This window comes from Clostridium sp. LS3 (assembly GCF_055330225.1).
This window is the reverse complement of sequence record NZ_CM143921.1, coordinates 2,713,057-2,770,727: the sequence shown is the minus strand read 5'-3', so window position 1 is coordinate 2,770,727 and position 57,671 is coordinate 2,713,057. Positions and strand designations below refer to the sequence as shown.

The window sequence follows — 57,671 nt, the reverse complement described above, 5'->3', positions numbered from 1 at the left end:
AAATAGTGGATTATTAACAGTTATTAATTAAAAGATTATAAAAATGTAATAACGAGTTATTACAAATAAGAAAGGAAGATGAAAAATGGGATTTAGAGAAGATTTTTTATGGGGTGGAGCTACTGCTGCAAACCAATGTGAAGGCGGATATAATCAAGGGGGAAGAGGTCTTGCAAATGTTGACTTAGTACCAATAGGCAAAGATAGATTTCCTATTATAGCTGGAGAGATGAAGATGTTTGATTTTGATGATGAGCATTTCTATCCAGCAAAAGAAGCTATAGATATGTATCATAACTATAAAGAAGATATAAGATTACTTGGAGAAATGGGATTTAAAACTTATAGATGTTCAATTGCTTGGAGCAGGATTTTCCCAAATGGAGATGATGAAACTCCAAATGAAGAAGGTCTTAAGTTCTATGAAGATTTATTTAAAGAGTGTCATAAGTATGGTATTGAGCCGTTAGTTACAATTACCCATTTTGACTGTCCAATGAACTTAGTTGAAAAGTATGGTGCATGGAGAAATAGAAAGATGATAGAATTCTATGAACGTCTTTGCAAAGTTATTTTCAATAGATATAAAGGACTTGTTAAGTATTGGCTAACATTTAATGAAATTAATATGATACTTCATGCACCATTTATGGGAGCTGGTATATGCTTTGAAGAAGGGGAAAATAAAGAGGAAGTTAAGTATCAAGCAGCTCATCATGAATTAGTTGCAAGTGCTTTAGCTACAAAGATTGCTCATGAAGTTGATCCAAACAATATGGTTGGTTGTATGTTAGCTGCTGGAGACACATATGCATATACTTGTAAACCAGGTGATGTTTTTGAAGCGATGAATAAAAATAGAGAAAACTATTTCTTTATAGATGTTCAATCAAGAGGAGCTTATCCATCATATGCTTTAAGGGAATTAGAGAGAAAAGGTATTAATATTAAGATGGAAGATGAAGATGCAGAAATATTAAAGAAATATACTGTAGATTTCATATCATTTTCTTACTATTCTTCAAGATGTGCAAGCTCAGATCCTGAGGTTAACAAGTTAACAGCAGGAAATATATTTGCTTCACTTAAAAATCCTAATTTAGAGGAAAGTGAATGGGGATGGCAAATTGATCCACTTGGACTTAGAATAACTTTAAATTCATTATATGATAGATATCAAAAACCATTATTCATTGTAGAAAATGGACTTGGTGCAGTAGATATACCAGACGAAAATGGATATGTTGAAGATGACTATAGAATTGCTTATTTAAGAGAGCATATAAAAGCTATGAAAGATGCAGTTGAGCTTGATGGAGTTGACTTACTTGGATACACAACTTGGGGATGCATTGACTTAGTAAGTGCAGGAACTGGGGAAATGAAGAAACGTTATGGATTTATTTATGTAGATAGAGATAATGATGGGAATGGAAGCTTAAAGAGAAGTAAGAAAAAGAGCTTTGATTGGTACAAAAAAGTTATTGATTCAAATGGAGAAGAGCTTTAGTTATTAGAATAAGGTTAAAAAACTAATGTAGATAATAGATATAATAATGGGCTATATCAAATTTATTTTGATATAGCCCATTACGATCTGGAAAGTAGAGGAGTATAATAATTAAATTTCAAAAAAAATAGTAGTAAATTTACTACTATTTTTAAAATTTATTAGTTAGTTTATCTATTTTACATATTTATCACAATTAAGTAGAAGTTTTTAAACTTTACAATTATAATATCGATATTAAATAATAGATACAAACAAATGATTTAAAGAATTAGGAGGAAAACCAATGAAATTTTATAAAAACCTAAAATTATCTACACGATTAGTAATTTATTTTTTAGTTACTATTTTTTCAACAGTAACTATTGGAATTATAGGTATAAGAAACATGAATGAAATTAATAAATCAGCTCAGTATTTATACTATAATACCATTAAGGCGATGAATTCAATTAGTAAAATAGATAAAGATCAATTAAATATTTTTAAGAACACTGAATTAATAATAAGTTCTAAAGATGAAAATGAAATAAAAAAATTATCTGAAGAAAATGACAAATTATCAAAAGAAGTTAATGATCAAATTGATATTTATGAAACTACTATTGATGACGATACTGAAAGGGAAATTTTTAATCAATTTCAGGAAAAGTTAAATGTGTATAGAGAAGTTAGATTAGATTACATAGAATTAGCTAAAAATAAAAAAAATGATGAAGCTGCAGGTAAGGTATCTGATGTCATAAATACAAGAAATGATATGAGAAGCGAATTAGATAAATTACTTAAATTAAACGACGAGTGGGCATTAGAATCTATAAATGATAGTACTTCTACTTTTTATAGCGCAATTAAATTAATTGTAGTTATTCTTATCTTCTTAATTATAATATCAAGTATATTGGGAATTACAATTCAAAAAACAATAAAAAAATCTTTAAATATTATAAAAGAATTATCTAATAGGCTATCTAATTATGATTTATCAACTCCTATGGTAATAGAAAATAATGATGAATTTGGCGAAATAGGACAAAGTTTAAATAAAGCACAAGAAAATATTAGCTTAATGATAAAAGGAATAATGAATAGCTCTCAAGATATGAGTGCTTCAAGTGAAGAATTATCAGCAACAGTTGAAGAGATGACTTCAAAGCTTGAAATTATAAATGACTTAACGAAGGAAATTAATTCAGCAGCACAGGAAAGTAGTGCTACTGCAGAGGAGATATCTGCATCAGTACAAGAAGTCGATTCAAGTGTTTCTATATTATCAAGTAAATCAGTTGATGGAAGTAATAATGCAATTGAAATAAAAAATAGAGCCACTAAAGTTAAGAAGGATAGTAAAATTGCAAAAGAAAATACAAACGAAATTTACATTGAAATAGAAAAAGATGTTCTAAAGAATATAGAACAAGGAAAAGTTGTTAATGATATTAAAATTATGGCAGATTCCATTGAAAATATAGCAGGGCAAACAAATTTACTTGCACTTAATGCAGCTATAGAGGCAGCAAGAGCAGGAGAACAAGGAAAAGGCTTTGCGGTGGTTGCAGACGAAGTAAGAGTACTAGCAGAACAATCCTCTGTCGCTGTAAAAAATGTTAAGGCTACTATAGACAAGGTACATGAAGCTTTTAATAACTTATCAGAAAATAGTAATAAGTTATTAAGATTTATGAATGAAAATATTAGTCCACAATTTGAAACTTTCGTAGAAATTGGAGAAGAATATGAGAATGATGGAAACTTTGTAAGCAATATATCTGAAGAATTAGCTTCAATGACTGAAGAAATTTCAGCAACAATAAATCAAGTTAGTGAAGCAGTTCAAAACATGGCAGAGATGTCACAAAAATCATCAGAAAATTTAGATGGAATATATGGAAGTGTAAATGAGTCAACTAAGGCAATGGAGCAAGTTGCGAATGTAGCTCAAGGACAAGCAGAGCTTGCACAGGATCTTAATGAAATGATTTTAAAATTCAAGGTTTAAATTATATTATATGTGAATTAAAGTGTGATATAATTATATAATATAGATTTAATATGAAGAATTGATAAATAGATTTTTATGATTTTAATAAGCATAGATTGTATATTTAAATTTTTAATATACAATCTATGCTAAGAATATAAATGTATTTAATCTTTATAAAAGTGTACCTAAGGGTACGCTTTTTATAATGAAAAAATAAATTATTGGCGGGAGGATGGATTAAATGGTAATGACATATTTAAATGATTTATTTAATGATAAAAAGTTTTTAAGGAAGACCATAGCTATTGGAATTCCAATAGCTGTGCAAGCTCTTCTTAATACAACTTTAAATCTTGTAGATACAATGATGATTGGAACTTTAGGTCAAAGTACTATAGCAGCAGTTGGTCTTGCAAACAAAGTGTTTTTTGTTTTTACTTTATTGTTATTTGGTATTGTTAGCGGATCTTCAATATTGACTGCTCAGTATTGGGGAAAAAAGGATATAAAAAATATTAGAAGAGTTTTAGGGATATCTCTTATCATAGGGCTTTTAGGAGCAATTATTTTTATGTTAGCAGGATTATTTATACCTAAAGCTGTTATGAGGATTTTTACTCCAAGTGAAAGCACAATAAAGGTTGGAGCAGCTTATTTAGCTATAGTAGCTTTAAGTTATCCTTTAACTGCAATTACAAATTGTTATATATCGCTTTTAAGAGCAACTAATAAAGTTAAGGCGCCTGTTTTTATAAGTATAATTTCTATTGGTGTTAATGTTATATTAAATTATGCACTTATATTTGGTAATTTTGGAGCACCAAAGCTTGGAGTAGAAGGTGCAGCCATTGCTACAGTTATTGCTAGATTAGTTGAATGTATATCAATATTATCAATTGTGTATATAAGCAAAGGACCAGCAGCTGCCAAATTAAAGGAACTTGTTAATTTTGATAAGGAATTTATCAAGAAGTATTTTGTTACTGTATCACCTGTTATAGCTAATGAGTTTATGTGGGGTCTTGGAGTTACTATGTATTCATTAGTTTATGGAAGAATGGGAGATGAAGCAGTTGCTTCAATAACAATAACTCAAAATGTTGAACAAATATGTATTGTTATATTCCAAGGCTTAAGCACTGCTACTGCAGTTATTTTAGGTAATGAACTTGGAGCTAATAAACTAAAAGAAGCAGAAAAACATGCTAAAAACTTTTTTGTATTGCAAATGATATTAACTTTATTTATGGGGATTGTATGTTTTATGATAAGAACTCCTTTAATTAGATTATTCTCTGTTCCAGATAATGTAGCTTCTAATATAACTAAGTGTTTAAATGTATTTATATGCTACTTGCCATTTAGAATGTTTAATTTAGTTAACATTGTAGGCGTACTTAGAAGTGGCGGAGATACAAAGGCATCACTTCTTTTAGACATTACAGGAGTATGGTGTGTTGGAATACCACTTGCTTTTTTAGGGGGAATAATTTTAGGACTACCTATATATTATGTTTATGCAATGATAACATTAGAAGAAATTTATAAATTTATTTTAGGTTTTAGAAGATATAAACAAAAGAAATGGGTTAAAAATATAGTTGGAGCATAGTAATTAAAAATATTGTTCATTTAAAAATTATAAGAGTTATAATTTTATTGTAGCAAATAGTAATAGTACTAAAGGGGGCTTTTAATTGCATATAAAAGAAGTTATTACTAAAAATATCATATATAAAATAAGAAGAAGAATACCAATTCATAAAAAAACATCTGAATCATTAAGATTAGGAATACTTCTTGCAGCAGTAGGTGGATTTTTAGATGCGTACACATTTATATGTAGAGGTGGAGTATTTGCAAATGCTGAGACTGGGAATATAGTACTAGTTGCACTTGCAATTACTAAGAGAAACTATAAAGATGTATTCATGGCAGCACTGCCAATTTTAGCATTTGTAGCTGGAGTTTTAGTGACTGAAATAATAAGAGAAAGATCTATAAATAATTATGAGGAATCTACAAAGGCCGAAAAGTTTATTTTAATTATTGAAGCAGTTGTACTTTTTATAGTTGGATTTATACCAACTACTATACCACATATATTTGTAACAACTACAATAGCATTTGTTTCATCAGTACAAATATCATCATTTAGAAGGCTAGTAGATTCTCCTTATAGCACAACTATGTGTACAGGAAATTTAAGAGTTGCTTCTCAATCAGCTTATCTAGCTATAATTAAAAAAGATAAAAGTGCATCTTCAAGGTCTTTTAGATATATAATAGTAATATTTTCATTTTTATTTGGTGCATCCTTAGGTGGGATTTTAACTACAAGGCTAGGAGTAAAGTCAATATGGATTTGTTCTTTAATATTAATAGTATCAAATATTTTATTTAGTATAGATGAATATAGATTTATGGAAAAAGGTATTATTTCGCACTAATTTATGCGAAATAATACCTTTTTTCATTGAAATTTTATCTACGTTATTATTTTAATTGAATTTCTAAACTATATATTTTTAAAAAATATATATGCTACTACAAACAATTAAAAGTTGAAATAATATTAATGTTTGTGTATAATACCAATATAAATTATGAATAAACTCGTATATCGTCGGTAATATGGACCGAAAGTTTCTACCTGCTAACCGTAAATAGGCAGACTACGAGGTAGTGTATTTAAAAAGGATATTAGTATAAATAAATTTTTATATAAATTTATAGGCTTACTTCTGTTTTTAAGGACAACACCTCGATTGCGAGGTGTTTTTTATTACTTAAAAATGGAGGATAAGGTTATGGATAAAGTAAAAACAACAGATGAAATTAACTTAGTATATGGAGTTGATGATAATCCATCAATATTAGAAAAGATATTATTTGGAATTCAACATATATTTGCTGCTTTTGGTGGGATAATAGTTGTTCCACTAGTTATATCTAGTGCTTTAGGCTTTGATGCTAAAACAGGAACAGCTTTAATAAGCGCATCAATACTTGCAGCAGGTCTTGCAACTATAATACAAGCTAGAGGAGTAGGACCAGTAGGATCTAAAGTAGCTTGTATAATGGGAACAGATTTTACATTTGTTTCACCGTCTATTACAGTTGGATCAGTATTAGGACTTCCAGGAATAATAGGAGCTACAATTCTAGGAGCTATCTTTGAGGTAATTCTTAGCTATTTTATAAGACCATTAATGAAATTATTTCCACCATTAGTCACTGGTACAGTGGTATGTTTAATCGGATTAACATTATTACCAGTATCAATTGATTGGGCTGCAGGAGGAGTTGGAGCATCAGATTATGGTAGCATAAAAAATATATCAATTTCAATGCTTGTACTTATTGGAACATTATTATTAAACCGTTATGGGAAAGGTATGCTTAGTAGTGCATCTATACTTATAGGAATGTTAGTTGGATATATTGTATGTATTCCTTTAGGATTAGTAGACTTTACAGCAGTTAAGGAAGCAAGCTGGATTTCAATACCTAAGATATTTGAATATGGTGTAAGTTTTGATTTAAAAGCACTTATTGCATTTATTCCAGCATATTTTGTAACAGCAATAGAAACCGTAGGATGTTTAAAGGCAATTGGGGAAGTTTCAGAAGTAGATATGAATGAAAAACGCATTGGAGCAGGCGTATTATCTGATGGGATTGGAAGTATGATAGGTGGAGTTGTAGGTACATTACCAAATACAACCTTTAGTCAAAACGTTGGGCTAATACCATTAACTAAAGTAGCTAGTCGTTATGTAGCTGTAATGGCAGGTATTATATTAGTTATTTTAGGATTCCTACCTAAGCTCGCAGCAATAGTAAATGGCATTCCTCAACCTGTTTTAGGTGGAGTTGGAATAGTTATGTTTGGAACAGTTGCAGCAGCAGGAATTAAAACATTAAGTAAAGTTAAAATAAATGAACGTAATCTTTTAATAATAGCTACATCAATTGGCTTAGGACTTGGAGTAACATTTAGACCAGAATTTATTTCACAATTACCAGAGGCATTAAAAATGATTTTTGCATCAGGTATATCAACAGGAACAATAACAGCATTAGTTCTAAATGTAGTTTTAAGAGAAGATAAAGAAGATTTAGAAGCAATGAATGAAAATGATGTAGGGGCAGCATAATATATAAGCATAACAATAAAAACTCCAACAACTTGATTTGTTGGGGTTTTTATTTCGTAATTTAAGAAAACTATACTTAGAGATTCCTAAAAAAATGTTGTATATATAGAAACAAATACTATGAATAATCCACTTGAAATTAATAAAATAGATTCTACTTTTTTATCATTAATATATGAGGAGTATCCATTTGATATATTCAAGATACCTAATATTATCAATATAATTGGTATTGTAATTTTAGAATTTATAATATTAAATAAACCTAAAACTGCCAATATGATAACGATAATTGACATTAATATCCTACTAACCTTTCTCAATTAAACCGCCTCCTAATAGAATAATCTTCTCAAATATAATATGATTGCTCATTAACTATACTTTAATTATATACCATAAAAAGGCAAAAAACCTATGATGTTATGGTATATTTAAAAGAGTATTTTAGTTTTTTAAATATTATTGTGCAAATAAAGGATGATTTGTAAATTTAGTGTATAATTAATTTGAGGCTATTATTTAGATTAGGTATTTAGGGGGATAAAATGAAAAATATTGATAAAGCTTTAAAGATTTCTATTACGTTAATAGTTATATCTTTTTTGATATCACTTTTAATTTTAAGTAAGTTGAAGTTAGACAAGCCTGTATTTTTGAAAAATTATAAAGAAGTTGAAATTGTAGAAAATGAGGGTTCTCTATCTACTTCAGGTTATGATATTGAACTAAAATACATAGCAAATAGAGAAGATAAAAGAAAAGTATCATCTATAACCTTTAAAGAGGAACCCAAATTGAATTTTTATGCAAGTGAAAATAATTCAGGAGGATTAATGAGGTTTTATGATTATAGTAATGATAATATTGAGAATCATGGAAGATATGGTGTTCATACAGTTTTTCTGAACTTAAACTCACAAAACTATGAATATGATTTATCTAAGAATATTGTATTAAGTGAAGCAACTGTAACTTTTAATGATGGTCTTACTATGGATTTAGATTTAGGAAAGATAATACTTTATAAGAATGATAGAAATGAAGGTCCTCTTACTAGTATGGCTGATATTAACGATACTAGCGGAGTTTCTAAAAAAGGAATATTTGTTAGCGAATATATAAGGGTATCAAATGTATATTCATCATTATTTTCAGAGATAGGAGAATTTTTTGATTTTAATATAAATAAGATAGGAAATTTAGACTCAAGGGATACAATTTATAATGGAAATGAAAATCTATATTTCACATATAAGTTTTCTGATATAAGCGATATATCAATGAAGCTATATAGTTATGATATAAAACCAGTTATTTATTTTAAAGATAGAAATGAGAAAGAATATAAAAAAAGAATAGACAATATAATGTATAATCCTAACTTTAGTTTTTATGATATATATAAATATCTAAGAAGTACGGAGGAGATATAAAATGATGAATGGATATAAAAAGATATTTTGGGGGATGTTTTTTACAACTTTTCACTTTAATTTAGGATCAATTAAACTTTTACCAAACTTTATTGGAATATTAATTATATGCTCAGGAATAAAGGAAATATTAATTGAGCATGACAATATTTCACTTAATATATCATTGAAATTAAACAATATAAAAGCATTTATTGCTTTTATAACTTTTATATTACCATTTATGAGTATAGAAACCTCATCTAATAATATAATTTTAAATACAATATTTTTTAATATAGGCAGTATTTTAGAATTTTTAAGTATGTTAAAGCTTTTAGAAGGAACTTCACAAATTTTATCTGAAAAATATAATAGTTATCTAGGAATAGAATATGAAGATAAGGCGATAAAGTATATTTATTTATATCCAGTTGTAGTAATTGTAAGTAATATTAACTTTATATTTATGTCAGAATTGGTAGGAGTAGTAATTGTAATATATGCATTACTAATAATAATATGGATAATGTTATCTTTTAAAAGGTTATATAAAGATGATTTGCAAATAGTTAAATAAATTAATATAAACTTACAAATAATACTTTTATAGAGATATGGAGGTGTTATTAATGATTAAAAATATATTAGATGAGTTACAACTTAAAAAATCTGAAAATTTATCAGATAATAATTTCAATAGAAATACATCATTAGGTATGAACAGAGATTTAGATAAATTAAAAATAAATGATGATTTTTCTAATGAAGATGTAATATTTGATGAGTATTCATCAAAAATAACTAACTCTTATATAGAATTAAATAATGTTGTAAAAGAAAAGGACAAATATAAAAACTCAAAAGATGATAAAAACAAGGTGAGTTTAAGCTCTTTACCCTTAGATAATAAATAATATTAAAAAAGTTCTTCAGTTTAATTGAAGAGCTTTTTTTATTTTAGAGACTATGAAGCTATTGAAGATAGTATACATTTAGTAGATTTAATGAAAATAAAACCTACTAAATATATTGACAATATTGATACTCGATATTACAATAAAAGTAAGATTATCCAATAGTTATATTGTATTTTGTTAACAATATCGAGTATCGATGTTAGGGGTGATTTCAGATGGCAAGAGAACAGTTTCAGAATTTAACTGAACCAATGTATTATATTTTAATGTCTTTGCTACAAGAGAGATGTGGTGTAGATATTATGGTGAGCGTGGATGAAATATCTAATGGCAGAGTTAAAGTAGGACCAGGAACTTTATATGCTTTACTCGGAAAATTTGAAAAGGAGGGTATGATTCGGGAAACTGAAGTAATTGGGAGAAAAAGAAGCTACATTATTACAGATAAAGGCCTAAATACATTAAAGGAAGAATATAGTCGTTTAATTACTTTGGTTGAAGATGGTAAATTGCTTTTAGGGGGAGATAGTTATGATGTTTAGGGATAGCAAATGGGTAATATATAACTTTTTGCCGTATGAATATAAATCTTTGGAAAAATATTTAGAAAGTATGGCATTAAGGGGCTGGAGGTTAGAAAGTATAACTGGTATTTTATTAAAGTTTAAGAAAAGAGAACCTAAGGTAGTAAAGTACTCAGTTGATATAATGGATAGTATATCTTTTTTTGATGGAAAAGATAGTGATAAAGCTTTAGGCTACAGAGAATACTGTAAGGAAGCCGGATGGGAATTTGTCTGCGAAAGAGAAAAAATACAAATTTACAGCAGTGAAAGTGAGGAAGGGAGGATAGATATTCATACTGATGAAGGTGAGAAGTTTAATACTATCCGTAAAGCTTCATTGAAATATGTTTGTTTAAACCTAATAACTTTAATAAGTCTTCTATATACTCAATATATTATAACTATTGGAAATTCAGATGCACATTTTTTAGCAAGCACGTTAGTTCTAGGAAGCTTATTGATTGTAATGTTTTTTACTATACATGAATTTATAGGATTAATTAGATTTATTATATTTGATATTAAAGGAAGAAATAGTTTAAAAAGAAATGAAAAGGTATATTATGATTTTGAAGTCGGTGTCTTAATAAAAAGAATAATTTACAAAGTTGAATTAACAATAATTATAGCGATTATAATAGGTTTTACTATAACATCAGATTTATGGGTAATAAAGTTAATAATTGTTATGTTATTATTAGGAATTTTATCTAACTATATAATAAATTTTATAAAAAATAAAAATTACAAAAATAATAAGTGGATAATTATTGGAACTTATACAATAATAACATTGATATTTTTTGTTACAATATCAAATATGATTTTTGCAAGCGTATTAACAAGAACCTATATAAGTAATGAAAAATTAAATAAGGAAAATCATATATTAAGCCTTAGAGATTTCAATGATAAAAATAAAGATGAAGAAGTATTTTTAGGAGAGGAAAAGAGTCCTTTAGCATCTTATTTATTTTATAGTAATTCAGGAGAGAAGGTTCATTTAAGCTATAGTTTATTTGAAAGTAAATACCAATGGGCAGTTAGATATAACTTTAATAAAGAAATGAGCTTTGCAAATAAGATAGATGTAGAATATATAGAAAAAGAAACTAATTTACCTGAAGATATTAAAGTTTATATGAACGAACATGGTCATCAATATTTTATAGTTTCTCCTAATAAAATGATGGAAATATCAACTATAGAGGAGATAAGTGAAGAAGAATTAATAGATATTGTTTATAAAAAGTTATTTAAATTATGAGTTTTTAATTGAAAGCTTCAAGTTTAGTGGGTTCATATTATTGAATCCACTTCTATTTATATTTAGTTGTAAAATTTTTCTTCAAAAGTAGCAGAGTTTAGTGATATATTTAAATTATTATTTTAAATATTAATTCATTCAAAGAATATATAATGTAAAGTAGATTTAATTATTAAAAGTAAAATTATCTGGAGGAATAATATGAATAAGGAAATTAAGATATATCAAGTTGATGCATTTACAAATAAAGCTTTTAAAGGAAATCCAGCAGCAGTTTGTATTTTAGAAGAAGATATAAATGATGATTTGATGAGGAGTATTGCACAGGAAATGAATTTGTCAGAAACAGCATTTGTTAAACCATTAGAGTGTTCTGATATAAATAGTTGTAGTTTCTTTTCCTTAAGATGGTTTACTCCTGAAGTAGAAGTAGATTTATGTGGACATGCAACTATAGCAACTTCAAAGGTACTATTTGATGAATTCAACATAAGTGGGCAAGAAATAAAGTATCAAACCAAAAGTGGAACTCTTATTGCTAAAAGGGAAAATGAGAAGATAGGTTTAGACTTTCCAATAGACAAGCCTTTAAATTTTGAATTAACAGAAGATATTTTAAAAGCTATGGGAATAAAAAAATATTTTAAAGCTATAATAGGTGAAAAAACAAGAAAACTTGTTATAGAACTAGAAAGCGAAGAGGAAATAATTAATTTACAACCAAACTTCGAAAAACTAAAAGTGTTAAGTTTTAATACTAATGTAAAAGGAATAGGGGTTACTTGTAAAGGAAGTGAAAAATACGATTTTATATCGAGATACTTTAATCCTTGGGCAGGAATAAATGAAGATCCAGTTACAGGATCAGTACATACTCTATTAGCAAGTTATTGGAGTAGCATATTAAATAAAAGTGAAATGTTATCTTATCAATGTTCAAATAGAGGTGGAGAAATTTTAATAAAAGTATTAGAAAATAACAGAGTAGAGTTAAGTGGTGAGGCAGTTGTAGTGTTTAAGGGAGAATTATATATATAAATAAATATTTATAGGAATTTTTAGTGAAATCATTAAAAATTAGCACTATTAATGTGTCAGATTAAGTAGATAAACATAGGATATTATATCTAATAAAATATTAAGAATTATATTATAAGGGTAATTCTTTAATAATGGGAGGATATAATTAATGAGAATACTATATGATGAAACTGAACTAGATACAGTTAGCGAAATGGAATATGTAAAAGAGCATTTAGAATTGGAAGAAGATTCAGAAAAACAAATAGGAATGAGTGAAGATGAAAAAGAAATGTGGGAATATGTAAAGAAAACTAGACCTACAAAAAAAGAAGCACACAAAATTAAATGTGAAGAAGAAATGGAAGATAAAGAAGATAGATGTCCAGATTCTAAACACACTCGACTTGAAGCTAATTGTAAATCAGAGATCCACGTTAAGCCTAAAAATAAAATAATATATGTATGTCCAAGAACAGCTCAATATTTTTTAGCAACTTCATCAAAATGTTGTGGACAAATTAAGGTTAAATTTATTGGACATGGATTTAATCCAAAATTTAAAAAGGTTTGCGGAAGCCTTGGAACTTATTTCATACTAAATGCAGGAATTCTATTTATTCCTAAGAAAGATTTACAACCTGGTGAAATTGATGTATTACCTTTTGAAGCATTTGATGGATGTAATAAATTTAAGTTTGATGTAGTATTTACTTTTGACCCATGTAAATGTTGTAATAAATAAATTATAGGCCGTAAGTATTCAGACATCTTAAATTGGCATTTAAGATGTCTGTTTTGCATAATGCAGTAGTTTTTATTTAATGAATAAAAACTATATTTAAAGTTAATTAATATGCTAGATTTAAATAAAATAGCATATTATATTGTGGGCTTAGTATAGGATTTGAAATTTTATTATAAAATGATTCTATAGTAATGGGAGGATATAATTAATGGAAACATTATATAGTGAAGATGACTTTAATATAGCTATTGAGACTGAATATAGTGAAGATGACTTTAATATAGCTATTGAGACTGAAAATGACTTTAATATAGCTATCGAGACTGAAAATGGGGACGAAAGTTTAGAGTTGGTTGAAGATATAAATGATGAAGCAAAGGCATCTATGGAAGAAGATGAAGAAAAATGGTCATGTGAGAATAAAACATTACTTCAAGCTAATTGTAAATTAGAAATGCATATTGAATCCAAAAATAAAGTGATATACGTATATCCAGGAAAAGTTCAATATTTTTTAGCATCATCATCAAAGAGTTGTGGAGCTGTTAGTGTCAAGTATATAGGCCCTAACTATAATAAAAGGTGTAGCAAAGTGAGAGGTATTCTTGGAAGCTATTATATTTTAAATGCAGGAATATTATTCGTTCCTAAAAAATGTTTGAAGCCAGGTAAAATTGATATATTACCTCTATTAGCATTTGATGGATGTAACTATTATAATTTTGAAGCAGTATTTAATTATGATCCATGTCGATATCGTAATAAATAAATACAAAGTGATTAATAATTAAAATGAGCTGTTTAATTTTCAACAGCTCATTTTAATCTAACTATATTTTTATAAAATTTACAATAGTTACTGAAATTATTATATAATAAAGTTAAATGTATAGGAGGATTTTGAATGGATAGATATAATGAGGAAGTTGATGATGAAAATATACTAATAGAAGATATATCAAGGCAAACTTATTTAAGATTATTATCAAAACAATATCAAAGCATTGCAGAATCGGCTACAGAAATCATTAATTTAGAAGCAATTTTAAATTTACCAAAAGGAACAGAGCACTTTTTAAGTGATATACATGGAGAATATGAGCCTTTCATTCATGTTTTGAAAAATGGATCTGGGACAGTTAAAAGAAAAATAGAAGATATATTTGGAAATACATTAATGGACAGTGAAAAGAAAAGCCTTGCAACTTTAGTTTATTATCCAGAACAAAAATTAGAAATAGTTTTAAAAGAAGAAAAAAATATTGGTGACTGGTACAAAATAACCTTGTATAGGCTTATTGAATTATGCAGATATGCGTCATCTAAATATACAAGGTCAAAAGTGAGAAAGGCACTGCCAAAAGATTTTACTTATGTCATAGAAGAGTTATTACATGAACAAGTAAATGGAATAGATAAACAAAAGTATTATGATAAGATAATTACTACAATTATTGATATTGATAGGGCAAATGAATTTATAATTGCACTAGCTAAGCTTATACAAAGATTAGTTATTGATAGACTTCATATATTAGGAGATATATATGATAGAGGCCCAAGGCCGGATATAATTTTAGATACACTTATAAATTATCATTCAGTTGATATACAATGGGGAAATCATGACATACTTTGGATGGGAGCGGCATCAGGTTCAAGAGTATGTACAGCTAATGTTTTAAGGATTTCAGCTAGATATTCAAATTTAGATATAATAGAAGACATTTACGGAATTAACATATTGCCATTAGCAACCTTTGCACTTAAGTATTACAAAGATGATCCATGTAAAAATTTTATTCCTAAATCAAATGATAAAAGTAGCTATAATAATTTTGAGATAGATTTAATAGCTAAAATGCATAAAGCTATAACTATTATTCAATTTAAACTTGAAAATGAAGTAATAGAAAGAAATCCAGAATTTAAAATGAAACATAGATTATTATTAAATAATATAGATTATGATAAGGGAATTATTAAATTAAATAATAATATATATGAACTTAATGATAAAAATTTTCCTACTATAGATAAAGGAAATCCATTTAAGCTTACAAGGGATGAAGAGATTTTAATTGAAAAACTAGAGTCTTCTTTTATTAATAGTGAGAAATTACAAAGGCATATTTCTTTTCTTTTTGAAAAAGGAAGCATTTATTTAAAATATAATGATAGTCTTTTATTACATGGATGTATACCTTTAAATAAGGATAAAACCTTTAAAAGTATGACTATACAAGGAAAAGAATATAGTGGAAAAATTCTTTTAGAAAAGCTTGAATCCTTAGCAAGAGAAGGGTACTTTAGTAAAAGAGATACTAAGGAAAGAGAATATGGAATGGATATAATGTGGTATCTATGGACGGGCTCTAATTCATCACTTTTTGGTAAAGAACAAATGACTACATTTGAAAGATATTTTATAGATGATAAAACTACACATAAGGAATATAAGAATCCATATTATAAATGGAGAGATGATGAAGCAGTATGTAATACAATTCTTGAAGAGTTTGGAATTAACTCCAATGAGGGAAGAATAATTAATGGACATGTACCTGTTAAAAATAAAAGCGGAGAAAGCCCTATAAAAGCAAATGGTAAACTTATAGTAATAGATGGTGGATTTGCTAAAGCATACAGAAGTCATACAGGAATAGCTGGATACACTCTTATATATAATTCATATGGATTTCAGTTAGTTGCTCATGAACCCTTTGACTCAATAGAAGATGCTATAGTAAATGAAAAAGACATTCTTTCTACAATTACTGTGGTAGAAAAAAATTTAGAAAGAAGAAGAGTTAAAGATACTGATATTGGGTTAGAGCTAAAAAGGCAAATAAGAGACTTAAAGATGCTACTTACAGCATATAGAAAAGGCTTAATAAAATAAAATGAGATAAGCTTGCTTTTAAATAAAAAGTAAGCATAGCCATCTATCACTAATATGATAGATGGCTATGTTTATTATACAAAGTTTATACACTGGTCCTTTTATAACAATACTTTAATTTCTTTAATTATTATTTTAATTATATATTATTGAATGGTTACTTTAAATATATTAGAAGAGGTATGAGTGCTATCCCAACGACCATATATTTCAATAATATATTCACCCTTCTCAGTTGGTAGCTCAATTGAGTACTTATTTGATGAGCCTAACTTCTTTTCATCACAATCTTTTCTAGGTTTGTCTTCCAAATTTATAATATATACTTCCTTAGGTTTTAAAGAAAATGAAACTTCAATAGTATCTCCAGGGTTTGCATAAAAAGTATCCATTTCTTTTCCTATCTCATAAGGACTACCCCTCATTATAGAATTACCACCGAATTTAGGATTAAACCAATTTTCATCTCCTGATTTTGTATAAAGTTTATTTCCTTGATACTTAATATTTACAGTAGGTCTTTTTGAAGGAAAGGGTTCTGTTATCTTTTCATAGATATAAGACGATAAGATTAGTACACTAATGATTACACCTATTACAATGTAAGTTTTATTTTTTATTTTCATATGTCATCCTTTCCTCCTTTCTTGGCTTAAGAATATTAATGCTTCTTAATAAAGAAAATAACTCTGTTATGCTTTTAAGAATTTAGTTAATTTACAAAATATTCTTTTTTACTTATATTAAGTTTAACATAATATAAGTAGAAAAGAATATTTTTCTATTATATATATTAATTTACTGTTTTATTTGAGATTTCCAATTAGGATAGTAGAATAAGACTTTCAAAGTGAAGCTCTACCGAATGAAATACTAGGATTTTTTTAAAGCCATTAATATCAATGGGAAGTAAATATGATTTAAATATTATATAAGCAAAAGGACATATTATAAATGAATAGCATGTCCTTTTGCTTATTTTGTAATTAAAACTTAATTATTAAAATTAAGAAAAACAAGGTAAAATTAAATTATATAATGGTAAAAATAGTAATTAGGGGGTGTGTATATTGAGAAGAAAATTAAATAAAAGTAGGATAATAATTTCAATACTTATTATTATATTGATATTAGTAAGTATTAGATTAGTAGTTAATTTAAACTCAAGAAATAAGTATAAAAATGAAGGAATAAATATGACAGAAGAAGACAAGGAAGTAGTAAATAAAGTTATTGAATTAGCAGAAGAAAAAGTAGGCTTTCAATACGTATGGGGTGGAAAAGGTGAGATTATGACTGGTGAAAGGCTTGATGAATTAATAGGATACTATGGAGAAAGTTATTATCCATTAAAGAGAGAAACATATATAGGAAATCAAGCCTTCGATTGCTCTGGATTAACTTATTGGACATATAAAGAAGTAACAGGAGTTGAAATCGGATATTCAACTTATGATCAAGAAGAAACATTGCAAGGATATGAAGTTGATAAAGAAGATATACAACCTGGAGATTTAATTTTTACTCCAGGACATGTAGTTTTATATAAAGGAAAAGGAAAAATTATAAATGCATATAATAAGTTACCTTATCCACTAGGAGGGGTAAAGAATGGAGATCTTTATTTAGGAGAAGACAGCGTAATATATAGACCTATCGATTATATAAACTCACTAAAATAATTACAAAGAGAAGGGAACTTTTTTATCTATATAAAACTCTTAGTTATATACTTATAATTTAAGGTACAAGGTTAAAGGGGGAAGAGGCTTGGAGCTTGAGGTTAAGAAAGCTATAAATGGGGATAAAGAAGCTCTTTTAAGACTAATTATAAGTCAAAAAGATAACTATTATAAATTAGCTTATGTATATATGAAAAATGAACATGATGCCTTAGATATATTACAAGAAATGATAGTAGTTTTATATAAAGAAATTCCAAAGCTTAAAAAGCTTGATTCTTTTTATAGTTGGAGTAAAACGATACTAGTTAATTTATGTAAAAATGAACTATCAAAGAGGAAGAAGTATGAAGAGATTGATTTAGAAAATATATCAGAAGAAAATACTTTTAAGGAGTCAGAAGATAAAATTTATCTAAAATCTCTTATAGAAAATTTAAATGAAAATCAAAAGGAAGTTATCAGGCTTAGATATTATTTAGATTATTCTTATGATGAAATTGCAACAATTATGAAAATTCCCTTAGGTACAGTTAAATCCAGAATTAATAAAGGAATTAATAGAATAAGAAAAATTATAGGTGGTGATGTAAATGATGGATTTAGATAAAGAATTAAATAATCTAAAAGAAAAAGATTTAAAAGCTCCACCGCAATTTGAAAATTTAATGAAAGAAGCATTAGATGATGCAAAAAGAGAAAAGAAAATAAATTTAAATAATAAATATGTAAAAATAGCTATAATATTTATAGCAGTTATGTTTATTTTTAATTTAAGTACAGTTTCTGCAATGATAAAAAAGTTAATGGGATATGATGATTATTTTTCTTATAATAGCTACGTAAAAAAGCTTAATAATAAAGGAGAACTTCAAGATGTTAATAAATCAGTAGAATTTAGTAACGGTAAAAAAGTAACAATAGAAGCAATTGTTTATGATAATAAGTATATTTCTGTTTTTATGAGGGGAAGTATTACTTATGCAGATAGGTTTTTACCAACAGATGTGCCACCTGAAGAATATGATTCTACTAAACCTAAATCTGATATAAGAATTTTCAATGGGGATTTTGCATCGGGTTCAAGTGCATTTAGTGAAAAAGACAAAAATGGAGATACATTAAGTGTATGGACATTTAAAATAGGAGAAAATAAAAAGGATTTTACATTAGAAATTACAGAGGAAGGTGAAGTTAAGGAGATAACTGTAGATATAGATTCATCTAAGATAGTTAAGATTAAGAATATAGAGCCAGAAAATAATGAAATTCAAATAGATGGAGTAAGCTTTATAGTAAATAATTTGAGAGTTAGCCCTCTAGCTATAAATCTAGACTATTCAGTAGTTTCTAATAATGAAGAAAAGATTAAGGCTATTCAAAAAAATTATGGAAGCTTTTTTAATGAAGGTATATATTTTAGACCTAATATAGAAGGTAGAAACATTGAGAGAATGGGTGTAGTTGTACATGATGAAAAGGAAACTATAAATAATGGTATTAGAATAGTTGAAAACTTTGTTCTAAAGGACTTAGCCATAGATGAATTTAATAAGGCTAAGATAGTTATAGCATCAGCAAATTTTAGCGAAGCTCTAAATATTGATATTAAGAGTAATATTAAAGATACTTGGGTAAATGATAATTTATTTATAGAAGAGTTAAAATATAATGAAAAGAAAGAAGTAGTGGATATATCTTACTGGAGTAAGTATAAAAAAATATGGTTTGATAAATACTTGATTTATGAAATACTTCCGTATGATGGTGTTTTTTCATATGAACAATCAATTCATAAAGCTAATATAAAAGATTATTTAGGCCAAGACTACAGAAAATTTATATTTATGAGAAGACAGCTGTACATTGGAGAAGGAGAGAAGTTATCTAATAGTGAAAAATTATTTATTTCCAATAATAAAGCATTAGATATTAAGAAAAAAGATAGGACTATAAATATAAAAATTGATTATTAGTTAATTGAATTTTTAAAAAATATTGACAATAAAGTAAATAAGATATATAATCCATATTAATTAATAAGCATAACGAAGATTTATAAATGTTTATAATTCGGAGTATAAGATAATTAAAAGCTGTGATAAGAACAAGTAGTAGTTAGTAAAGCTTACAGAAAGTAGCCGGTTGATGAGAGGTGCAAGTTAAGCTAATTATGAATACATCTTTGAGCTTCACACCAAATGACTTTTAAGGTTTAGTAGGCTGTGACGTATTCCTTGCACACGTTATAGTGCTAGAGTATTACCTGGGTAATAATGGAGTACTCGAAAAGGTAGGCAATGTGAATTGTCTATGAACTTAAGGTGGTAACACGAAGATTTATCTCTCGTCCTTTTGATATAAGGGACGGGAGTTTTTTGTTTTTAAAAATACTTATCTTGGTTCAGATACTTTTATCAAGTAGCTTTTACAAAGTTAGTCTTATAGAACTTGCTTATATTTTAAATAATATAAGAGGAGTGTTTTAGATGAAAAAAACAATTGAAGAGCAAATGAAAATCATTAAAAAGGGAGTAGACACAATAGTTAATGAAGAAGAATTAAGAAAAAAGCTAGAAAAAGCTGAAAAAAATAATGAATCATTAATTATTAAGTTAGGACTTGATCCAAGTGCACCGGATATTCATCTTGGTCATGCTGTTGTTTTACGTAAAATTAAACAAATGCAAGATCTAGGTCATAAAGCGGTAATAGTTATTGGAGATTTTACAGGTAAAATAGGAGATCCAACAGGAAAGGCAAAAGGAAGGAAGGCATTAACTGATGAAGAGGTTTTAAATAATGCTGAAACTTATAAGGAACAAATATTTAAAGTTTTAGATAAAAATAAAACGGAAGTTCGTTTTAATAGTGAGTGGCTTTCAAAATTAACTTTTGACAAAGTTTTAAATTTAGCTGCAACTACTACCGTTGCTCGTGTATTAGAAAGAGATGATTTTCAGAAAAGGTATAAAAATAATATTCCAATAGGAATTCATGAATTTTTCTATCCTTTGATGCAAGCTTATGATTCAATTGCTTTAAAGTCTGATATAGAACTTGGAGGAACAGATCAAACCTTTAATATTTTAATGGGAAGAACTCTTCAAAAAACTATGGGACAAGAACAACAAATAGCAATGTTTATGCCTATTTTAGAAGGATTAGATGGTATTGAAAAAATGAGTAAAAGTCTTGGGAACTACATTGGTGTAAATGAACCTGCTAATATAATGTTAAAAAAAATAATGGAAGTTCCAGATAATTTAATTATAAAATACTTTGAACTAGCTACAGATGAGCATCCAGATAGAATAGATAAAATAAAGAATGAACTAATTAATGGCAAAAATCCAAAAGATGTTAAATTAGAATTAGCTAAAATAATAACAAAATTATATCACTCAGAAGAGGCTTTAAATGAAGCAATAGAATTTTATAATTCAGCATTTGCTAAAAAAGAAATACCAGATAATATTCCTAGCTTAAGTGTAGAAAATAATTTATTGAAGGATATTACTTCTAAATTAATAGAAGAAAAGTATGTTCCGAGTAAAAAAGAATTTACTAGACTTGTAGAACAAGGTGGAGTTCAAATTAATGGAGAAAAAATAAATGATTTGAATATAAATTTATCTTCTGGAGATGTATTAAAAATAGGCAAAAAGAAATTTGTAAAGATAGAAATTAATTCATAAAATTAATTTTTTAAAGTAATGAGAAATAACCCTGTCAATTAGGACAGGGTTATTTTTATAAAGTTATCATATAATAAATTAGCATATTAAAGTTATTTATTATGTGATAACTTTGATCTTTTAGTGAACTTTTTACCGTTAGAGTGAGCACCTTTCTTTTTTCCATTCTCAATACCGATTTCAGAGCCGGATTCTGAATACATTTTTCTAAGTTCAGCATTTGATTTAGGACGATCTTTTCTTCTATGTTTATTATTATCCATTTTAGTTCCCTCCTAATATAAGTTGTCTATATTAGCTTTTCCATAAGGTACTGAAAAAATATTATTAAAATGTAGCTTAATATAGTATTTATTATTTATAGAGGTATAACTTGTATCTTATTTTCTAAACTTAATTTGATTTTTACATAAATAACATCCTATAAGTGCCGTAATTGGTACTGCTAAAACTATTCCAATACTACCAGATAAGCCTTGAATAATCTCAATACCTAAAAGGTCTAAATTTATCATTTTATTAAAAGGCATATTAGCTGAGAATACTAAAATTAAAATACTTAGTGATCCTCCAGCAAAAGCTAAAATTAAGGTGTTTGTCATTGTTCCAATCGTATCCTTACCAATATTCATAGCACTTTTAAATAAATCATTAAAACTTATTTTGCTATTTACTTTATGAATTTCAAATATAGAGGATGCAATTGACATGGCAATATCCATAACAGCACCAAGAGTAGCTACTAGAATCCCTGTAAACATTATTCCTCTAATTTTTAAACCTGTATCTTCAGCAATATACATTAAACTTTCAGCTTCACTCATATTTAAACCAGAAAGGTTTGTTAATGCACCAAAAATGTAAGCTATTATCCCAGAAATAACAACACCAGAAATAGTACCTAAAATAGCAGTTAGTGTCTTTTTATTGAAACCAGAAACTAATATAAGAGTGATAACTATGCTAAGTGTGCTCATAATTATTCCAGCCATTATAGGATTTACTCCCCTTAACATTAAAGGAACCATCAAATATACACAACATATTAAAGTAAATATTAGTGCAACCAAGGACTTAACGCCTTTAACTCCACCTATTGCTACAACTGAAAGTATAAATATTGCTACTAACAAATAAATCATATTGCTTCTATCATAGCTATATAAATTAAATTGAGTAGTTCCATTTTTTTCAGACACTCCAATTATAACTTTTGTTCCCTCTTTTACCTTTAAGTTATATAGTCTACTTATTGGATTCTCTATTTCTTGTAAAGTTTTAGAGTAAGGGCCAGATGAAACTTCAACAAGTACTTTTTGAAATCCAACTTCAACATTTTCTAGAAAAGGATCTTTTGCTAAGTCCTCACTTAATACTTCTTTAACAACTGCATTATAATATTTCATATTTCCATTATATTTGTCAGGTAAGAAACCACTTTTAAATATAAATTTTGAAATACCTATAAGGAGTAGGCTAAAAAATATAACACCAAGGACTAAAATAACGTTTTGATTTAAATAACCTTTTTTTTGTTTCTTATTCTTCTCAATCTTTTTACCCATTTTATCCTCCAAAGTAATTTATATACAATAATAATTATAGTATAGTATATATGAAAGGTAAATTACATAAGGAAAATATTGTTAGAAATAATTTGATTATTAATTATTTTTAGCAATATGGATAATACTGTATTATAATATGAGAAGGTTTTAATTACAAATCATAGGGGGACATATATGATAAATATATTAATAGTTGATGATGAAAAAGAAATTGTAGATTTGATTGACCTGTATTTAAGAAATAAAGGCTATTCTATATTTAAAGCATATGAAGGAAATGAAGCTTTAAATGTTTTAAAATTAGAAAAAATTAATTTAGTAATTATGGATTTAATGATGCCAGGAATAGATGGGTATTCTTTAATAAAGAAAATTAGGAGTACAAGCAATATACCAATAATAATTATATCAGCTAAATGTGAAAATTATGATAAGGTTTTAGGATTAGATGTAGGAGCTGATGATTATATAACAAAGCCTTTTGAACCACTAGAGTTAATAGCTAGAGTTAATGCTCAGCTAAGAAGGTGTTATTCTTTGAATGTGGAAGATAGTTTTGAAAAAATTATAAAAAGTAGAGATTTAATATTAGATAAAGAAAAAATTATTTTAACTAAAGATGGAAAAGAAATTACATTAACTTTAAAAGAGTTTAAAATGTTAGAATTATTTATGGAAAATAGAAACAGGGTTTTAACTAAACAAACAATATTTGAAAATGTTTGGAACGAAGATTATCTCTATGATGATAATGTAATAATGGTTCATATAAGCAATTTAAGAGATAAAATAGAAGATGATGATAAAGCTAATAAATACATAAAAACAATACGAGGAATTGGTTATAGATTTGAAGATAAATAATTTATTCAAAAGTAGAAGTTTAAGTAGAATTTTTATTATCAATTATGTTTATACAATAATAGTTTTTATTATGGCTTTAATATTATTTATTTTTATTTCAATTTGGGGAATTGCATCTAGAATCCCTTTAACAAAAGAAGAAGAAATATTGATGGAGGAAGAGTTTTTTGTTAAAGATTATAAAGATCTTAATATTGAAGGAATTGTAGAAGTAGGTGGATGGATAGAAGTTATAGAAAATAATAAGGTTGTTAATGTAATTGGAGAAAAGAAAGATAATATAAATGATTATTGCTTATTAAATATTGTTACTTCATATGAAGAACAGCTAAAGAAAGAAGAAAAATTTTATGATGCAAAGGTATATAGAGAAGAGAATAATTTATATGTAGTTAAAATACCTAATGGTGACTTTTTTTTAAAAGAACAATTTAAAGAAAAGAGTTTAGGAAGAAGAGTTGCTGAAACTTTAAGATATTCAATAGTTTTAGCAGTAGTCTTTATAATAGTAGCTCTATGGGGAATTTATTATAGATATATAAGAAGAATTAGAGAGATTTTAAATGAAATAAATTTAGGATTAGAGAAAATGAGAGAAGGAAATCTATCGGTAAGGCTAGATTTTAAAGGATATAAAGAAATAGATGGAATAAAGGATAGCTTTAACTATATGGTAGAAGAAATTAAGATAGCTAATGAAAATAAAGAAAAAATCGAAAAAAGTAAGAAGGATATGATAAGAGATATAGCTCATGATATTAAAACACCAATCACATCTATAATGGGGTATTCAAAAGCTTTAAATGATGGAACTGTGCAAGATGATAATGAGAAAAATATATATTTAAATTATATCTATAATAAAACATTAAGATTAAACTATTTAATAAATGAGTTATTCTTATTTACTAAATTAGATAATGTTGATTATAAACTACATATGGAAAAAAAAGATATGTGCGAATTTTTAAGGAATATAGTGGCACTTTATTATGGAGAAATTGAAGAGGCAGAATTTAATTTAGAAATAGATATTCAAGAAGAACCTATTTATTGTTATTTTGATTCTAAAGAGTTAGAAAGAGCGATTGGAAACTTAATTACTAATTCACTAAAGTATAATAAAAGAGATACAACTTTATTTATTGGGTTAAATAATAGCAGAGAAGAAATAGAAATTATAATCAGCGATAATGGTATAGGAATTAGTGATAGTTTACAAGATAATGTTTTTGAGGAATTTGTAAGAGGAGATAGTGCCAGAGAATCAAGTGGAGGAAGTGGACTTGGTTTAGCTATTACTAAAAAAATTATCGCACTTCATAAAGGTAAAATAATATTAAAATCTAAAGAAGGCTTTGGTAGTGAGTTTAAAATAGCTTTACCTAAATATAATGGAAATTAAAAGAGATAAAGATACTTAAGCAAGGAAATTTAAGAAAAACTTAAGGCGTGGAAAATTGCTTTTATTTAGTGGAAGTAGTAGTATAAAAAGGTGTATTAATGGAAATGGAGGGAATAATAATGGAAGAAATTCAAGAAAAGAAAAAGCTAGGGGCAGGTATAATTACCATATCTATATTGTATTTTATAGGACTGGGTTTTACACTATTAGGATCAATAATAAATCTGTTATTTAAAGATCAAACAAACAAGATTCTAGCAGAAACAGGGACAGGTGTTCAAGTAACTACTGCACAAATTTTAATAACACTAATTACATCAGCAATAATAATTATATCAGTAGTATTAATTTTATGTAGAAAATCTATAGGAGTAATTTTATTCTTTGCCACACAAATTTTATCGATTGTATATGGAGCAATAACTGTTGGGGTTAATATATATACACCGTTAAATTTACTTTTCCCAGGATTGATGGCTTTCTTTATATACAAAAAAAGAGATATATATTTTATTAAAGAATAATTATGTACTAATAGAGTAAATTTATCTTTATAAGTTTACTCTATTTATATTATAGGAAATTATAAAATTTTTATAATTTCCTTATCTTCAGTTTGTACGTGGGCATATGTAACTTTGCGTTAACTTGGAGCGAAGCGACGGAATAAGTAGACTTACATATGTCCACTTTTTTATTTAAGTAATTATATTAGAGGTGATTTTATGAAAAAAAAGAAGGTAATAATAGGAGTAACTATATTTGTAATAGCTTTAATAGCTACTATTGCTGGTGGTTTATATGTAAAAAATAAAATGAAAGTAGGCACTGATAAAGAGAAAAAACAAGTTAACTATTTTGAAGTAGAAGATGTTGGTGGCTTAAAGTTTAAGGGAAGTAGTATCATAAGCAAAGAGCAGAAAATAATTTTAGATAAAACTAACGGTGAATTAAATGAAGTATTTGTTAAAGATGGACAATATGTAGAAAAGGATACAGTTCTTTTTAATTACTATAATGAAATGGTTCAAGATCAAGTTGATGAATTAAATAGACAAATCAATTCCTTAAATTCAAAAATTGAAAAAGAAAAGCAAAGAGTAAGCAAATTGGGTGAAGTGAAACAAGAAACAATAGGTATGCCAGCGCAAACAGCGGAACAAGGACAAGTAGCTATGCAAGGACAAAATGGTGTTTCTCTAGAGCCAGAAAGTATGGTAGAAGATTTAAAGGAAAACTTAAATGAACTTGTATCTAAAAGAGATTCTTTAAATGCAAAGGTTGTAAAATCTGTAAAAGCAGAAATTGCAGGGACAGTATATATAAATACTGAAGATCCAACAAAAGAATATATGAAAATAATAGCAAATGATCCATTAATAGCTTCAGAGGCATCAGAGTTTGATGTTGATAAGCTTAAAGTTGATGATAAGGTTGAAATAAAGGTTGTAAGTAATAACAAGAAGGTTTTAGGTAAAATAACAAAAATTGAGGAAATTCCGACTATGTCAGTTGATCAAAAATCGACTTCTTATAAATTTTACGTAAAGCCAGATGAAAGTATAAAGATAGGTTTTAGTGTAGAACTAACAGTAAATCCAGGGCAAATTACAATTCCTAAAGAATCTGTTATAGAAGAAGATGGAAAGCTTTATGTTAAATTAGTTGAGGGTGAAACTAATAAGAAGGTTGAAATAGTAGCTAAATTAGAAGATGATAACTATTTAATTCAAAATGATAGCTTAAAAGTAGGAGATAAAATACTGACAAATCCTTCAGAAGATAGTAAGGAGGAAGTATAATATGATAAAACTGAAGGGTATAAACAAGTACTATTCTTCAGGTGAAGAAAAATTACATGCTTTAAAAGATGTAGATTTAGAAGTTAAAAAAGGTGAATTCTTAGCTATAATGGGACCATCAGGTTCAGGAAAATCTACTATGATAAAAATACTAGGACTTTTAGACAAAGAGTTTGGAGGAAGTTATTTACTTAATGAAAAAGAAGTAAGGACCCTTAATGACGATTTGCTTAGTAACTTAAGAAATGAAAAAATAGGCTTTGTATTCCAGGATTTTAACCTAATAGATAGATTAACTATTAAGGAAAATATAGAACTCCCTATGTTATACATGGGAAAAGGAATAAAAGAAACAAAGGATAGAGTAAGTGAACTTTTAGATAAAGTAAAACTTTTAGATAAGATAAATAAATATCCTAATCAATTATCTGGAGGACAGCAACAAAGAATATCCATAGTTAGATCTTTAGTAAATAATCCAGATATAATTATAGCTGATGAGCCTACAGGAGCATTAGATAGTAAAACTTCAAAAGAGATAATTGGAATATTTAACGAGTTAAACGAAGAAGGAATAACAATTATTTTAATTACTCATGACATTAATGTTGCAAGACAGGCGAAAAGAATTGTAGAGATTTTTGATGGACAACTTAAGGAGGTAGATAATAATGAAGCTTAGAGTATTAGTTTTTGCTGCCTTAAGGAATCTAAATAGAAATAAAAAAAGATCTATATTAACTATGCTAGGAATAATCATTGGTATAGCAGCTGTTATTACAATAGTAGCATTAGGAGAAGGTTATAAAAATAAAACCATTAAAGAATTTACTGGAGAAACAGATGGAGCTGTTGTTCTTATGGCTACTTTTAATCCTAAAACCTTTAATGAAGACATTTCTACCATGGAGTTTTTTAAAAACAAGCATAAAACTGAAGTTGAAGCTTTAGATTCTGTAAAGTCAGTTGAGCTTCAGTATAGTAATAACTCTTTTGGTGAGTTTATTCAATGTGAAATAAGAGGTAAAAACATAAATGCATTAGCTAAAGCAGTTGAAGAGACTGACAAGAGTGAAGAATTATGGGGAAGAAATTTAACTAGCAATGATAATATGCTTAAAAAGAGGGTTATTTTAATTGCAGAACAAACTTTAAAAAATAGCTTTGATAAGCCAGAAGAATTAGTAGGAGGAATAGCAACTATAAATGGAATGGCCTTTGAGATAGTTGGTATTAAAAAGGCTCCACCAGAAGATGAAATAAGCTTTTTCGATATGGGAGGAGACATAAGAGTTCCAAAGGAAACATATAATAAATATTTTGCTGGTTCAAAGAAAGTAGAGTCATTAAAAATAACATTAAAAGAAGGTGCTGATGTAAAGGCTAGTATAAAAGAAATAGAAAATACATTAAATTCTATTGAAGGAAATAGGGTAGAAGGAAAGTATGAAATTACTGACACTAGCGGAATAGTTAAATTATTAGGAGGAGTTCTTAATACTATAACTATGTTTATTGCATCTGTTGCAGGAATATCCTTATTTATTGCAGGAATAGGACTTATGAATATGATGTATACATCAGTTTCAGAAAGAATTAGAGAAATAGGGATAAAAAGAGCTCTAGGGGCAAGGAAGAAAGATATTAGGAGAGAATTTTTAATAGAAGGTATAGTAATTACTATTATGGGAGGCATAATAGGATATATTCTTGGAATAATATTAGCAAATATTATTTCAATGTACTTTAAGCTAGTAATTACTCCAAGCTTATTTACAGGCTTATTAGCAATAGGAATATCAATTGTTATAGGTCTTGCATCAAGTTTTATTCCAGCAAGGAAAGCAGCTAATGCAAATACTGTTGATATACTTAAATAGAAAGTGGATTTTTATAATCCACTTTCTTTTTTGTAAAAATTTAGATAAGCTATTTATTATTTTTAATATAAGGATATAATAAAATTATAATGAAATAATTGGAGGGAAAAGCCTTTATGTTTAGACCAATTTAACTTAAATTGTAAATTTGCATTTTTTAGCCTTTTTATAAAGGTTTATTTGTTATGTATTTAGGAGGAAAGTTAAATTGAATAATAAAAGAAATATATATTTAATGAACCTTATAGTTTTTTTACAAGGTTTTGTATTTTATGCTCCAATTGCAACAATATTTAGAGAGGCTAGGGGTATATCCTTATCACAAATATTTTTAATAGAATCTATTTCTATGATTTTAATAATTTTATTTGAAATACCCTGGGGAGTTTTTGCTGATAAATTTGGATATAAAAAAACTTTAGTAATATCAAATTTAATATTTTTTATATCTAAGATTATATTTTTTAAGGCGCATTCATTTTGGATGTTTTTATTTGAAAGAATACTACTTTCAATTTCTATATCAGGATTATCAGGTTGCGATGAAAGTTTAATATACTTATCATTAGATAAAGAAGATAATAGTGAGAGGGTCTTTGCTAGATATGGGTGGTTTTCTACTATTGGATTTTTAATTGGATCTATAATGTCAACATTTATTATTAGTATATCCACAGATTTAACAGCATTTTATACTATAATTCCTTATGGATTAGCCTTTTTAGTATCTTTATTTTTAAATGATGTTAAAAATGAAATTATTAAAAGAGAAAGTATAAAAGACAGCTTTAAGCTTGCATTAACTAATAAGGAAATAATAGTATTTATAGTTGGGATTTCTTTAATTAGAGAAGTAGTTCAAAGTATAACTGTATTTTTAAATCAGACACAGTATATTAAAAGTGGAATAGATATTAAATACTTTGGAGTTTTACTAGTTGTGATTCAAGTTATGAAATTGATATCAGTAAAATCATATAAATTAAGTAATAAGCTTGGGAAAAATAAATCAATAAGCTTATTGATGATATGTATATTATTAAGTTCTTCTACATTAATAGCTATAAGTAATCCAGTAATTAGTTTTATGTGTATAGCCACAATTTCTACTAGCATGGCTTTAATGGAACCTATGGTTATAGATATAAAAAATAAATCAATATTTTCTGGAAATAGAGCAACTATTTTATCAATATATTCAATGTTAGGAAGTATTATTTCAGCATTTATTAATCCAATTATAGGCTTTGCATCAAATTCATCCTTAGAAAATGGATTAATTATATGTAGCTTAATTAGTTTAGTTTCAATCATTCTTATGAGGCATTTTATAAGAGTTTCTAAAGAAAAAGTAAATTAGTGGATTCAATTATTTATAAATAAAAATTAGGCTAGGCATTATAGGTGCCTAGCCTTTCTATGGTATATAATTTTATAGGGAAATAGATATAAATAAATTACGAAAAAGTAAAACCATTTGTATATAAACTATGTCTAATAGATGTAAGGTAATTATTGAACGGATATAAAATAAAGGAGAAGGCATATATGGTAGATGAACTAATAGTTATGAAGGCAATAAAGGGTGATGACGATGCCTTTATGGTTCTTATTAATGAGAATAAAGAAAAATTATATAGAACAGCTTATGCTTATGTTAAGGAAGAGGAAGCAGCTTTAGATATAGTACAAGAAACTGTATATAAAGCATATATTTCTATAAATAAATTAAGAGAACCTAAGTATTTTACTACATGGATAATAAAAATAGTAATAAACATATCAATAAATATGTACAAGGAAAGACAAAAAGTTATATGTATAGAACAAAATGAATTGCTAAATAAAGCAGGGGGAATGGTAGAGGATAATGATAATAGACTTTATATACTTGAAGCAATAGAAAAGTTAGAAAGTAAGTATAAAGATATAATTATTTTAAAGTATTTTAATGATTTAACATTGCAAGAGATATCTAGAGTTTTAGATTTACCAATAGGGACTGTAAAGACATATTTAAATAAAGGGCTTAAAATATTGAGAAGCTATATGAAAAAGGAGGCTATTTAGTATGAATGAAGATATTAAAGATTTAATAAAAATTCCAGAAGGTTTAGATGAGGCAATCATAAGGGGAATAGAAAAAGGAAAAACAAAAAAGAAACATCAAAATAAAAATAATATTATAAAAAAGGTATCAATTGCTGCGGCAATAACTTTAGCAACAGTTGCTTCAATAGGACTAATTGAGCCTCAATTTGTATCTGCAATTCCTGTAGTGAATAAAGTTTTTGATTATTTCAATAAAAGTAATATAGGATATTCAACTGAAAAATATAGTGAGTTAAGTGAAGTAATAAATAAATCTATAGAAAAGAATGGAATGAAAATTACATTGTCTGAAATAGCTATAGACGATAATAAGTTTATAGCAAGTTTTATAGTAGAGTCAGAGGCTTTAAGAGGATTTGAAAGTGATAAAAGTGAAAATGACTTCTTTGTATTAAATCACAGACTTAATATTAATGGAGAACGTTCAAGAGGAGGGTACTATGAAATAAGAAAGATTGATGATAATAAAGGGGTCATTGTATTAATAGAAGATATATCTAATATTAATTTACCAGAAAACTTGAAAGTAGATTTAGAAATTAGAGAGGTTGAGAGAGCTGGAAAAGTAATTGCGAAAGGGCCATGGATTTATAATATAAATACAGTAAAAGAAATAAATTCTGAAGTTTATAAAGGAAATAAAAGCATAAAAGTAGAAGGAGGAGAAGTTTGGGTAGATAAATTAGTTAAGACACCATTAACTAATAATTTAGTTATAAAAGGAAAGGATTTAAATGGTACAAATGAAGGGTTGGGACTACGTAATTTAAAATATATTATTAAAGATGAAAAGGGAAATATATTACTTTCAAATTTTGACGGTGGACATTATGACAAAGAAGGAAACTATGAAGCGAGAATTAGAATATTAGATGATTTAAGTAATACTAATTATATAGAGGTATTAACAACGAAAGAAGATTTTAGAGTTATAAGAGAGATAGATAGCAGAAATGTTCCATTACTTATATGTACATCTAATTCAGAATATAATATAAATAGGGAAGAAGAAATAGTATCTAGGGAGCCAAGTAAAGATGAACTAGATAAAGGATACGGATTAAGTAAAGTTAGTTATTATATAAATATTGATAAAAATAAAGCATTTCAACCTATTGAGGATTTGATAGGAAATGAAATAAGAGTAAATTCTGAGGATAAGGTAATAATCACTAATATTGATGTAAGTGATAAGTTTACAACAATTAATATGAAGATAGATGGTTTATATGATTATAATAATTTATCAAGTTTAGTTATTTTTGATGAAGATATGAACGATATAAGTAAAGAAGAAGGACATAAAGGAGTTGTATTAGAAAATCCAGAAACTAAAGAATTTAGTATTACACTAAAGCCTATAGATAAGAATAAAAAATATACAATCGCAATTCCTATGGCAAAAGAAGTTGAGATAAATGATAATAACAAAATATTAATAAATTTAAATTAAAATACAAACTAATAAATAAATTAAGAACATGTAAAATGTTTAGATGACAAATAAATTATATAAAAGGGAAAGTGGATAAATTTGTGTAAAAACAAATTTATCTACTTTCCCTATATTTATACCAATAATTTTATAATTAAACAACAGTTAATTATTTTGTATAGTTATCAAAGTATCCTTGTATAAAGATAATAGGAGTACCTTTATCTCCACTTCCTGAAGTTAAGTCTGATAATGAACCTATTAAATCAGTAAGTCTTCTAGGAGTAGTACCTTGTGATTCCATAGCACCTACAAGATCTGACTCTTTATTTTTAATATATTCAGATATGGCTTCTTTAAGTTCTTCACCTCTTAAATCGGCAAAGTTATTATCTGCAAGATATTTTAATTTTACTTCATTAGGTGTACCATTAAGTCCTGCTGTGTAAGCTGGGGATACAACTGGATCAGCAAGTTCCCATATCTTACCTACTGGATCTTTGAAAGCTCCATCTCCATAAACCATAACTTCAACAGTTTTGCCAGTCTTTTCTTTAAGCATAGTTTGTATTTTATCAACTATAGGTTGACAGTTACGAGGGAAAAGCTTAACTTTTTCTTCAGTTGATTTATTTGATCCAAGTAAACCATAATCTTCATTATATCCACTTCCATCAATAGGTTCTGATAGTATGTTGTCAAGGCTATAAATCTTCTCTCCACCATTTGATTTTAATATTTTTTTAGTTCTAAATCTTGTATGTATATCACAAGTAAGAACATTTTTTGTATAATCTAAAATGGTTTTAGGATTATTTGAGAATATAACTTCACATTCAACACCATATTCTTCAACTAAGGATTTATAATAATCAATATAATCAACACCAGTAAAAGTATGTTTATTATATCCAAAAAAATCACGGAATTGCTTTTCTGTTAAAACATCTGTCCAAGGATTAACTCCTTTTTCATCAAGCATATCTAAATCAACTAAGTGATTGCCAACTTCATCAGATGGATAACTAAGCATTAAAACAATTTTTTTAGCTCCCTTTGCAATACCACGTAAACAAATTGAAAAACGGTTACGACTTAAAATAGGGAATATTACTCCTATTGTATCTTCTCCAAATTTTGATTTAACATCTTTTGCTATGTTTTCTATAGTAGCATAATTACCTTGAGCACGAGCAACTACTGACTCTGTTACAGTAACTATATCTTTATCATTAATTTGGAATCCTTCTATTTCAGAAGCTTTTAAAACGCTATCAACAACGATATCTTCTATGCTATCTCCTTGGTTTATTATTGGGCAACGAAGGCCTCTAACAACTGTTCCAACTATTCTTTCCAATATAATCTCTCCTTATAACTAATAAATTTTGTTTAAATTTACCTATCTACTTGTAATATACACCAATTTAATGGTATAAGTAAAATAAATAGATTGAATAATATATATAAGGAGTACTTATATGATAAGTAAATTAGACTTGTACAAAGTATTTTGGAATGTAGGAAAAAGTAAGAGTTTTTCTAAGGCAGCAAAAGAACTTTATATGACACAACCAGCTGTTAGTCAGTCAATAATGCAATTAGAAAGAGAGCTTGATATACGTCTTTTTAATAGAACAACTAAAGGAGCAACATTAACAAACGAAGGTAAAATTATTTTTGAATATGTTAACTCAGCTATTAATTTAATTAATACAGGTGAAGAAAAGATTCTAGAACTTAAGAACCTATCTACAGGGGAGCTAAAAATAGGGGTAGGGGATACTATTTCCAGGTATTTTTTACTTCCATATTTAGAAAGCTTTCATAATAAATATCCTAATATTAAATTTAAAATTATTAATGGTACAACATTGGAACTTTGTTCTATATTAAAATCAGGAGACATTGATATTGCAATTTGTAATTTTCCAATTGATGATCCTAGCTTAGAATTAAAGACCTGTATTGATATCCATGATATTTTTGTTTGTGGGGAGAAATATAAAAATTTATTATCTTACCAAATAAGCATTAATGAAATAACAAAATTTCCATTAATATTGCTTGAGCCTGAGTCTAACTCTAGAAAATATATAGAAAAGTACATGTTATCTAAAGGAATAAAGATTTCTCCAGAATTTGAATTAGGATCTCATGATTTATTATTAGAATTTGCTAAGATAAATTTAGGGATAGCATGTGTAACTAAAGAATTTTCTAGTGAATACTTAAACAAAGGACTATTGTATGAAGTAAAATTAAATGAAGAAATACCAAGACGAAGCATAGGAGTATGTTTTTTAAAAGGTGTTCCATTATCACATGCTTCAGCAAAATTTGTTAAGATAATAGAAAATAAATAAAAATATATTCGTATAAGTAAAATAACAAAAGGTATATAATTAATTTAAAGCCAAAAAATATCCTAAAGGATAGGTGAGATAATAATGAAAAAAATAATAAATAAGGAAATAAATAAATTAAACAATAAGGAAAAGAAAATAATTCATAAAAAAGAAAGTAAAATAATTAAAGATAAATTTGCTCCAATATCTAATAAAATAGAAGAAAAAATACCTGATAAGCTAAAATTAACATTAGAAAATGCTTTTTATAATGGATTTAAGCTAGTTTTAGAAAAAGGTAGCAAGTATATTGAAAAGTTATATGATAAAGATAAAATTCAATTAGAACATGATATAAACAATTATTCAATTGAAAAGAAAGTTACTAAAAAGAGTTTAAAGTTAATGGACTCTCAAGGAAAGAAAAGTAAACTAATAAATTCTACCATATCAACTGTAGAAGGTGCTGGTTTAGGAGTTTTAGGTATAGGATTACCAGATATTCCATTATTTATAGCAATGATATTAAAAACTGTATATGAAATTGCATTAAGTTATGGATTCAATTATGAAAAAGAAGAAGAAAAGGTATATATATTAAATTTAATTTGTACAGCATTAGCAAAAGAAGATATGAAAATTAAATATAATGATAATTTAGATAAAATAGGAACTAAAATAGACTTAAATGAAGAATTAAATAGTGACTTAAATACAGAAATTAAAAAAGCTTCAGAAGTATTGTCAGAAACATTATTAATGGCTAAGTTTATTCAAGGACTACCTATTGTTGGGATTGTCGGAAGCATAACAAATTATCAAGTCATAAATAAAATTAGTAAGTATGCTAGAATAAAATATAAAAAGAGATATTTAAGTAAGAAACTATAGTAAAAAATATTATTATGAAGAAGTTATCATATAATTCCATAAAACAATAGTTAAGATATATTAAATATAGAAAATAGTATGACGATATATTTATGTAGTATCATAAGAGAGGTTATATAATGAATTTAATTATAAAAAATATAAATAACGAAAATTATAATGATGCGTTAAATTTAAAAGTTAGAAAAGATCAAGAGGGCTTTATTGAAACAGTAGAAGAGTGTTTAGATGAAGCAAAGAGAGTACCCTTATGGAGAACGGTTGGAATATATTGCAAAAATGATTTGATAGGTTTTGCAATGTATGGACTATGGAAAATGGAAGGTGACTGTGGTAGATTATGGCTGGATAGATTTATGATAGGAGAAGATTTTCAAGGTAGAGGATATGGAAAAGAGAGTTTAAAGCTTTTAGTAGATAGACTTTATAAAGAGTATAATCGAAATGAAATATATATAAGTGTATATGATAATAATATTCTTGCTATAAGAATGTATGAGAAGATAGGTTTTAAATTTAATGGGGAATTAGATATAAATGGAGAGAAGATAATGAAGTTAGAATTATAGTAAGATAGTTGCAAAAATTTTACAAGGAGCAATAAGAATATTCTAGATAAAGCATGTAAATTAGATATAAAAATATCATAAGAATTTTCAATTATATGGTAAGATATAGATAATGAATATTAAAGTATGTAGAGAGGTGTATTATGAATATTAAATTTGTAACAATTACAGTAAAAAGTTTAGCGGAGTCAATAAAATTTTACGAGAATGTTTTAAATTTAAAGGTAGTTAGAAAATTTGCACCAGTAAATGGAGCTAATATCGCATTTCTTAAAGGTGATGAATCAGCGATGTTAGAATTAATAGAATATAGCAACAAATCTACAGTAGATGAAATTTACAATGAACCTAAAGTATCTATTGGATTCACTGTTTTAGATTTAAATGAGACTATTAAGGAATTAGAGCTAAAAGAAGTAGAAATAATAAGAGGTCCTATTAAAACTCCAGGAGGAGAAAAATTTATATTTATAAAAGACCCTAATGGAGTAGAAATAGAGCTTATAGAAGGATTTAACATAAACTAATAGATGAATATTTAAATAAAATTTAAAATAGGATTATTGGAGAGACATATGAATAATAAAGTGTTAAGTAAGATAGCTGATGGATTAAATAGAGTGGGATGTAATTTCGGAATAGGGGGATCAGTTTTATTAAATTTTCATGGTTTAGTTGATAAACCAAATGATATTGATATTTTAATAAATTCTAAAGATGCTGAAAAAGTAAAAGCATTTATGAATACAATAGGAGATCCAATAGAACTATGCTCAAAAGAGCCATTTAAGACTGAAAGTTTTTTTGGATATAATGTAGATGGTGTAATAGTAGAGTTTATGGGGAACTTTAAAATAAGTTTAGAAAATAATAAAATGTATGAGTTTATTTTAGATGAAAAAGCAATAGTAGATAATTTAGTAATAGGTAATAGCAACATAAAATTTACTTCATTGGAAGACTGGTTTGTAGCATATTTAGTTATGAATGACCCAAAAAAGAGAGCACCTTTAATAAAAAAATATTTTAAAGAAAAAGGAATAAAACATAGAGAATTATTGAAAAGAAATTTAGATAATAATTTATCAGACCATATTAATGAAGCAGTAAAAGAAGTACTATAAGTTAATAAAATTTAGATATAAGGTAGCAAGAAATTTTCTTGCTACCTTATATTTTAATTTTCTTTTAGTGTTTTAAGCTCTTTTAATAAATCAAAATATTGTGATTCTAAATCATTTTTTCTATTTAAGTCATTTTCAAATGATAGTAAAGAAATAACTTCCGAAAGCTTATTTTCTAAAATTAAAATAGATTCTTTTTTCTTTTTTTCATCAGTATTAATTTTAGGCATATTTTTATTATTTATAAATTCAGAGTAATTACCATCAAATTGAGTTATAGTATTATTATCAATTTCTAATATATAATTACAAACGTTAGAAATAAATTTTCTATCATGAGATACTATCAAAAGAGTTTTATCAGTATTCTTAAGAGCATTTTCAAGGGATTGCATACATTTAATATCTAAATAATTAGTTGGTTCATCAAGTATTATTAAGTTATTATCTGAAAGAAGAAGCTTACAAATAGCAACTCTTACCTTTTCACCACCACTTAAACATGAAATCTTTTTAAATACTGTATCTCCTTTAAAGCCAAAGCCATCTAAATTTATTCTTATGAAACTTTCTTTGTAAGAAGAGTTAATTTTAATATTATCTAGTATTGTTTTATCTAAATCTAATATATCTTGAGATTGGTCCAAATAACCAATAACTACATTTTTAGAAATTTTTATACTTTCATTATTGTTATTTATAATTTCTTTTAACAATGTACTTTTACCACAACCATTTTTTCCGATTAAAGCAACCTTTTTTTCTTTTTTTATTTTAAAGTTACATTCTTTTAATAGTATTTTATCACCAATGCTAAGAGTTAAATTTTTAGCTTCAATAGGATTTTTTGAAGTAAGCTCTAAATTGTCTATAATATCAATTTTTATATTTTTATCTTCTTTTGGTTTTTCTTTTACTTCTAAGTGCTCAATTCTACTCTTAATGGCCTTTATATTATTATCTAAGTTCTTTTTAGATTTTTGGCCACCCATTTTATGAAGTCTAGCTTCAGAATTACCCATTCTTTTAGGCGTTCTTCTAATGCTATCTCTTGAATTTTCTTTAGATACTATTGCATCTTCAAGCCTTCTTTTTTCATTAATATATTTATTATATTCAGTATTCTGATTTTCTTTTTCTTCTTCTTTAAGGTCTAAATACTTAGAATAGTTCCCTTTATAAATATTTATTTTACCATCTTCAATTTCAATAATAATATTACATAATGAATCTAAAAGATTTCTATCATGGGAAACTAAAAGAAGAGCCCCAGAATAACTTTTTAACATTTCTTCAAGAATTTCAATGCTATTGCTATCTAAATTAGATGTTGGTTCATCAGCAATAATAAGTTTTTTATTTTCACTTAAAGCATTAGCAATCTTCATTTTAACTTTTTCTCCACCTGAAAGATAATCTTTATATTCAGTAGGTGCATTAAAAACACTTTTGACTTTATTAAAGGAACACATAGATGGACTATCACCAAGTTGGCTAATATAAGAATAACTTTTTGTTAAATAAGATTTACCTTCATCAAAAGGTTCATCACCAACTAAAATTTTTAATAAAGTGGTTTTACCAGCACCATTATTACCAACTAAACCTATTTTATCTCCATCTAATATTTCTAATTTATCGATATCTAATATTAATTTATCTCCATAATATTTTTTTACTTTACTTAATAATGCTAATTGCATAAAAAAATCCCTCCTTAAAATATAGGAGAGAGCATAAGACTTTATAAAAAGGTAACACAAATAAACCTTTAGTCAATAATCCACTCTCCATAAATTTGCACACAACAAAAAAAGCCTAATAAGGTTATAAGTTTTGTTATGAACTAAAAATTATTAAAAGTAGATTAAATTCTCATGTTTGAAATTACCTTTACCTTTCTTAAAACTTGTATTCGATTTCTATTATAACATCTTTTTTTATTATTTCAAATTTTTTCTATGATATAATTAATATTAAATTATATTTCTATTAAGAAAAAGGTGATTAAATGAAAAAAACAATAGGGATACTTGCTCATGTAGATGCTGGTAAAACTACATTTTCAGAGCAAATACTTTATCATACAAAAAGCATAAGAAATAGAGGAAGGGTAGATCATAAAAATTCATTTTTAGATACTCATAACATAGAAAAAGATAGAGGAATTACAGTTTTTTCAGATCAAGCTATATTTGGAATTGATGATTCCACTTATTATCTTATAGATACTCCTGGACATATCGATTTTTCTACAGAAATGGAAAGGGCATTAAGCATATTAGACTATGCAATTTTACTTATTAGTGGAGTTGAAGGTATTCAAGGGCATACTGAAACAATTTGGAATTTACTTAGAAAATATAATATTCCAACTTTCTTTTTTATAAATAAGATGGACAGAACAGGTTCAGAATTAGAAAGAGTTATAGAAGAAATTAATGATAATTTAACTAATGATGTTTGCTATGTAAAATCAATTCATGAAATGAGTGAAGAATTAATAGAGTTTATTTCAGAGAGAGATGAGGAACTTTTAGAACAATATTTAGATGGTAATTATGATAAAACAATTTGGATTAAAGAATTTAAAAAGCTTATAAAAGAAAACAAGGTGTTTCCATGTTTGTCTGGTAGTGCACTTCAAGATGAGGGGATAGAGGAATTTTTAAGTATATTTAATGAACTTACATATACAAATTATGATGAAAATGAAGAATTTTCAGGAAGAGTTCATAAAATACGTTATGACAATAATGGAACTAGAATTACCTTTATAAAAGCTATTAAAGGAAGTCTTAAAGTAAGAGATGAAATTACTTATGGAGTAGATAATGAAACAACAGAAAAGGTAAGTAGTATAAGAGTTTATAATGGAAGTAAGTTTTCTACTGTAGACAAAGTAGTAGCTGGAGATGTGTTTGCAGTAACAGGTCTTACTAATGCTATGCCAGGAGAAGGCATAGGAAAAATTAGAGAAAAGATAGAATTTAAAATGATACCAACACTAATGTCAAAGGTTATTTTTGATAATAAATATAATGTAAAAGAAGTTTTAGGATATTTTAGAATATTAGAAAATGAGGACCCTGCATTAAATGTACTATGGAATGAAACATTACAAGAAATACAGGTTTCCATTATGGGTAAGATCCAACTTGAAGTTATTAAAGAGATTGCATTGGAAAGGTTCAATTTAAAGATAGAATTTGGCCCTTGTGAAATAATGTATAAAGAAACAATAGAAAATAAGACTTATGGATATGGTCATTTTGAGCCTTTAAAGCATTATGCAGAGGTTCATTTAAAAATAGAGCCAAATAAAAGAGGAGAAGGAATAACTTTTGAAAATAAATGTCATGCTGATGATTTGACTACAGGAAATCAAAACTTAATAAAGACACATATTTTTGAAAAAAATCATCATGGACTTTTAACAGGTTCTCCAATTACTGATATAAAAATTACTCTTTTAACTGGAAGGGCACATAATAAGCATACAGAAGGGGGAGATTTTAGGGAAGCTACATTTAGAGCTATTAGGCAAGGATTAGAAAAAGCTAATAATATAATTATTGAACCTTATTATAAATTTAGAATAGATGTAGAGCTTGATTATATGGGGAAGGTTATATCTGATATTCAAAGATTAAATGGGAGCTTTGACCCTCCAGAGACTAAGTTGAATAAGGTTTCTATAACAGGAAGAGGACCAGTCGCTACATTTATGGATTATAGTGCTGAAATACTTACTTTTACTAAAGGAAAAGGTAGCATAAATTTAATATTTGATGGCTATGATATATGTCATAATTCAGAAGAAGTAATTGAAAAAATAGGATATGATAAAAATGCAGATATAGAATATTCTTCAAGTTCAATTTTTTGTTCAAAGGGGCAAGGCTTTGTAGTACCTTGGGATAAGATTGAAGAGCATATTCACTGTGAAATAATAGAGTAAAATAAATTGGGGGCATGTATTATGAATAAAGAAGTTAAACTTAAAAATGGACAAAGTTTAATATTAAGAAAAGCAGAAATAAATGATGCTTTAAAGTTAATAGAATATTTAAATATAGTTGGAGGAGAAAGCGATAATTTATTATTTGGAGCAAATGAATTTAGTTTAAATGAAGAACAAGAAAAAGCATTTATAGAAAACATTAATAATAAAGAAAATTCTATTATGTTAATAGGCTTAATTAATGAAAAAGTAGTAAATGTTGCACAAATATCTACAGCTACTAGAAACAAGATAGCACATAATGCTGAAATTGCTATTTCTGTTAAAAAGGAGTATTGGGGAATTGGTATTGGAAGTGAAGTAATGAGAGCGCTAATAGATTTTGCTAAAGAAACTAAAAAAATAAAAAATATAAGCCTTGGGGTAAAAGCAAGTAATATAAAGGCCAAGAATTTATATAGTAAGTTTGGATTCAAGGAAATAGGAATTCATAAAAATTTTTTTAATATTAATGACGAATATGATGATGAAATATTAATGGATTTATATATTTAGAGAATAAAATGGCTGTATTAAAAGTTATTTTAATACAGCATCTTTTATTAGAATAAATGAGCAAATAATTTATTACCATCTTCAAAAACTGTTACAGTGAAATAATTCCATGGAACTATAGTGGCTCCAACTCTTGATATAGCAACTCTTATTTTAAAAGTAGAACCTGAATTAGTTTTAGTGCTTGGACCTTCATAAGTAACCCTATCTAACCTTAATACCATTTCTTCTCCATTAGCAAGTCCCATTTGACTTCTTAAAGAAGTTAAATCTTTTTCTAATTTAGATTTATCAGCTTCAGTAATTAATGATATTCCATTAGCATTAGTGCTATCATAGGAGACTAAATAATTATATATAGAGTTATCCTGGTTTACATAAGCATATAGTAAATCGTTTGCAAAATCTAATTCCTTATATTCGCCAGGAGTATAATGTATAGAACTTTGATCATCATAAATATTAGTTCCTTTTTCAATAATGCTTAAATCCTTAGTTGATGAATAACTTTTACCAAGGGCTTCAAAGGAAGTAGGTGTTTTAGGAATCTCTTCTTTAGCGACCTCATTTTCAGATATATTTTCTTCTTGTTTCTCATTTTCAACAGTGATTTTATCTTTAGTTGTTGTATTACTACATGAAAGTAAAGTGAAAGCAACTAATAATGAAATAAGTAATAAAAATAATTTCTGTTTTTTCATAGTATCCTCCTTTGGTAGATTATTCTAAAAAACAACTCATGTAAATTTATTGTATGATAAAAGCAACTAAATGTAAATTACAAAAGAAAATGTTTAAATAGATTTAATTATTATATTATATTGATAAAATATAATTTAATTAATATAATATAATAAAATAAAAATTGATTTTAGGAGGATAAAAGATGTCAGTAAAGATGTTACATACATGTGTAAGAGTTATGGGCTTAGAGAAGTCATTAAAATTTTATAAAGAAGCATTAGGATTAATGGAAACTAGAAGAAAGGAATTTCCAGAACATAAATTTAGTTTGGTTTATTTATCAAATGAAGAAGGTGGATATGAAATAGAGCTTACTTATAATTATGATGTGGAAAAACCATATGAACTAGGAAATGGATTTAGCCATATTGCAGTTGAAGCAGAGGATTTAGAAGCTATGAGAGAAAAGCATGTAGCATTAGGATATGAAGTGACTCCATTAAAAGGATTACCGGGAACAAAACCATCATATTATTTTGTAACAGATCCAGATGGATATAAAATTGAAGTAATAAGAGCTAAATAGTAGTTTTAATAAAAGTCTAGTAACTTTACAAAAGTTACTAGACTTTTATTATATATAATGTATAAACTACTAATAATGATAAAATAGGGGTATATTTAATTTATATAATAATAATTATCTTAAAAAAGTACAAATTAATAAATAATTGGTATATAATGAAAATAAATAACAATAAATTTAAATAATAGGATAAAGGAGTGTTAAGTATGAGTAAAATATCAATAATAGGAGCAGGATCAATTGGAGCCACTACTGCTTTTGCTTTGTTACAAAAAGAAGTAGCTAGAGAAATAGTAATCAATGATATTAATCAGGAAAAGGCATTAGGAGAAGTACTTGACTTAATGCACGGTAGTTCTTTAAATAGTCCTTGTAATGTTATATTAGGATCATTAGAAGACACAAGAGATTCAGATATAATAATAATTACCGCAGGTGTTGCACAAAAGCCAGGAGAAACAAGGCTAGATTTAGTAGATAAAAACTATAAAATATTTAAAAGCTTTGTTCCAACTATAGCTAAATTAAGTCCAAATGCAATATTATTAGTAGTATCAAACCCTGTAGATATACTTGCATATATGACCTATAAATTATCTGGTTTCCCTAAAAATAGAGTAATAGGATCAGGAACTGTTTTAGACACAACAAGGTTAAGAAGTCTGCTTGGGAAGTATTTTGGAATAGATGGAAGAACAGTTCAAGGCTTTGTTTTAGGAGAGCATGGTGATAGTGAGTTTGTTCCATGGTCATCATTAACTATAGGAAATATTCCAATAAAAGATTTTTCTGAACAATTAAAAATTGAATGGGATGAAGCAACAGAAAAAGTTATTTCAGATGATGTTAAAAATTCAGCATATGAAGTAATAAAGAGAAAAGGTGCTACTGCTTTCTCAGTTGCAGCTGTTCTTACAAGAATCGTAGAGGCATTCTTAAAAGATGAAAAGACTATATTAACAGTATCAACTTTGCTTAATGATTATTTAGGAGTTAATGATACTTATTTAAGTGTTCCAACAATAGTAGGTAAAAATGGAGTGGAGAAAGTATTAAATATTGAATTATCTAAAGATGAGGAAGAAAAATTTGTTTCTTCAGCTAAGATAATGAAAGAGTATATTGATAGAATCAATAATAACTAATTAAATAAGAAAGCTATAAAATTTTAGAGATTTTATAGCTTTCTTATTTCTATAGCAAAATATAATTCTATTTATACTAATTTTATTTTTAATATTTTATAAATATATCTATATAGGAATTATTTATACCGTAAAAGATAGTATTTATTAAATTCAGATTTAGTTCTATATGTATATTAATAAATTTTTGTTACTAATTTATTAAAAAACATGTATTGAGTTTTAAATTTAAAAATACAAACATATTATAAATTAGTTATTATATGTAAATAGATATATTTTAGTTGAAAGGTATAAATAAATATGAAAAATATTAATATAAAAGCATTTTTAAAGAATAGAATTATAGGTAATATATTAATTTTAGTTACTTCAATAGTTCTTATATATATGAGTATTTCTATATATTTTGTTAATCATTTCTTTTTTGGGACAAAGATAAATGGAGTTAATGTATCATTAAAATCGCATAAAGAGGCCGGTAGTATAATTTTAGAAGAAGTTAAAGATTATAAATTAGAATTAATAGGTAGAGATGGGTCTGTTGAAGAAATAAAAGGTAATGATATAGACATTAAATATAACGAAAATAATATCATATTAAAAGTTAAAGAAGTTAAAGAAAAACAAAATTCATTAAAATGGATTTTAGGATTAATAGCAAGACAAGAGTATTATGGTAGTGAGTTAGTTGTTTATAATCAAGACTTATTAGAGGATAAAATAAAAAATTTAGAAATATTAAATAAAAATATTACAGAACCTCAAAATGTTAGTTTTAAATATTTAGATGGGACATATGAAATTGTTGAAGAAGTTTATGGAAATAAAATAAACATAGATAAATTAAATGAAAATATAAAATTAAGCATATCAGAAGGAAAAAGAGTATTAAATTTAAATGATAGTTTTTGCTACGAAGATCCTAAGTATACTATAAATTCAGATAAAACAATTGAAACTCAAAATACATTAAATAAGTATGTATCAACAAAAATTACTTATACTTTTGGAAGCAAATCCGAAGTGTTAGATGGAAGTAAAATAAATGAGTGGGCCAGTGTAGATGATGATTTAGAAGCATCAATAGATGAAAATAAAGTTAAAGATTATATATTAGACTTATGCGAAAAATATAATACTGCAGGTACAACGAGAAAGTTTAAGTCAGCTACAGGAAAGATAGTAGATGTTAAAGGTGGGCACTATGGATGGAAAATTAACTCAGTTGCAGAAACTAAATTGTTAATGGAAAATATAAAGCTTGGAGCAGTTCTTGAAAAAGAACCTGCATACACTCAAAAAGCTTTATATAGAGATGAAAATGATATAGGAAATACTTATGTGGAAGTTAATATAACAAGGCAACATGTATGGTTTTATAAAGACGGAAAGCTTATTACCCAAGGTGATGTTGTAACTGGGGATCCAGGAAAAGGACACTCAACACAATTAGGAACTTATATGCTAAATTATAAGCAAAAAGAAGCCACATTAAGAGGTAATAATTATGAGGCTAAAGTAGTATATTGGATGCCTTTTAATGGTAACATAGGAATTCATGATGCAAGTTGGAGATATTCATTTGGGGGAAATATATATAAGAATAATGGAACTCATGGGTGCGTAAATTCTCCATCATATCTAGCAAAAACTATTTTTGAAAATATAGAGCCTGGCACTCCTATTATTTGTTATGAAGAGTGATAAAAAGGAGAAATAATTTGATAAAAAATAAATAATGCATGATATAAGATTGAAGAAATAGAAAATTAATATTTATATAATTAATAAAAATGAAATTTTTATATTTTTATAAAAGTAATAATTTACCATCTAGCGCGGTTATGCTATGATACTTAAAAGGGGGTATTAATATGGGGAATAATAGAGGTAAGATAATTTTAAAAACTATTATATGGGGGATAGTTTGGTTTGTAGTAGCATCTATAGTTGGGCTTGTAATAGTAAAACTTGATAAGGATAAAAGCTTCGAAAATATATTATTTATAGAAGGGATTATATTAATCTTTGTAGGAATATTTGCGTCAATATCAGGTGATCCAATAGGCCTTTCTCTTCAAGGGGCAGGACAAAATAGTGCTCAATATTTATCTAATGCAAACTTAGAGATTACTAAGATGGAGAGGGAGAAATCTAATAGAAAATTAGATATAGCGTTAGCAGTTAGTACATTATCTTTAATTATAGGTGGGGTTATTAGCATAATAGTTACATTTATTATATAAAAACACTAGTTTAAACTTATATAATAAAATTTAAATATCTAGAAGTTAAATAGTATAAATTAAATAATAAAATTAAGTGTTAGAGAGTAAATAGTAAAAAATTATTTACTCTCTATTTTTAAGTTGTGAGTAAAATTTGTATTAAATAATAAAAATTATTATTTAGTCTTGCCTAGGTTAATGTTACTATAGTATTATTTTATATAAGTAAGAAAAACTAATATTTAATTATAGAGAATTAATTTAAGATTAGAAGTAAATATTATGGAGGTATATATGTTAAATATAGGATGTCATTTATCAACAACAAAGGGTTTTAAAAATATGGGAAAAGAAGCACTAGAAATAGGAGCAAATACCTTTCAATTCTTTACTCGTAATCCAAGAGGTGGTAAAGCAAAAGAAATAGATATGGAAGATATGCAAGGACTTTTAAAAATAGCAAAGGAAAATAATTTTACAAAGATATTAGCCCATGCTCCTTACACTTTGAATGCTTGTTCAGCAGATGAAAGAACAAGAGAATTTGCAAGAGAAATGATGCTTGATGATTTAGAAAGAATGGAGCTTATGCCAAATAATTTATATAACTTTCATCCAGGAAGTCATGTAAAGCAAGGTGTAGAAATTGGAATTAATTACATAGTTGATTTACTTAATTCTGCACTTAAAAAGGAACAAACAACTACTGTGCTATTAGAAACAATGGCTGGAAAAGGTTCAGAGGTAGGTAGAACCTTTGAAGAAGTTGCAGAAATAATATCAAGAGTTGAATTAAAAGAAAAGATGGGAGTATGTCTTGATACTTGCCATATATATGATGCAGGATATGATATAGTTAATGATTTGGATGGAGTTTTGGAAGAGTTTGATAGAGTAATTGGATTAGATAGACTAAAGGCAATTCATTTAAACGATAGTAAAAATCCATTTAAGAGCCATAAAGATAGACATGAAAAAATAGGAGAAGGTTTCTTAGGATTAGAAGCAATTACAAGAATAATAAACCATCCTAAGTTAAAAGATCTACCATTTTTCTTAGAAACACCAAATGAACTTGATGGATATGCTAAGGAAATTGAGTTATTAAAAAGTAAGCGTGAAGAATAGAAAATAATAATTTTAAATTTTACATTAGTTCATTTCTCTTGATATACTTTTCTTTCTTGTGTATCATTATTATATTAATTATAAACAAAAGGTGTGTTAATAATGGAAGAGTTAAAAAAAGCTATTAACGAAATAACTAATGAAGAGATTATAAAAATAGTTATTAGTAATAAGATGAATAAAGAAGTTAAATATAATAAGATAAGTTTTTTATTAAAGGAAAATAGTAAGAGTAAGAAATATTATCAAATAGAGAAGTTTACTGATAAGCAGGTTTTTCATGAGAATATTGAAGCTTATGAATTAGAAGAAAAAATATTAGAAATTATAGATGGAAATTATAAGCAGTTATCTGCATGGTCTAATGAAACTACTTTTGATTTAAAGTTATCTAAGAAGGGAAAGATATTTTTAGGTAAGAAAAAAAGTAACAATATAAAACTTGCTAATAAGAGTCATAACAAGGAAAAAAATTATATCTTAAAAGAGGGTATGATTATAGAGCCTTTAATAGATTTAGGTGTTTTCACAAAAGAAGGCAAGGTAGTAAATTCAAAGTATGATAAGTATAAGCAAATAAATAGATTTATAGAAATTATAGATGATGAAATAAAGAAAAATGACTATAAGGAACTTACTATTTTAGATTTTGGTTGTGGTAAATCTTATTTAACCTTTGTTCTTTATTACTATTTTGTAGAAATTAAAAAGATAAAAGTAAAAATGATAGGTTTAGATCTTAAAGAAGATGTAATTAAAAAGTGTAATGATATAGCTAAAAGATATAACTATGAAAACTTACATTTTGAGCTTGGAGATATAAATGGATATAAGTATGAAAATAATGTAGACATGGTAATTACTTTACATGCTTGTAACACAGCAACAGATTATGCTTTATATAACGCAATAAAATGGAATGCAAAAATGATATTTTCAGTACCATGTTGCCAACATGAATTTAACCATCAAATGGAGGCAACTTCTCTTTCAATATTAACTAAATATGGTATAATTCAAGAAAGAGTAGCAGCCTTAATGACAGATGCAGTTAGAGGTAATCTTTTAGAGGTAGCTGGCTATAAAACTCAGCTTTTAGAGTTTATAGATATAGCACATTCACCAAAGAATATATTAATTAGAGCTTCAAAAGCTAATATATCAAAAGAAAATAAGGAAAAATCATTAAATGAAGTTCATTCATTAATGAAAGAATTTAATTTTAATCCTACATTACTTAACTTACTAAAAAAAGATGATCTTATATAATATACAATGCTATGCTCTAGGGCATAGCATTTGCTGTACTTATGACTAAGCCACATCAATTTTGAGAAAAATAATATAGCAATTCAAAAATATAAAAGCAAAAAAGTTATATCAATGAATGAGAGGTGGATCATGGATACAATGAATATAAATGAAGTAATTTTAAAAATAGAAAAGAAGTTAAATAGAGAATTTATCGGACAAAGAGATTTTATAAAAGAATTAACTCAATACTTTGAAAATAAGATATCAAATGAAGAAAAAGGAATATTAGTTTTAGCAGGACATAAAAATACCTTTAAAAAAGCTAGTGTAAGGTTAGTTTTTGAAGAATTGTATAGCAACACCTTAATTAAGAACAAGAATTTAGATGAGATAGATTTATCTTCCTATAATTTTAATATGGGATATAATGCATTTTTAACTGATTTACATGAAAAGCTAGATAATAATTCAGGTGGGATAATGTTTAAGAATACAGAAAAAGCAAACCCTGAAATACTAGAATTTTTATCAATCATATACCCCAATGCATGTATTAAATTAGATAATGACTATGTTATAAAAAATAAATTTTTAGTTGAGGCTGGGGCAAAGGATAAAGATAAGATAAACAAAATAGTATGCCATAATAAGTTTTTTATATTTATATATAATTATGAAAATAAGGAGAGTTTTAGAGAATTTTCTGAAAGTACTTTAAATAATAGAGATAAGATTATTTATACAAGAGAGCTTACAGATAAAGAGAAGAATATCATTATAAAAAATAAGCTTACAAATGAAATTGATAAGATAAAGAATGAATTTGGGGTACAAATAATACTAGGATTTAAAGAAAATATCAATGAGAAAGAAGATTTTGAAGTTTTTGAGTACCTACAAAAGAGCTTTAGCAAAAACGGAAGCTTTGATATAACAGAATATATATCCTATAGAATAAGTGACCCTTTAAGAAATTTAATAAATAAGGAATCTATAGAAGAAGATTCTAAAATATTACTTTATATAGATAATAATAGAATTTATTCTAAGGTTAATAACAATATATATAGGCTAAATAAGTATTCAATACCAACTCTAGATAAGGTTAAGTATAGGTTAGAATCAATTATAGGTATGAAGGAACTCAAAGAGTTTTTATTAAATATAGAAAATAACTTTAAGGTTCAAAAAATTAGAGAAAAGTTAGGGCTTAGAACATCAAAAATATCTTTAAATATGATATTTGCAGGAAATGCTGGTACTGGAAAAACTAATGCAGCAAGAATAACTTATGAGTATTTAAATGCTTTGGGTTTATTATCAAAAGGAGTTTTGGTTGAAGTAAGTAAGGCTGATTTTGTAACAGAAAATACTACTGAAACAGCAAAAAGAACAAATGAAATTATAAACTCAGCTTTAGGAGGAGTATTATTTATAGATGAAGCCTATGCTTTATGTGAAAGTGAAGATGACAAGGTTGGTAAAGAAATAGTAGATGCCTTATTAAAGGGGATAGAGGATAATAGAAATAAGTTAACTGTTATATTAGCAGGGTATGAAAAAGATATGGAAAGATTCTTAAGTTTTAATCAAGGACTTAAATCAAGATTTCCTAATACAATTAATTTCGAAGATTATAATCCATCTGAAATGTATGAAATAGCAGTACAAATTGCAAAAACTAAGGGATATAGAATTGCTAAAAATGTAAAAAATGATTTGATAGATTTATTTACAAGAAATCAACTTACTGGAAAAAATGATTTAGGAAATGCCAGATTTGTAAGAAATATAATAGAAAATGCAATAATATATTCCTCTAGAAAGTATTTAAATAATAATAAAAGTGAAATAGATCTTTTAGAAAGAGAGGACTTTAATTTTAAAGTCAGTGCTAAATTTAATTTAGATGAAAAGCTTAAAGATATTATAGGCCTTGAAGAAGTTAAAAATCTTTTAAGAAGTCAATATAAGCTGTTAGTGGCACAAGAAAAGAGAAAATCTGTTGGTGTTAATACAGAAATAGAGCAAAACTTAAATATGGTATTTGCAGGTAATCCGGGTACAGGAAAAACAAGTATAGCTAGACTAGTGGCTCAAATGTTAAATAGTATGGGATTCTTAAAGATAGGTCAATTAGTAGAAACAGATAGATCTAGTTTTGTATCCAACATACCAGGAGAAACAGCAAAGAAAACTGAGAAAAAATTTAAAGAGGCTTTAGGTGGAGTATTATTTATAGATGAAGCTTATACTTTAGCCAATGATAGCTTAGGAAGGGAAGCAATAGAAACACTTCTTAAATTAGTTGAAGATTATTCAAGAGAAGTAATAGTAATTTTAGCAGGTTATGAAAAGGAAATGGAGGAATTCTTTGATGTAAACATAGGATTAAGATCAAGATTCCCATTATGGACAAATTTTGAAGATTATAATCCAAATGAGCTTTTAGAAATGGCAATAAGACTTGTTGAAGCAAAGGGATTTAAGTTATCAAAAAATGGTCATTTAGCATTAAAGAAAAGTTTTGTAGATATTTATGAAAATTCTGATGCTCAATCTGGTAATGGAAGAATGGTTAGAAATTATGTTGAAAATTTAATTAGAATTCAAAGTATAAGAATTGCAGAAGAAGATATAAGTGTTTATGAAATGAATTTAATTACAGCTAAGGATATAGAAAAACTAAATACATCACAACATGATAATGAGTTTGATTTAGAAGAAAGATTAAGAACCTTAGTTGGGAATGAAGATGCTAAAGAGTTTTTAAGAAATCAATATAAGCTTATGAGAGTTAAAGAAAAGAGAAAAAAATTAGGATTATCAACTGATATAAATAGATATATGAATATAATATTTACTGGAGAAATTGGAACAGGTAAAAAGACAGTACTAAATATATTATCAGAAACTCTATATAGTATGGGAATAGTTAAGGCGAAGAATATAGTTGAAGTAAACAAAGATGAATTAATAGATAATATAAACCTTGGAATATCATTAGAAGATATATTAAATAAGCAAATAGGTAAGGTTGTATATATAGATGTAGCTGAGTTTTTGCTAGAAGAAAATTTAAGTAGAATAATTAAAGATCTTATAAAGTTTATAGATAAGAATAGTAACAAAATAGTTATTACATTATCAGGTAAATTAAAAGATATTAAAAAACTTATGTATTTAAATCCAGAGTTAAATTATAGATTTCCATCTATGTTAAGCTTTAAGGATTATAATAAAGAAGAGCTATTTAATATGTCCTTAAGTATTTTAGAAAGTAAGGGATATATATTAGATGAAACTTCAAATGAAGCATTAGATCAAGCAATACTTGAGCTATATCATAATAGAAATTTAAACCTTAGAAATGGACTTATGATAAAACAATACTTAGATATTTTAATTAGAGAGCAAAGTATTAGAATTTGTGATCCTAAAATAAATAACAAAGAGATGAGCATAATTATTCCACAAGACATTATTAAAAGTAAAAATGAATTTTTGTTTAAAAATATTCTAGAATAATATAAATAAAAAGTAAGTAGATATATTTAATTTAAACTGTCCTTGACAAGGAAGAGAGTTTAATTGTCTACTTACTTTTTTATAAAATTAATTTTTTTTATAAGGCTCTGCGTCAGAGAAGTGTGCAGTAAAATATCCCTCAGGAAGGTCACCTCTTAAAGAAGTATATAGCTTATCACCAAAGTAAATAGCTACTTTATCAATTCCAAAGTTATATGCATAGGTGCAGATTAATGAAGAGGCTAGTCCGCTTTCGGTAGCAGAACCAAGAGTCATTTTGTCTGCAAAGGAATCAGAGAATACAACTGTTAAAACCCCAGATTTTTCATCTAACTTAGCAGAAGTTACTCCTATTTCTTTAGTTAAAGCTAAAAAGTCATCACTAGGCAAGTTGTTTTGAAGTTCATTAGTTAAGGCTTTTACTAAAGCTTTATCTTCTACTTGTATAGTTTTATCATAGTAGTATAACTTAAGCTCTTGGCTATTAAAAGCATAAATTCTACAGTCCTTTTTTGTTATTTTATTTTCCTTAGTATCAGTATTTTCATTTTTTTTATCATCAATAGGTTTTTCTTTATCTTTATTTTCTTTAGTAGAGTCTCCCTTAGAGTCTTCATTAGGTTCTTGTTTAGATTCTTCTTTAGTTTTTTGTTTTTCAGGCTTTATAGCATCTGCTATTTTATTACAGCCAATTAAAGAAAGTGAAAATAAAGTAGATATAAATAGTATAAATAATTTTTTCTTCATTTAATCACTCCTAGATAATATTAAAAAATATTGTTATATATATCATAATATGAATTTAATAAATTTTTAACAATTATTTTCTTAAATTTCCCTAATAATTATTTTTTAATAAATGTTAGCAATATTAAGTTGTAGATAATTAAATTATAGAGGTTTTACATTAGTAACATTTATATTTATATATTCATTAGGTTCCATAATTATATGACTGCCTTCATAAGGCTTACCATTAACTAAGATAATAACTTTATTAACTTTATAATTATAACTATAAGTTAAAGCTAAGGTTTTTAATGCTGAAGCCTCACTTCCAGAGCCAACATGCTTTAAAATGTTATAGTATGAAGAAGATAAATCTACAGTTAAAATTCCATTAGCCTTATCTAATTTAGCAGAACGAACAGCTAAATAATCTTTAAAATTAAATAACTCTTCATTAGGAATATTTTTCATTTCATTAGTTAGAGCTGTTACTAAAGCACCATTATTTACATTAATAGATTTATCCTTATAGTAAAAAACATCATCAGCACCGTTATAATAGTAAATTCTACAATTCATAGTTTTAACTTTATTTGTTTCTGGATTTGAAGATGTTAAGCTATAAGGAATGGCAGAAGAGTAATCTACTTTAAAATAACCCTCAGGAAGGCTGCCTTTTAAAGAAGTGTATAAATCATCGCCAAAATAAATAGCAACCTTATCAACTCCTAAGTTATATCCATAGGTGCAAATTAAAGAAGAAAGTAAACCGCTTTCAGTAGCAGAGCCAAGAGTCATTTTATTTACATAAGAATCTGAAAAGACGACCTTTAAAACTCCTGTTTTACTATCTAGCTTAGCAGATGTAATTTGAACCTTATCAGTTAAAGCGAGAAAGCTAGATGTAGGTAAATTACTTTGTAACTCTTTAGTTAAAGCCTTTATAACAGCTTTATCTTTAACAGCAATTTCTTTATCTACATAGTAAAGTTGTAACTTTTCTGAATCAAAGTAAAATAATCTATATTGCTCATGGGTTATAGATGCATTATCTTTATCAGAATTACTTAAAGGTGGTTTAGTAGTTTTTGACTTATCGTTATTATCCTTTGGAATCTTGTCTTTATCTTTCTCATTTTTATCTATATTATCTGTTTTATTAGTGTTATCATTGTTAGTATAATTATTAGAATGCACAGAGTTATCCTCAGTTTTATTGCAACTAATTAGCATAAGTGAAAAAAATAAAGCGAAGAACAATGAAAATAGACGTTTTTTCATTTAATCACTTCCTAAATATCTTATTAATATAGTTTATTGATATACATAATTTTTATTGACAAAAATTTTATATAAAAGATAAATAATTAGAATAATTTTTTAAATTTTAATAAAAGATTAATTTATTGCATAAATATTTGAAATATAATATAAATTAAATTAATAAAATAAAAGAAAGGAGAAGCGATGAAAAAGTTTTTTAAATTTTTAGGAATAACTTTATTAATAGTGATTTTAGGATCAGGAATATTTTTATTTTCTATAAGAGATAGAGTATCTTTATATGTAAATATATTTAAAAAGTATAACTCAGTAATAAAAAATGGTTATAATATAGAGGATAAATCATCTTTAGAAGCAATAGAGTCTATTGATTATAAAGATGTTGAATATAAAAATACAAATGGTGTTCCATTAACATTAGATATATATGGGCCAAAGAAACAGGTAAAGGGAGGCTCTCCAGTAATACTTTATGTCCATGGTGGAAGCTGGGTATATGGAAATAAGGAAATACCTCAGGCCATATCTCCACTTTTAGACTCCTTTAGAGAAGAAGGCTTTACTATAATAAGTACTAGTTATCAGCTAATGAGAGGAGAAGAAATATTTAATAAACAAATTAGTGATGTTAAGGATACTATTAGATGGATTCATAAAAATAAGAGTGTATATGGATTTAATGATGAAAGAATAGGAGTAATAGGAGCATCTTCAGGGGCACATTTAGCTTTAATGGCAGCTTATACAGATAAAGAAGAATTTGTTGATGCAAAAGAGCTTAAAGACTATCCTTCAGATGTTAAGTATTTAATTGATTTTTTTGGACCAACAGATTTAACTACATTAGATATGGAGAATGTTCAGTGGGATTTAGAACAAATTATAAATTCTGTAGGTGAATATAAAGATCATATATTGGGGGAATATAGTCCAATTAATCATGTGAACAAGGGTGAGCCTAATACACTTATAGTTCATAGCAAAAAAGATATTATAGTACCTTATAAAAATGCAGAAGAATTATATGCTCAATTAAAAGAGAGTGGAAATAAAACAGAACTTATAAGCTTAGAGGGAGCTAGTCATGACTTCTCTGAAATTGATTTAGATGAGATTATGTCTGTTGGAATAAAAATGTTAGAGTTTATATCAAAAAATATGTAGTGGCATATAAAATAGAAAATATTTAAACATAAGAAATTAATTTAAATATATAAAAGTGATTTTAATATAAAATTTGATAATATGTATAAAAAGTGTCTTATCAAATTGATAAAAATAGGCTATAAGCCTTAAAAAGATAATAAAATACTACTATTCACCAAAGTGATAAAGAATTATCGAAATGATAATTCTTTATTTTTTTTAACTGAAAAGACTATGAAAACATTGAAAAAGTATTAAAAAGCTTATTAAAAACCTTAAAAAACTTGGCACAGGTTTTGCTTAATATATAAGTGAAGATTCTGATAACAAAATATTAAATACATTTAAACTATAAGGGGGAAAAGAAAATGGATTTTAAAAATATTAAAGTAAAGGCAGAGGGATATAAAGTTCAAATGACTAAATTTTTAAGAGATTTAGTTGCTATTCCTGGAGAAAGCTGTGAAGAAAAAGGTGTTGTTAACCGTATAGCTGAAGAAATGAGAGCATTAGGTTTTAATAAAGTTGAAATAGACCCACAAGGTAACGTTTTAGGATATATGGGAACTGGTAAGACATTAATAGGGTTTGATGCTCATATTGATACTGTTGGTATAGGAAATAGAGCTAACTGGAACTTTGATCCATATGAAGGATATGAAACAGAAACTGAAATAGGTGGACGTGGTACTTCAGACCAATTAGGAGGAATAGTTTCAGCTGTTTATGGTGCAAAGATAATGAAAGATCTAGATCTTTTAACTGAAAAATATACAGCATTAGTCGTTGGTTCAGTTCAAGAGGAAGACTGCGATGGACTTTGTTGGGAATATATAATTAAAGAAGATAAAATTAGACCAGAATTTGTAGTTTCTACAGAACCAACAGATGGTGGTATTTACAGAGGACAAAGAGGACGTATGGAAATTCGTGTTGATGTTCAAGGAGTTTCATGCCACGGTTCAGCTCCAGAAAGAGGAGATAATGCAATTTACAAAATGGCTGAAATATTAATGAATATTCGTGACCTTAACGAAAATGATGCAGCTGATACTAAAGAAATAAAAGGCTTAGTAAAAATGTTAGATGAAAAATATAACCCAGAGTGGAAAGAAGCTAACTTCTTAGGAAGAGGTACTGTTACAACTTCTCAAATATTCTATACTTCTCCAAGTCGTTGTGCTGTTGCTGACTCATGCTCAATTTCCTTAGATCGTCGTATGACAGCAGGTGAAACTTGGGAAAGTTGTTTAGAAGAAATTCGTGAACTTCCAGCTGTTAAAAAATACAATGCAACAGTAAGCATGTATAACTATGATAGACCAAGCTACACTGGTTTAGTATATCCAATCGAATGCTACTTCCCAACTTGGGTAATTCCAGAAGATCATATTGTAACCAAAGCAATGGAAGAGTCTTATAAAGGTCTTTATGGAACAATAAGAAGTGGTGCTGCTGTAACTGATGAAATGAGAAAAGCTCGTCCGCTTACTGACAAATGGACATTCTCAACAAATGGTGTTTCAATAATGGGACGTAATGGAATTCCTGTAATAGGATTTGGACC

At 26.7% G+C, this 57,671-nt stretch carries 52 protein-coding genes, 1 riboswitch and 1 other annotated feature (1 of these 54 running past the window's edge); of the genes, 43 read left to right on the top strand and 9 right to left on the bottom strand.

Annotation, left to right across the window (positions count from 1 at the left end):
• Positions 1-85 precede the first annotated feature (85 nt).
• The 5 genes from ACZJV1_RS12985 (at position 86) to ACZJV1_RS12965 (ending at position 7,654) form a co-directional block, all read left to right on the top strand.
• The gene (locus tag ACZJV1_RS12985) at positions 86-1,510 is read left to right on the top strand and encodes a 6-phospho-beta-glucosidase (RefSeq protein ID WP_460288270.1); all 1,425 of its coding nucleotides are present in this window, start codon (positions 86-88) and stop codon (positions 1,508-1,510) included.
• 286 nt (positions 1,511-1,796) lie between these two features.
• Entirely contained in the window at positions 1,797-3,509 is a 1,713-nt protein-coding gene (locus ACZJV1_RS12980) for a methyl-accepting chemotaxis protein (RefSeq protein ID WP_463650403.1), read from the top strand.
• Between the two features lie 226 nt (positions 3,510-3,735).
• Positions 3,736-5,106, top strand: coding sequence for an MATE family efflux transporter (locus tag ACZJV1_RS12975; protein ID WP_460288268.1), 1,371 nt, complete (start codon positions 3,736-3,738; stop codon positions 5,104-5,106).
• A 91-nt stretch (positions 5,107-5,197) separates the two neighbouring features.
• Entirely contained in the window at positions 5,198-5,944 is a 747-nt protein-coding gene (locus tag ACZJV1_RS12970) for a YoaK family protein (protein WP_460288433.1), read from the top strand.
• Positions 5,945-6,090: 146 nt separating this feature from the next.
• Positions 6,091-6,192, top strand: a riboswitch (purine riboswitch).
• Between the two features lie 112 nt (positions 6,193-6,304).
• Positions 6,305-7,654 carry a uracil-xanthine permease family protein gene (locus ACZJV1_RS12965; RefSeq protein ID WP_463650402.1) on the top strand — a complete coding sequence of 450 codons (1,350 nt, stop codon included), beginning with the start codon at positions 6,305-6,307 and terminating at the stop codon, positions 7,652-7,654.
• An 86-nt stretch (positions 7,655-7,740) separates the two neighbouring features.
• Here the strand turns inward: ACZJV1_RS12965 and ACZJV1_RS12960 are convergent, their stop codons facing one another.
• The gene (locus ACZJV1_RS12960) at positions 7,741-7,977 is read right to left on the bottom strand and encodes a hypothetical protein (protein ID WP_463650401.1); all 237 of its coding nucleotides are present in this window, start codon (positions 7,975-7,977) and stop codon (positions 7,741-7,743) included.
• Between the two features lie 225 nt (positions 7,978-8,202).
• On the opposite strand from ACZJV1_RS12960, the gene ACZJV1_RS12955 reads away from it, so the two are divergent.
• The 9 genes from ACZJV1_RS12955 (at position 8,203) to ACZJV1_RS12915 (ending at position 16,492) form a co-directional block, all read left to right on the top strand.
• Complete coding sequence (locus ACZJV1_RS12955; protein ID WP_463650400.1) at positions 8,203-9,090, top strand: hypothetical protein; 888 nt, start codon at positions 8,203-8,205, stop codon at positions 9,088-9,090.
• A gap of 1 nt (position 9,091) precedes the next feature.
• Positions 9,092-9,649 (top strand): hypothetical protein, encoded by a 558-nt coding sequence (locus ACZJV1_RS12950; protein WP_463650399.1) that lies wholly within the window; start codon positions 9,092-9,094, stop codon positions 9,647-9,649.
• Positions 9,650-9,701: 52 nt separating this feature from the next.
• Complete coding sequence (locus ACZJV1_RS12945; protein ID WP_463650398.1) at positions 9,702-9,986, top strand: hypothetical protein; 285 nt, start codon at positions 9,702-9,704, stop codon at positions 9,984-9,986.
• Positions 9,987-10,204: 218 nt separating this feature from the next.
• Complete coding sequence (locus ACZJV1_RS12940; protein WP_411168310.1) at positions 10,205-10,531, top strand: PadR family transcriptional regulator; 327 nt, start codon at positions 10,205-10,207, stop codon at positions 10,529-10,531.
• The gene (locus ACZJV1_RS12935; protein WP_463650397.1) at positions 10,521-11,822 is read left to right on the top strand and encodes a DUF2812 domain-containing protein; all 1,302 of its coding nucleotides are present in this window, start codon (positions 10,521-10,523) and stop codon (positions 11,820-11,822) included. Before ACZJV1_RS12940 ends, ACZJV1_RS12935 begins: the two co-directional genes overlap by 11 nt.
• A 201-nt stretch (positions 11,823-12,023) precedes the next feature.
• The gene (locus ACZJV1_RS12930; protein ID WP_463650396.1) at positions 12,024-12,860 is read left to right on the top strand and encodes a PhzF family phenazine biosynthesis protein; all 837 of its coding nucleotides are present in this window, start codon (positions 12,024-12,026) and stop codon (positions 12,858-12,860) included.
• Positions 12,861-13,011: 151 nt separating this feature from the next.
• Positions 13,012-13,587, top strand: coding sequence for a hypothetical protein (locus ACZJV1_RS12925; protein WP_460288257.1), 576 nt, complete (start codon positions 13,012-13,014; stop codon positions 13,585-13,587).
• Between the two features lie 211 nt (positions 13,588-13,798).
• Positions 13,799-14,359 (top strand): hypothetical protein, encoded by a 561-nt coding sequence (locus tag ACZJV1_RS12920; RefSeq protein ID WP_463650395.1) that lies wholly within the window; start codon positions 13,799-13,801, stop codon positions 14,357-14,359.
• A 135-nt stretch (positions 14,360-14,494) separates the two neighbouring features.
• Positions 14,495-16,492, top strand: coding sequence for a fructose-1,6-bisphosphatase (locus ACZJV1_RS12915; protein ID WP_463650394.1), 1,998 nt, complete (start codon positions 14,495-14,497; stop codon positions 16,490-16,492).
• Between the two features lie 146 nt (positions 16,493-16,638).
• On the opposite strand, the gene ACZJV1_RS12910 is transcribed toward ACZJV1_RS12915, so the two are convergent.
• Entirely contained in the window at positions 16,639-17,118 is a 480-nt protein-coding gene (locus ACZJV1_RS12910; protein WP_463650393.1) for a hypothetical protein, read from the bottom strand.
• Between the two features lie 444 nt (positions 17,119-17,562).
• Between ACZJV1_RS12910 and ACZJV1_RS12905 the strand changes: the two genes are divergently transcribed.
• From ACZJV1_RS12905 to tyrS, 4 genes are all read left to right on the top strand, one after another.
• Entirely contained in the window at positions 17,563-18,174 is a 612-nt protein-coding gene (locus tag ACZJV1_RS12905) for a C40 family peptidase (RefSeq protein WP_463650392.1), read from the top strand.
• 88 nt (positions 18,175-18,262) lie between these two features.
• Positions 18,263-18,784 (top strand): RNA polymerase sigma factor, encoded by a 522-nt coding sequence (locus tag ACZJV1_RS12900; RefSeq protein ID WP_463650391.1) that lies wholly within the window; start codon positions 18,263-18,265, stop codon positions 18,782-18,784.
• Entirely contained in the window at positions 18,768-20,150 is a 1,383-nt protein-coding gene (locus tag ACZJV1_RS12895) for a DUF4179 domain-containing protein (RefSeq protein ID WP_463650390.1), read from the top strand. Before ACZJV1_RS12900 ends, ACZJV1_RS12895 begins: the two co-directional genes overlap by 17 nt.
• 113 nt (positions 20,151-20,263) lie before the next feature.
• Positions 20,264-20,532 (top strand) — a binding site (T-box leader).
• Positions 20,533-20,663: 131 nt separating this feature from the next.
• Entirely contained in the window at positions 20,664-21,872 is a 1,209-nt protein-coding gene (gene tyrS, locus ACZJV1_RS12890) for a tyrosine--tRNA ligase (RefSeq protein ID WP_463650389.1), read from the top strand.
• 92 nt (positions 21,873-21,964) lie between these two features.
• Here the strand turns inward: tyrS and ACZJV1_RS12885 are convergent, their stop codons facing one another.
• Positions 21,965-22,135, bottom strand: coding sequence for a hypothetical protein (locus ACZJV1_RS12885; RefSeq protein ID WP_411168300.1), 171 nt, complete (start codon positions 22,133-22,135; stop codon positions 21,965-21,967).
• A gap of 117 nt (positions 22,136-22,252) precedes the next feature.
• Complete coding sequence (locus ACZJV1_RS12880) at positions 22,253-23,437, bottom strand: YibE/F family protein (RefSeq protein WP_463650388.1); 1,185 nt, start codon at positions 23,435-23,437, stop codon at positions 22,253-22,255.
• A gap of 177 nt (positions 23,438-23,614) precedes the next feature.
• Between ACZJV1_RS12880 and ACZJV1_RS12875 the strand changes: the two genes are divergently transcribed.
• The 9 genes from ACZJV1_RS12875 (at position 23,615) to ACZJV1_RS12835 (ending at position 32,956) form a co-directional block, all read left to right on the top strand.
• Positions 23,615-24,304 (top strand): response regulator transcription factor, encoded by a 690-nt coding sequence (locus tag ACZJV1_RS12875; protein ID WP_463650387.1) that lies wholly within the window; start codon positions 23,615-23,617, stop codon positions 24,302-24,304.
• Between the two features lie 70 nt (positions 24,305-24,374).
• The gene (locus ACZJV1_RS12870; protein ID WP_463650386.1) at positions 24,375-25,709 is read left to right on the top strand and encodes a sensor histidine kinase; all 1,335 of its coding nucleotides are present in this window, start codon (positions 24,375-24,377) and stop codon (positions 25,707-25,709) included.
• Positions 25,710-25,828: 119 nt separating this feature from the next.
• Complete coding sequence (locus ACZJV1_RS12865) at positions 25,829-26,233, top strand: hypothetical protein (RefSeq protein WP_463650385.1); 405 nt, start codon at positions 25,829-25,831, stop codon at positions 26,231-26,233.
• 201 nt (positions 26,234-26,434) lie between these two features.
• Positions 26,435-27,511, top strand: a complete 1,077-nt coding sequence (locus ACZJV1_RS12860; protein WP_463650384.1) for an efflux RND transporter periplasmic adaptor subunit — start codon at positions 26,435-26,437, stop codon at positions 27,509-27,511.
• A 1-nt stretch (position 27,512) separates the two neighbouring features.
• Entirely contained in the window at positions 27,513-28,193 is a 681-nt protein-coding gene (locus ACZJV1_RS12855; protein ID WP_463650383.1) for an ABC transporter ATP-binding protein, read from the top strand.
• Entirely contained in the window at positions 28,183-29,391 is a 1,209-nt protein-coding gene (locus ACZJV1_RS12850) for an ABC transporter permease (protein WP_460288239.1), read from the top strand. The genes ACZJV1_RS12855 and ACZJV1_RS12850 overlap by 11 nt, the downstream gene beginning before the upstream one ends.
• A gap of 208 nt (positions 29,392-29,599) precedes the next feature.
• Positions 29,600-30,751, top strand: coding sequence for an MFS transporter (locus tag ACZJV1_RS12845; RefSeq protein WP_463650382.1), 1,152 nt, complete (start codon positions 29,600-29,602; stop codon positions 30,749-30,751).
• A 188-nt stretch (positions 30,752-30,939) separates the two neighbouring features.
• Positions 30,940-31,461, top strand: a complete 522-nt coding sequence (locus ACZJV1_RS12840; RefSeq protein WP_463650381.1) for a sigma-70 family RNA polymerase sigma factor — start codon at positions 30,940-30,942, stop codon at positions 31,459-31,461.
• A gap of 1 nt (position 31,462) precedes the next feature.
• Entirely contained in the window at positions 31,463-32,956 is a 1,494-nt protein-coding gene (locus tag ACZJV1_RS12835; protein WP_463650380.1) for a DUF4179 domain-containing protein, read from the top strand.
• A 151-nt stretch (positions 32,957-33,107) separates the two neighbouring features.
• On the opposite strand, the gene ACZJV1_RS12830 is transcribed toward ACZJV1_RS12835, so the two are convergent.
• Positions 33,108-34,298 (bottom strand): coenzyme F420-0:L-glutamate ligase, encoded by a 1,191-nt coding sequence (locus ACZJV1_RS12830; protein WP_463650379.1) that lies wholly within the window; start codon positions 34,296-34,298, stop codon positions 33,108-33,110.
• Between the two features lie 121 nt (positions 34,299-34,419).
• On the opposite strand from ACZJV1_RS12830, the gene ACZJV1_RS12825 reads away from it, so the two are divergent.
• From ACZJV1_RS12825 to ACZJV1_RS12805, 5 genes are all read left to right on the top strand, one after another.
• The gene (locus tag ACZJV1_RS12825) at positions 34,420-35,304 is read left to right on the top strand and encodes a LysR family transcriptional regulator (protein ID WP_463650378.1); all 885 of its coding nucleotides are present in this window, start codon (positions 34,420-34,422) and stop codon (positions 35,302-35,304) included.
• An 84-nt stretch (positions 35,305-35,388) separates the two neighbouring features.
• Positions 35,389-36,177, top strand: a complete 789-nt coding sequence (locus tag ACZJV1_RS12820) for an EcsC family protein (protein ID WP_463650377.1) — start codon at positions 35,389-35,391, stop codon at positions 36,175-36,177.
• Between the two features lie 119 nt (positions 36,178-36,296).
• The gene (locus ACZJV1_RS12815; RefSeq protein ID WP_463650376.1) at positions 36,297-36,746 is read left to right on the top strand and encodes a GNAT family N-acetyltransferase; all 450 of its coding nucleotides are present in this window, start codon (positions 36,297-36,299) and stop codon (positions 36,744-36,746) included.
• Between the two features lie 143 nt (positions 36,747-36,889).
• The gene (locus ACZJV1_RS12810) at positions 36,890-37,273 is read left to right on the top strand and encodes a VOC family protein (protein ID WP_463650375.1); all 384 of its coding nucleotides are present in this window, start codon (positions 36,890-36,892) and stop codon (positions 37,271-37,273) included.
• A gap of 48 nt (positions 37,274-37,321) precedes the next feature.
• Positions 37,322-37,870 carry a nucleotidyltransferase family protein gene (locus ACZJV1_RS12805; RefSeq protein ID WP_463650374.1) on the top strand — a complete coding sequence of 183 codons (549 nt, stop codon included), beginning with the start codon at positions 37,322-37,324 and terminating at the stop codon, positions 37,868-37,870.
• A 53-nt stretch (positions 37,871-37,923) separates the two neighbouring features.
• On the opposite strand, the gene cplR is transcribed toward ACZJV1_RS12805, so the two are convergent.
• Positions 37,924-39,573 carry an ABC-F type ribosomal protection protein CplR gene (gene cplR, locus ACZJV1_RS12800; protein ID WP_463650373.1) on the bottom strand — a complete coding sequence of 550 codons (1,650 nt, stop codon included), beginning with the start codon at positions 39,571-39,573 and terminating at the stop codon, positions 37,924-37,926.
• A gap of 308 nt (positions 39,574-39,881) precedes the next feature.
• Between cplR and ACZJV1_RS12795 the strand changes: the two genes are divergently transcribed.
• Together ACZJV1_RS12795 and ACZJV1_RS12790 are read left to right on the top strand one after the other, a co-directional pair.
• Entirely contained in the window at positions 39,882-41,831 is a 1,950-nt protein-coding gene (locus tag ACZJV1_RS12795; RefSeq protein ID WP_463650372.1) for a GTP-binding protein, read from the top strand.
• A 21-nt stretch (positions 41,832-41,852) separates the two neighbouring features.
• On the top strand, positions 41,853-42,389 hold the full coding sequence (locus ACZJV1_RS12790) for a GNAT family N-acetyltransferase (RefSeq protein ID WP_463650371.1): 537 nt from the start codon (positions 41,853-41,855) through the stop codon (positions 42,387-42,389).
• Positions 42,390-42,436: 47 nt separating this feature from the next.
• Here ACZJV1_RS12790 and ACZJV1_RS12785 read toward each other — a convergent pair whose 3' ends face one another.
• Positions 42,437-43,090 (bottom strand): hypothetical protein, encoded by a 654-nt coding sequence (locus ACZJV1_RS12785; RefSeq protein WP_460288222.1) that lies wholly within the window; start codon positions 43,088-43,090, stop codon positions 42,437-42,439.
• Positions 43,091-43,275: 185 nt separating this feature from the next.
• Between ACZJV1_RS12785 and gloA the strand changes: the two genes are divergently transcribed.
• The 7 genes from gloA (at position 43,276) to ACZJV1_RS12750 (ending at position 52,945) form a co-directional block, all read left to right on the top strand.
• Complete coding sequence (gloA, locus tag ACZJV1_RS12780; RefSeq protein WP_463650370.1) at positions 43,276-43,659, top strand: lactoylglutathione lyase; 384 nt, start codon at positions 43,276-43,278, stop codon at positions 43,657-43,659.
• A gap of 206 nt (positions 43,660-43,865) precedes the next feature.
• The gene (locus ACZJV1_RS12775; protein WP_463650369.1) at positions 43,866-44,804 is read left to right on the top strand and encodes an L-lactate dehydrogenase; all 939 of its coding nucleotides are present in this window, start codon (positions 43,866-43,868) and stop codon (positions 44,802-44,804) included.
• Between the two features lie 303 nt (positions 44,805-45,107).
• Positions 45,108-46,511 (top strand): L,D-transpeptidase family protein, encoded by a 1,404-nt coding sequence (locus ACZJV1_RS12770; RefSeq protein WP_463650368.1) that lies wholly within the window; start codon positions 45,108-45,110, stop codon positions 46,509-46,511.
• Positions 46,512-46,681: 170 nt separating this feature from the next.
• Entirely contained in the window at positions 46,682-47,053 is a 372-nt protein-coding gene (locus tag ACZJV1_RS12765; RefSeq protein ID WP_460288215.1) for a hypothetical protein, read from the top strand.
• Positions 47,054-47,329: 276 nt separating this feature from the next.
• Positions 47,330-48,163, top strand: coding sequence for a deoxyribonuclease IV (locus ACZJV1_RS12760; RefSeq protein WP_463650367.1), 834 nt, complete (start codon positions 47,330-47,332; stop codon positions 48,161-48,163).
• A gap of 102 nt (positions 48,164-48,265) precedes the next feature.
• Positions 48,266-49,432 (top strand): class I SAM-dependent methyltransferase, encoded by a 1,167-nt coding sequence (locus ACZJV1_RS12755; RefSeq protein WP_460288211.1) that lies wholly within the window; start codon positions 48,266-48,268, stop codon positions 49,430-49,432.
• A 129-nt stretch (positions 49,433-49,561) separates the two neighbouring features.
• Positions 49,562-52,945, top strand: coding sequence for an AAA family ATPase (locus tag ACZJV1_RS12750; RefSeq protein ID WP_463652163.1), 3,384 nt, complete (start codon positions 49,562-49,564; stop codon positions 52,943-52,945).
• Positions 52,946-53,032: 87 nt separating this feature from the next.
• On the opposite strand, the gene ACZJV1_RS12745 is transcribed toward ACZJV1_RS12750, so the two are convergent.
• Positions 53,033-53,692, bottom strand: coding sequence for a GerMN domain-containing protein (locus ACZJV1_RS12745; protein WP_463650366.1), 660 nt, complete (start codon positions 53,690-53,692; stop codon positions 53,033-53,035).
• 144 nt (positions 53,693-53,836) lie between these two features.
• Complete coding sequence (locus ACZJV1_RS12740) at positions 53,837-54,955, bottom strand: GerMN domain-containing protein (RefSeq protein WP_463650365.1); 1,119 nt, start codon at positions 54,953-54,955, stop codon at positions 53,837-53,839.
• 186 nt (positions 54,956-55,141) lie between these two features.
• Here ACZJV1_RS12740 and ACZJV1_RS12735 point away from each other — a divergent pair, with 186 nt between their 5' ends.
• Both ACZJV1_RS12735 and ACZJV1_RS12730 read left to right on the top strand, forming a co-directional pair.
• On the top strand, positions 55,142-56,122 hold the full coding sequence (locus ACZJV1_RS12735; protein ID WP_463650364.1) for an alpha/beta hydrolase fold domain-containing protein: 981 nt from the start codon (positions 55,142-55,144) through the stop codon (positions 56,120-56,122).
• 350 nt (positions 56,123-56,472) lie between these two features.
• Positions 56,473-57,671 carry the 5' portion of a YgeY family selenium metabolism-linked hydrolase gene (locus ACZJV1_RS12730; protein WP_411168271.1) on the top strand. Its footprint extends 118 nt past the window's final position, so only the first 1,199 of its 1,317 coding nucleotides appear in the window; it begins with the start codon at positions 56,473-56,475; its stop codon lies beyond the right edge, outside the window.

What these genes read in the sequence shown, in the direction of transcription:
- ACZJV1_RS12985 (WP_460288270.1), top strand. Translation starts at nt 86, where the DNA reads ATGGGATTTAGAGAAGATTTTTTATGGGGTGGAGCTACTGCTGCAAAC.
- ACZJV1_RS12980 (WP_463650403.1), top strand. Translation starts at nt 1,797, where the DNA reads ATGAAATTTTATAAAAACCTAAAATTATCTACACGATTAGTAATTTAT.
- ACZJV1_RS12975 (WP_460288268.1), top strand. Translation starts at nt 3,736, where the DNA reads ATGGTAATGACATATTTAAATGATTTATTTAATGATAAAAAGTTTTTA.
- ACZJV1_RS12965 (WP_463650402.1), top strand. Translation starts at nt 6,305, where the DNA reads ATGGATAAAGTAAAAACAACAGATGAAATTAACTTAGTATATGGAGTT.
- ACZJV1_RS12955 (WP_463650400.1), top strand. Translation starts at nt 8,203, where the DNA reads ATGAAAAATATTGATAAAGCTTTAAAGATTTCTATTACGTTAATAGTT.
- ACZJV1_RS12950 (WP_463650399.1), top strand. Translation starts at nt 9,092, where the DNA reads ATGATGAATGGATATAAAAAGATATTTTGGGGGATGTTTTTTACAACT.
- ACZJV1_RS12945 (WP_463650398.1), top strand. Translation starts at nt 9,702, where the DNA reads ATGATTAAAAATATATTAGATGAGTTACAACTTAAAAAATCTGAAAAT.
- ACZJV1_RS12940 (WP_411168310.1), top strand. Translation starts at nt 10,205, where the DNA reads ATGGCAAGAGAACAGTTTCAGAATTTAACTGAACCAATGTATTATATT.
- ACZJV1_RS12935 (WP_463650397.1), top strand. Translation starts at nt 10,521, where the DNA reads ATGATGTTTAGGGATAGCAAATGGGTAATATATAACTTTTTGCCGTAT.
- ACZJV1_RS12930 (WP_463650396.1), top strand. Translation starts at nt 12,024, where the DNA reads ATGAATAAGGAAATTAAGATATATCAAGTTGATGCATTTACAAATAAA.
- ACZJV1_RS12925 (WP_460288257.1), top strand. Translation starts at nt 13,012, where the DNA reads ATGAGAATACTATATGATGAAACTGAACTAGATACAGTTAGCGAAATG.
- ACZJV1_RS12920 (WP_463650395.1), top strand. Translation starts at nt 13,799, where the DNA reads ATGGAAACATTATATAGTGAAGATGACTTTAATATAGCTATTGAGACT.
- ACZJV1_RS12915 (WP_463650394.1), top strand. Translation starts at nt 14,495, where the DNA reads ATGGATAGATATAATGAGGAAGTTGATGATGAAAATATACTAATAGAA.
- ACZJV1_RS12910 (WP_463650393.1), bottom strand. Translation starts at nt 17,118, where the DNA reads ATGAAAATAAAAAATAAAACTTACATTGTAATAGGTGTAATCATTAGT.
- ACZJV1_RS12895 (WP_463650390.1), top strand. Translation starts at nt 18,768, where the DNA reads ATGATGGATTTAGATAAAGAATTAAATAATCTAAAAGAAAAAGATTTA.
- tyrS (WP_463650389.1), top strand. Translation starts at nt 20,664, where the DNA reads ATGAAAAAAACAATTGAAGAGCAAATGAAAATCATTAAAAAGGGAGTA.
- ACZJV1_RS12885 (WP_411168300.1), bottom strand. Translation starts at nt 22,135, where the DNA reads ATGGATAATAATAAACATAGAAGAAAAGATCGTCCTAAATCAAATGCT.
- ACZJV1_RS12880 (WP_463650388.1), bottom strand. Translation starts at nt 23,437, where the DNA reads ATGGGTAAAAAGATTGAGAAGAATAAGAAACAAAAAAAAGGTTATTTA.
- ACZJV1_RS12875 (WP_463650387.1), top strand. Translation starts at nt 23,615, where the DNA reads ATGATAAATATATTAATAGTTGATGATGAAAAAGAAATTGTAGATTTG.
- ACZJV1_RS12870 (WP_463650386.1), top strand. Translation starts at nt 24,375, where the DNA reads ATGGCTTTAATATTATTTATTTTTATTTCAATTTGGGGAATTGCATCT.
- ACZJV1_RS12865 (WP_463650385.1), top strand. Translation starts at nt 25,829, where the DNA reads ATGGAAGAAATTCAAGAAAAGAAAAAGCTAGGGGCAGGTATAATTACC.
- ACZJV1_RS12860 (WP_463650384.1), top strand. Translation starts at nt 26,435, where the DNA reads ATGAAAAAAAAGAAGGTAATAATAGGAGTAACTATATTTGTAATAGCT.
- ACZJV1_RS12855 (WP_463650383.1), top strand. Translation starts at nt 27,513, where the DNA reads ATGATAAAACTGAAGGGTATAAACAAGTACTATTCTTCAGGTGAAGAA.
- ACZJV1_RS12850 (WP_460288239.1), top strand. Translation starts at nt 28,183, where the DNA reads ATGAAGCTTAGAGTATTAGTTTTTGCTGCCTTAAGGAATCTAAATAGA.
- ACZJV1_RS12840 (WP_463650381.1), top strand. Translation starts at nt 30,940, where the DNA reads ATGGTAGATGAACTAATAGTTATGAAGGCAATAAAGGGTGATGACGAT.
- ACZJV1_RS12835 (WP_463650380.1), top strand. Translation starts at nt 31,463, where the DNA reads ATGAATGAAGATATTAAAGATTTAATAAAAATTCCAGAAGGTTTAGAT.
- ACZJV1_RS12825 (WP_463650378.1), top strand. Translation starts at nt 34,420, where the DNA reads ATGATAAGTAAATTAGACTTGTACAAAGTATTTTGGAATGTAGGAAAA.
- ACZJV1_RS12820 (WP_463650377.1), top strand. Translation starts at nt 35,389, where the DNA reads ATGAAAAAAATAATAAATAAGGAAATAAATAAATTAAACAATAAGGAA.
- ACZJV1_RS12815 (WP_463650376.1), top strand. Translation starts at nt 36,297, where the DNA reads ATGAATTTAATTATAAAAAATATAAATAACGAAAATTATAATGATGCG.
- ACZJV1_RS12810 (WP_463650375.1), top strand. Translation starts at nt 36,890, where the DNA reads ATGAATATTAAATTTGTAACAATTACAGTAAAAAGTTTAGCGGAGTCA.
- ACZJV1_RS12805 (WP_463650374.1), top strand. Translation starts at nt 37,322, where the DNA reads ATGAATAATAAAGTGTTAAGTAAGATAGCTGATGGATTAAATAGAGTG.
- cplR (WP_463650373.1), bottom strand. Translation starts at nt 39,573, where the DNA reads ATGCAATTAGCATTATTAAGTAAAGTAAAAAAATATTATGGAGATAAA.
- ACZJV1_RS12795 (WP_463650372.1), top strand. Translation starts at nt 39,882, where the DNA reads ATGAAAAAAACAATAGGGATACTTGCTCATGTAGATGCTGGTAAAACT.
- ACZJV1_RS12790 (WP_463650371.1), top strand. Translation starts at nt 41,853, where the DNA reads ATGAATAAAGAAGTTAAACTTAAAAATGGACAAAGTTTAATATTAAGA.
- ACZJV1_RS12785 (WP_460288222.1), bottom strand. Translation starts at nt 43,090, where the DNA reads ATGAAAAAACAGAAATTATTTTTATTACTTATTTCATTATTAGTTGCT.
- gloA (WP_463650370.1), top strand. Translation starts at nt 43,276, where the DNA reads ATGTCAGTAAAGATGTTACATACATGTGTAAGAGTTATGGGCTTAGAG.
- ACZJV1_RS12775 (WP_463650369.1), top strand. Translation starts at nt 43,866, where the DNA reads ATGAGTAAAATATCAATAATAGGAGCAGGATCAATTGGAGCCACTACT.
- ACZJV1_RS12770 (WP_463650368.1), top strand. Translation starts at nt 45,108, where the DNA reads ATGAAAAATATTAATATAAAAGCATTTTTAAAGAATAGAATTATAGGT.
- ACZJV1_RS12765 (WP_460288215.1), top strand. Translation starts at nt 46,682, where the DNA reads ATGGGGAATAATAGAGGTAAGATAATTTTAAAAACTATTATATGGGGG.
- ACZJV1_RS12760 (WP_463650367.1), top strand. Translation starts at nt 47,330, where the DNA reads ATGTTAAATATAGGATGTCATTTATCAACAACAAAGGGTTTTAAAAAT.
- ACZJV1_RS12755 (WP_460288211.1), top strand. Translation starts at nt 48,266, where the DNA reads ATGGAAGAGTTAAAAAAAGCTATTAACGAAATAACTAATGAAGAGATT.
- ACZJV1_RS12745 (WP_463650366.1), bottom strand. Translation starts at nt 53,692, where the DNA reads ATGAAGAAAAAATTATTTATACTATTTATATCTACTTTATTTTCACTT.
- ACZJV1_RS12740 (WP_463650365.1), bottom strand. Translation starts at nt 54,955, where the DNA reads ATGAAAAAACGTCTATTTTCATTGTTCTTCGCTTTATTTTTTTCACTT.
- ACZJV1_RS12735 (WP_463650364.1), top strand. Translation starts at nt 55,142, where the DNA reads ATGAAAAAGTTTTTTAAATTTTTAGGAATAACTTTATTAATAGTGATT.